This window comes from Collinsella aerofaciens (genome assembly GCF_039062365.1).
Lineage (GTDB): Bacteria > Actinomycetota > Coriobacteriia > Coriobacteriales > Coriobacteriaceae > Collinsella.
The window spans coordinates 171,675-229,345 of the sequence record NZ_JBCJBI010000001.1 but is presented as its reverse complement, the minus strand read 5'-3'; the positions used below and the strand labels follow the sequence as shown (position 1 = coordinate 229,345).

The window sequence follows — 57,671 nt, the reverse complement described above, 5'->3', positions numbered from 1 at the left end:
GAAAAGACGGAGGAATTGGCTATACGCCCGCCTGCGCAAATGAGTGGAAGTCAGGCATTTGCCCCAAAGCAAACCACCAGAGAGTCAAATGCACGGAATGCAGCAGCCGCGTCTTCCCCGAGTTGAGCGATGCCGCGATCATCGCCCATTTCAGAGGCAATGACGATAGGCTTCGAGACGTTATAGGCCAATATGTGCTCGATAAAGACAGTAACACGAAAGTCCTGGTCATCGATTTTGACGGAGCCGATTGGAAAGAAGCGACGAAAGCCATTCGACATGTCGCAAAAAGCCACGGAATCGATGTCGCAGTTGAGCGATCGAGATCGGGCGACGGCGCACATGTCTGGTTTTTCTTCCTAGAGCTCGTCAGCGCAAAGACCGCACGAGATTTTGGAAGCAGCCTTATCACCGAAGCGGCGATACTGAACAAGACAATCACCTTCAAAGCATTTGACAGGATGCTGCCCGCGCAGTCCACCATTCCTGAGGGCGGCTTTGGAAATCTCATAGCGCTGCCTTTTCAAGGAAAAGCGCAGCGAAAAGGGAACAGCGTATTTGTTGACGAGCAATTTGAGCCCTTTCCCGATCAATGGCTTTACCTTTCGCAAATCCAGTTAATCCCGCGCGTGACGGTGCAAAAATCTGATCGAGAGCATCGAAAATAGGCCGCATGGAATAGCAGCTGCGGCGGCAAACACCGGTGTGTCACATTCCCAGAGGCTGCGAAAGCGGCTTCCGCTCACACCGCGGGACTTCCCGTCATCGCTGTCCGTCACGCAGGCCGATATGCTCTATATCCCCGAAAAATCTCTGAGCCCCGCAGCTCAAATGGAAGTCCGCAGGCTTGCAACATTTGCTAACCCAGAATTCTTCCGCGCACAATCTATGCATCAATCGGTATTCGGCAAACCGCGGTACATAGACCTCAGCGAGCTTAGAGACGGCTACGTCGCGATTCCCAGAGGCTGCAAGGCTCAACTTGAGCGGCTGCTTCAAGAAGCCGGCGTTTCTGCCCACTACTCAGACAAACGCAAGTCGAGCAATCCAATTGCGATGGAATTTAAAGAGGCTCTTCGCCCTGAACAGCAAATTGTCGCCGAACAGATGCTCGGCTATGAAGACGGGATCATGTCTGCACCGACGGGGTTCGGCAAAACCGTCATCGGAGCTTATCTTATTGCTGCCATCGGTCTTCCAACGCTCGTCATCGTTCCCAAGACTGCGCTCATTGCCCAATGGAAATCCCAACTCGAACGATTTCTCGACATCACGGACAACAGAGAGCCCGTCCGAACCCCAAAGGGACGAATCAGCAAAAGACAGCCTCCGCTCATTGGGCAAATCGGAGGAGGCAAGACCGCCATAAGCCGTCTCATCGACATTGCTTCATTCCAGTCGCTATCCGGCAAGGATCCCCAAACCGGCGAGTCATTAGCCAAGGAGTTCGTTCGCGATTACAGTCTCATCATCTGTGACGAATGCCACCATGCGGCCGCGCCACAGCTTGAGCTTGTCCTCAAGTCCGCTCCTGCCAAATATGTATATGGCCTTTCCGCAACGCCCGAGCGTTCGGACGGACTCACGCGGGCACTCTCGATGCTCTGCGGCCCGGTTCGCTATGTCGTCGATCCAAAAACGCAAGCAATCCAACAGGGGATTCAGCGCATTGTTAGACCGCGTTTCACCGGAATTCGATTACCCACCTACGAACCAGGAGCATCCTTTAACCAAATTCTCGATCTCCTGTGTGTACACGCCGCGAGAAACGAAGCAATTATCGAGGACGCCCTCGAGGCCGCATCAAACGGTCGGCATCCGCTTGTGCTATCTAAAAGAAAGAAGCATGCCGAAGAGCTATGCAGGCTACTTCAAATCCGTGGACACGAACCCATACTCTTAACCGGAGAAATCGACGCCAAAGAAAGAAAAGCAATACTGAAGAGTCTTCCCAGCTTTGAGCATGAGCATCGAATCATCGTCGCAACTGAAAGTCTTCTGGGCGAGGGCTTCGACCTGTCTTACCTTGACACTCTGCTCATTGCCACTCCAATATCTTGGGACGGCAGCATAACGCAGCAGGCAGGCAGGCTACACAGAAGCCACGAGGGCAAACAGCGGGTTGAGATATTCGACTATGTTGACCTGTCGATACCCATGTTCGCGCGCATGTACCAAAAGAGGCTCAAGACCTACGCCAAGCTGGGGTATGAAGTCTTTACGGCAAACGACAACAGACAGGACGATCGTAACATCCTCGTTAGGTCGGCAAGAGCCGTGGAGGCTTTAGTGAATGACATCGAGAACGCATCGAAAAGCATTTTTATTGCCGCACCCTACGCGTCCGCCGCATGCCTTGAAAAGCTCGCCGCCGCACTCGCGGATGCCGCTACCCGTGGAATTGCCCTTGAGATTTCTATTGCTTCGACTCCGCGCGATGACGTGAAAGCGATTTTTGCCGAGATGAACGTCAACTATCTCATCAAAGCCGAAGGACGCCTGTGCGCATCAGTGATTGACGAGGAAACTGTCTGGTACGGAGCTATTCCGTTGCTGGCTTTCCCAAAGAAAGAAGACTGCAGCATTCGTTTCAAAAGCAGCGAAGTCGCAGCCGAGCTTTTGAGCGAAATCCAGCGAAAAGTGGAACCGGAGGCCGCGGCAACGAACGGGGTGCCCCCAGCAGTTGCGGTGAAATAGGGACTGTTTTTGGCTTATCAGCCGCAAATCAATCCCTATTCCACCGCAAGTTACAAACAAGAAATCAGCCCTGCGGACCCTGAAACAGCTCCTGATGAGTGCCCATTCGCACCAGCCTGATCACTGGGTTAGTCTTATGGGGCAGATAAAGAAGGACCACATCGACCAAGCCATCGGATAGATGGAAATCGATGTGGCCGGTGTAGTTTCCGCCCGGGTTTGAGAGCTCGTGGGCGCCATACTCCGCCGGAAGCGACCCGTGAGCCACAAGCTCTGCAACTGCCGCTTTAAACTCACTCTTTAGCTGCGGATGCATGCGCATCGTTCGTTTGTAGTCCGCCTTAAATTGAGCCTCGACCTTAATCTCGAACATCGCTATTCCTCATCGAGGAATGACATAAGCTCATCAGCGTTGTTTAATGACGGGCAATCGTCCGGCAAAATCCCCAATTCATGAGCCTCGGCGATCACCATGGCACGCCTCGTCGCCTCGTTGGGCACCTCAGCCCTTCCTACAATCTCAAAAGGAATCTTTCGCTGATTTACAAGCTGCCGAACGGCAAGATTGAGATAGGAATTGAGGCTGAGGCCGACCGAATCCAAGAACTCAGTCGCCTGTTCCTTGAGCCCCTCTTCGATGCGAACCGTCGTAGGCTTAACCGTTGCAGTAGACATACGCGACCTCCTCGCCCTCGTCTTTTGCATCAGTATACCCAATATAAATGGCAACCTGACGTTAGATAGCATTAGATTGCCATGCATATTCATGTCACGGTGGGCACGATTGCTCTACATCAACCCGCTGAGCGCAATGTCGACGGCCTCGTTGAGGTCGTCGGTAATGTGAACCAGATCCGGATCGAGCGGGCTGATCATTCCGGCGTCCATCACCGGACCGTTAAGCCAGTCGAATAGGCCCTGCCAGTACTCGCTGCCTACCAGCACAAGCGGCATGCGCTTGACCTTGTGCGTCTGCACCAGCGTGAGCACCTCGAACATCTCGTCGAGCGTACCAAAGCCTCCGGGAAACACGATGGCGCCCGAACTGTATTTGACGAACATGGTCTTGCGCACAAAGAAGTAGCGGAAGTCCATACCGAGGTTCACGTATTTGTTGAGCCCCTGCTCGTGCGGCAGCTCAATGCCCAAACCAACTGACTTGCCGTTGACGCTCGCCGCTCCCTTGTTGGCCGCTTCCATGATGCCGGGGCCGCCACCGGTGATAACCGCCACGCCGCGCTGGGCGATCTTGCGGCCGACGGTACGCGCCGCCTTGTAGAGTGGATCGTTCTTGGGCGTGCGGGCACTACCGAAGATGGTCACCGCAGGCCCTAACTCGGCAAGTGCGCCAAAGCCATCGACAAACTCGGCCTGGATGCGCAGTACGCGCCACGGATCGGCATGCAGCCAGTCGGTCGACTCCTCGGGCGCCAGCAGGTTAGCGTAGGTGTTGTCCTTAGGAATCATGGGGCCGCGCATAACCACGGGGCCGCGGCGGTACGTCTCGTCGTAGGCAGGCTCGCCCTCGACGTTCTCGTTCTTAATCATGGGTACTCCTATCGAAAAAAGAAACGGGCGGGGTCGACGCCATGCGTCAAACACCCGCCCGAACATCAACTATTCGGTATGGTACCCACGTTGCATCAAGCGCTTGCGAGCTATCGGTCAGCAGTCACGCAGACGCTGTTAGCGAACGTGATGACCGGCCGGCGCTCGCCCCTTGCCGTTGCCCGCGCTCTGCAAGCGCCCGCGCCGCTCTTAGTAGTCCACCGCCGCAGGACTGTTCATCCAGTCGCTCACAAACGCGCCGTAGCGGCCCTCGATAATGGCCTGGCGGGCACGCTGCATAAGGTTGAGCAGGTAGTAGATGTTGTGCATCGAAAGCAGAATGCCGCCGAGCATCTCCTTCTGCGTGACCATGTGACGGATGAGTGCACGGCTGTAGCCGCCCGTGCACACCGGACAGGTGCAGGTGGGATCGATGGGACCGTCGTCGTGCGCAAAGCGGGCGTTGCGGAAGTTGAGACGACCTTCACTGGAGAACGCCGTGCCCATGCGACCGGTGCGTGTCGGCAGCACACAGTCGAACATGTCGATGCCCACGCCCACGCCGCGCACGAGCGTGGTCGGATTGCCGACACCCATCAGGTAGCGCGGCTTGTGCTTGGGCATGTACTCACTCGCGAGCGGCGCCAGGGTCTCGAACATGGTCTCGTGGTCCTCGCCCACCGAGTAGCCGCCGATGCCGTAGCCCGGGAAGTCGCCGCACTCCTCCAGATGGCGCAGCGAGCGCAGGCGCAGGTCCAGATGCATGCCGCCCTGAACGATGCCAAAGAGTGCCTGGTCGTCGCGGGTATGAGCCTTATAGCAGCGCTCGGCCCACATGCTCGACAGCTCAACGGCGCGCTCGACGTAGGCACGCGTGGCGGGATAGCCCGGGCACTGATCGAGCTGCATGCAGATGTCTGAGCCGAGCTTCATGGCGATTTCCATGTTGTCCTCGGGCGTCCAGAACACGTGGCGGCCGTCGTAGTCGTTGACGATAAAGCGCACGCCCTCGTCGGTGAGCTTGACGGCGTCGTTGTGGCTGAAGACCTGGAAACCGCCCGAGTCGGTGAGGATGGGGCCGTGCCAGTTCATAAACTTGTGCAGTCCGCCCAGCTCGGCGATGGTGTCCTCGCCGGGACGCATGGACAGGTGATAGGTGTTGGCAAGCACAATCTGGGCGCCGAGCTGCTTGACGGTCTCGGTAGGAATGCCCTTGACGTTTGCCTTGGTGCCCACGGGCATAAAGATCGGCGTCTCGATGTCGCCGTGCGGGGTGTGGAGCACGCCGGCGCGCGCGTGCGTCGTCGGGTCCTCGGCGATCAGGTCGAATTTAAACAGGTTTTGATCCATAAACTGGAACTCCTTGGTTGCGGTTCATACGCAGACCATTATACGGGCAACCAGCAAACCGCACCGACTCGACAGAAACTGATGCATTAAACGACTAGTCGTCGAGGACAATCTTCAGCGCCATCTTGCAAAGAAGTGTCCCAATCTGCCGGCACTTAGGGACTGTCCCCAAGTGCCGGCAAGAGTGTCCCTTATAGCTAGTCATTTAAGAACGTCCCCAACGACTACGAGATCATCTCCAACAGCCAAGGCAACGCCGATGCTCTGGCGACGTCAGCGAGCGGTCGCCAGGGTGAACAAATTGGCATGAAAAGAGGGCGGCATAGACCTTCTGGTCATGCCGCCCTCTTTGAATGACAAGTTGTCGCCCTGGTGACCGCGCAGCGTCGAGCCGTTACGCGGTTTGGAAAAACCGCGTAACCCCTAAGGACGCTGGCCCATGCCGCCCTCGAGGGTGACGGTCTCGCCGTTCATGTACTTAAAGTCGGGACCGCAGAGCTGAACGACCACGCGGCCGATTTCCTTCTCGACGTCGCCGTAGTGACCCGCCGGTGGCATGTGGACGTTGGCCTTGAACGCCTCGGGATAGGCATCCTGGAAGTTCTCGAGCGCAGCAGTCCAGGCAAGCGGGCACACGATATTGACGTTGATGCCGTCCTTGCCCCACTCGTTGGCAGCTACGCGGGTCAGGCCGCGGATGCCTTCCTTGGCAGCGGCATAGCTGCACTGGCCATAGTTGCCAAACAGGCCGGCGCCCGAAGCAAAGTTGACCACGGAGCCCTTGGTCTCCTTCAGGTGCGGGTAGGCCTTCTGCATATACAGATAGGTGGCGTACAGGCCGGAGTAAATGGCCAGGTTAAACTGGTCCATGGTGTGGTCGGCGATGGTCACACCCGAGGCGCTGGCCTGAGCATTGTTGACGACGGCGTCGATGCGGCCGAACTCCTCAATGGCCTTGTCGATGACGTTCTGGACGACAGCCTCGTTGTCCTGACCAGCCGAGACATCGGCCTGAACAGGCAGAACCTTGACACCGTACTCGGCCTCGAGAGACTCCTTGGCGGCCTCGAGCTTAGCGACGTTGCGGCCGGTGATGACGAGGTTCGCGCCCTCCTTGGCAAAAGCGATATCGATGCCGTAACCGATGGAGCCAGCGGAGCCGTCCTTAAGCGTGGCCTTGCCGCCGCCGGTGACGATCACGGTCTTACCAGTGAAAAGTCCCATATAAAGTCCTTTCAAATCGCGGCGGACACGCCCGCCGACTGCGCGCATCCAAATTCACGCGCCAAAAGCTGGAATGCAACTTTAGCGTGTCCAAGTAAAAAATATAGACCGCGGTAGGCGAACGGCACCACGTCGTTCGGCGAAGGGATTGTCAAGTACAAACTGGATAAAGCGGCCGAGTTATTGTTATCAGATCGAGCCATCGAACACGTTTTGAAACTTTGCTGCGGCGCGTGGGATGTCGGCGCGAGACTTTATCATAGGGTGACAAACAACGATGAGGAGCACATGCCTATGACAGACGAGCTGGACCCCCAGACTCAACAGCATATTGATGATTCCGCAGGCGCCGTCGACGACTGCGATACTCCTACCTGCGTCGACGCCTCCACCGATGCGCACGCCACCGCAGATGCGCACGCCACCGCAGATAAGGCAACAGACGCAGACGATACTGTCGAGCATGACGAAAGCGAGCAGTCGAAGTCGAACGACGCCGAGCCCGATACGGAACCCGCACCACAGTCGGCAGGCCCCATCGAGGTGTCTTCGGAAGAAGAGCTCGATGCCGTCATGGACTCCATGATGGATGCCGTCAAAGCGATGAAAGACGCCGTGGCCGACGCCGATATCGACGCCGAAGAAGAGGAGGCCGCGGAGGCCGCCTCGACCTTCGTGCCCGGCGAGACGCCCGTTGCCGACCAAGGCAGCACCATGCCCTCATTTCTGCAGCTCGAGCACCCCACGATTGGCGCCGATGCGGTCGATCCGCACGCAGCAGGCTTTTCTGTGGTCGAGGGCGGTACCGGCAATATCGCCGCGCCGCAGGCTGCCGATGCGGACGATGCCGACACCGCTCGCCCAACCGCCCCGCACTCCCCCGCCGCGAGCCGCGATCTGGGGACCGCCGTCTCGAACACTGCGAACGCCGTGGGCACCTTTATCGCCCAGGGCGCCTCGGCCATGCGCGAGATGAATGCCGCGAAAAAGGCACTTGCCGATGCCCGCGCCCACCTGGCCGAACTTGAGCAGCGCATTGCCGATCAGGCCGAGGAACTCGAGACGCGCCAGGATATCGCAGGCCGCTATGACCAGATCGTCGCCGACCAGCGCCAGGCGATTGCCACGGCCCAAAAGACTGCAGCGGCCGCCGAGATTGACCGTGATGCCCACGCCGCCAAGGCAACAGATCTCAAGGGTCAGCTCGAACAAATGAAAACAGAGGATGACGCGACTGAGATCCGCCTGAAGGCCGCGCTCGACGCCGTGGAGGCCCGCGAGGCGAGCTCGCGTGAGACCGGCAACCGCCTCGTTCGACGTCTTGAGGATTCCAAGCGCATCCGCGACAAGGTGAAGGCCGAGCGAGACGCCGGCATTGCCGCCGCACAACAAACCGTCGACGCCACGCGCGCCCAGCTCGAGACGCTGCGTCATGAGTATGCCGAGCTGCAACGCAATCCCTCGGCAAATCCCGCCAACTATACGGTGCGCACCAGCGAACTCTCGATGCAGATCTCCGACACGGCAGATGCCCTGCGTAAAGCCGAAGAAGATGTCCCGCGCATCACCGCCGACCTTGAGCACTCACTTGCCGCAGCCGAGCAGGCCGTCGAGCAGGCTCAAGCCCCTATCGCCGACGCAAAACGCGCGCACCAAGCCGTGACGACCGAAGCCGATGCCGCGCGCGACGAGCTGCAGACGGCGAAGACGGCCGCCGCGACTCGTCAGCGCGAACTGCGCGAGAAGATCACTGCCGAGGACAAGGCGCGCCGCGACCAGGAGCAGACCATCGCCAACGCCCAAGCAGATGCCGCACATGCGCAGTCGATCATCGAACAGGCGACCGAGGTGCACGATCACCCAGAGATTACTGAGTCGCTTGCAGGATCCTTGGCCCGAGACAAAGCCGAACACGCCGAGACCGAGCGAGAAGTCGCCCAGCTCGAGGCCGCCGAGGACGCGGTGCGCGAGCGTACCCGCGACTCACGCATCAAATTCACTGGCGCCATCGTCTGCATCGTCGCCGTGATTCTGGTAATCATCCTGATCTGGCTGTTCGCGAGCAAGTAAACCAGCTGCCAAAAAACGCCTCAACTCAGTTGCGGTGAGAAAGTTTCTGTCCGCACCCCCAAAAGGCCAATTCAAGAACTATCTCACCGCAACTTATTTAGATCGACGCAAGGCAACCTATCCCTCTTGCACCGATCTCTTGACATAAGGACTGTCCCCAGGTGCCGGCACAAAAGGAACGTCCCCAAGTGCCAAGTGCCGTAAGAGTGTCCCCTTTGACTAGTCATTTAAGAACGTCCCCAATGACTACCCAATGACTACCCAATGACTACAGCGACAACCACGGCAACGCCGATGTTTTGGCAACGACAGCGAGCGGGTCGCATTTGAGACAAGGTGACGTGAAACGAAAGGGCGCTGACCTTCTGGTCGCGCCCTTGAAGTTGAACGTCAGATTGTCCAAATGCGGCCCGCGCAGCGTCGGCCGGTCCGCCGTTCGGTAGAACGGCGGAATCTAGAGAGGTCATGCCCGACGATTGAACGTCAGATTGCCGCTTAGGGGCGTTTGGAGCGTCGAGCAGTTACGCGGTTCGTAGAACCGCGTAACTAACAAATGAGCATCGCGTCGCCAAAGCTGAAGAAGCGGTAGCGCTCCTCGATAGCGGCAGCGTAGGCATCCATGATCTGGTCGCGGGTGGCAAGTGCACTCACAAGCATCATGAGCGTGGAGCGCGGCACGTGAAAGTTCGTAATCAGTGCGTCAACCACGTGATAGGTCGAGCCGGGCATGAGGTAGAGCTGCGTCGTCGCGTTCTCGCGTACCACGATGTCGCCGCGGCCGAGCGTATCGGCCCCGTCCTCACGGCCCTCAAAATAGCGCGCCGTCACAGCCGGATCGGACACCGGTGCCTCTGCGTCAAACGCGCTCTCGAGCGAGCGCACTGCGGTGGTACCAACGGCGATCACGCGATGCCCCTCGGCCTTCGCCTTATGCACGGCGTCGACAACCTCCTGCGACACGTGGTAGCGCTCGGTGTGCATCACATGCTGCGTGGGATCGTCCTCCTCCACCAGACGGAAGGTATCGATGCCCACTTCGAGTTCAACGGCGGCAAACTTGGCACCCTTGGCCTCGATAGCGGCCATGAGCTCGGGCGTAAAGTGCAGACCCGCCGTGGGAGCGGCAGCCGAGTGCTCCTCCTTCATGGCGTAGACGGTCTGGTACTTCTCGGGATCGCCCTCGTAATCGGTAATGTAGGGCGGCAGCGGCACGTGGCCGGCAGCATGGATGGCCTCGTCGAGTGTGCGCGGCTCGCCGGCGGCATTGCAACCGGCCGGCTCAAAGCGCACCAGACGGCCACCGCGGCTATCGGTGACAAAGTCGATGACCTCGGCCGTCAGCACCACGGGCGCGCCCTCGGGCGCATGGGCGCCACCGGCGCGATACTCAATCTGAGCACCGGGCTTCAGGCGCTTACCTGGCTTGACCAGGCACTCCCAAACGTGGCCCAGCGGGTCAACATCCTCGCGGCGCTTGAGCAGCAGCGTCTCGACCACGCCACCCGAGCCGGCTTTGCGACCGATCAGGCGGGCCGGCATCACGCGCGTCTTGTTGATGACGAGCACATCGCCCGGCTCGATATAGTCGATGATGTCGCGGAAGATGCGGTGCTCAACGGTGCCGCCATGCTCCAGCGGCGTTCCCGCCTGGGAGCCTTTGCGATCCACCACCAGCAGGCGGCAGGAGTCGCGCGGCTCGGCAGGAGCCTGGGCAATGAGCTCTTCGGGCAGGTTATAGTCAAAATCATCGGTACGCATCTTTGCCTCTTTCACAAAGCGCGTCAGTCGAAAAAATCGACTGACGCGCGCATCATTCTCCCCTGTATCCTATCAGCTTGTTGAGAGAAATATAGTATGGAAACAGATTTGCGACTGTTTTCTCAACGCCCTGCTACTTAAGCGTTGCGTACGTCACCGCCTTAATCGTATGCATGCGATTCTCCGCTTCTTGGAAAACACGAGACTTATCGGACTCAAAAACCTCGTCCGTGACTTCCATTTCGGTAACTCCAAACTTCTCAGCAATTTCGGCACCAACAGTAGTATTAGTATCGTGGAAGCTCGGAAGGCAGTGGAGGAAAATCGCCTCGGGCTTTGCCATAGACATCACCTCAGCGGTCACACGATACGGCGACATGAGCTTAATGCGGCTTTCCCACAGCTCTGCGGGCTGACCCATGCCAACCCAAACATCCGTGTAAATTACATCGGCATCACGAGCGCCTTCCTCAATATCCTCTGTAATGGTAATCGTCGATCCATGCTCGGCCGCAATACGACTACATTCTGCAAGGAGTTCAGGATCATAGGATGTAGCCCCCTCCGAATTTCCCCCGATTGGGCCGCAAGAACAGTAGTTAATGCCGAGCTTAGCGCAAATGACCATGAGCGAATCAGCGACGTTTCCGGCCGCCTTACCAAAAAATGTAAGTTTCCTGCCCTTAATCTCTCCAAACTCTTCACGTATGGTCAGAATATCGGCAAGCACTTGAGTCGGGTGAAATTCAGTAGTCAGCCCATTCCAAACGGGAACCCCAGCTTTTGCAGCAAGCTCCTCAACCTTCGCCTGTTCAAAGCCGCGGTATTCAATTCCGTCATACATGCGGCCAAGGACGCGAGCCGTGTCCTCAATCGACTCCTTTTTGCCCATCTGAGACGAGCCCGGATCCAAATAAGTTACACCCATGCCAAGGTCAAGTGCACCAACTTCGAAGGCGCAGCGAGTACGCGTGGAAGTCTTCTCAAATAGCAAAACAATATTCTTGCCTTCAAGGTATTTATGCGGAACACCGGCACGCTTCATGCTTTTGAAGTTAGCAGAAAGCTCAAGTAGATACTCAATCTCTTCCGTCGTGTAATCAAGCAGCTTCAGAAAACTGCGCCCAGCGATATTAACACCCATATTCGCCATCTCCCATCACAGTGGATTTGCAACTAAATATCTTCGCGCCAGAAGGGCATGCTCATGCAGCGCGGGCCACCACGACCGCGGGACAGTTCCTCGGAGGGAACGACCAAAAGTTCCAAACCGTTCTTGTAGAGCTCATCATTTGTGACAACATTGCGCTCGTAAACACAGACTTTACCAGGAGCAACGGCAAGAGTGTTCGACCCGTCGTTCCACTGCTCGCGAGATGCCTCAACCATATCGCCGGCACCGCACTCAATAAGCTGCACCTTCTCCACGCCAGTAGCCATTTCAAGAATATGTTCAAGCGTGTCATCAATCTCTTGAACAGCGACCATTCCCTCAGAGTCACCACGAGTCAGACGATAAACACGAAGGGTCTCAAAAATACCGGGATAAACTGTGAACTTATCGAAATCCACCATGGTGCAAACGGTGTCAAGATGCATGTAAGCATAGCCGTTGGGGATTTTAATAGCGTAAACGGTATCGATCTCAGAATTCCCAGATCCCCAGAACAAATTCTTTGCAAGCTCCTCAATCGCAGCCGCCTCAGTTCGCTGGCTAATTCCAATAGCCAAGGTATGAGCGTTAATGTTAAGCACATCACCGCCCTCGATATGCCAGGGATTCTTATGGTCGTACCAAATCGGAGTCCCTGCATAATCGGGATGGTATTTGAAAATCGCTTCGTAGAAGGGCACTTCACGATCTCGCTGTTTCCAATACATATGGTGAAGCAGAACGCCTTTGCCCACGGAAGCAAGAGGATCGCGAGAGAAATATGAACTCGGAAGAGGCTTCAACACCAAATCATCGGGCTTCGCATCCTCATTATCCATCATACTAAGCGTAGTCGAAACGCGAGGCAGCTCAAGGTCACGATAACGATACCCCCCCATAGCCTCAAGTACAAACTGATACGAATCTGAAATAGCGTCGAGCTTTTCACGAACAGCCTGCTCAAGCATAGGATTGACAATCCCGCTCTCAGCCATAAATGTATCGGTAAACTCAGCGCGAGCCGAGGGGCATGCATCCAGCGCTTCAGCAACGAGTTTCTCCATATAGAGAACCTCAACACCTTCGCTCCTCAGAAGATCCGCAAAGGCATCATGCTCCTTTTGAGCCACATCAAGATAGAAACAGTCGTGAATCCAGACATCCTCGAACTCTTCTGCCTTTACGTTCACAAGGTCACGACCGGGGCGGTGAAGCACAACTTTCTTGAGCTTACCAATCTCGCTGTGTACATTCAGTCCTTTAGACATTCCTGTTACTCCATTTCAGCCATGAAACCTACAGGGCAATAAGTCCCGAGATTGCTACGAATACGATATTGATGAGCGACACGACCAAGAAGAATTTCCAAACGGTCTTCCACCACTGGCCAAGCTTGATCTTGCACACGCCCAAACCCGCTACAAGAATGGCGCTAGTAGGACAGATCAAAGACATCGTCGCGCTACCCATGGAGAGAGCCCACACGGCGGCCTCGGGATTAAGGCCCATGAGTTCGGTCAAAGGTCCAAAAATGGGAGCGGTCAGTGCTGCAAGGCCAGATGAGCTGGGAACCAGAATCGCCAGGAGGTTCTCAACCGCATAAAGAAGCGTAGTAAAGAGAACCGCCGGGATGCCGCCCAGACCAGTGGCGAGCGCATTGAGGATGGTATCGATGATCATGCCGTCAGAGGCAATGACAAGGATGCCACGCGCAAGTCCAACGACAATTGCCGAGAAAGCAAAGTCAGCGATACCCGCAACAAATTCCTGAGCGATGACGTCCTGACTAAAGCCCGCAATAACACCAGCCAACAGGCCCATGGCCAAAAAGACCGCAGAAATCTCGTTCATATACCAGCCCTGGGTCACAAGTCCCCAGATGATAAGGCACATACCAGCGATAAATACCGCAAGCACGCCTTTTTGACGACCCGTAAATTCCGCGTCAAGGGCAGATTCATCGGCAGCGAACTCGACTTTCTTGGCGATATCATCCTCAAATGTGATCGATGACTCAGGGTTCTTCTTTACCCTTCGTGCATAGAGGACAACCCAAGTAATTGCAACGACAGTCAAAACAACCCAGGCAATCATACGCAGCCACAGCTGGGGGTTGCCCTGAATACCAAGAATACCTTGCGCAATGAGAACATTAAACGGATTAATCGTTGAGGCGATGTAACCCGTGCGCGCTCCAACGAACACGACCATGAACGCCGTCATCGAGTCGAAGCCCATAGCCATCATAATTGGCATGAAGATCGCAAAGAACGGGAGAGTTTCTTCCGCCATGCCAAAGCTCGTTCCGCCCAATGCAAAGAGAACCATCGCAATAGGAATAATTAGAATGTCTTTGTTCTTAAAGCGGCGAACGACACGACCCATTCCGCTCGTGATAGCGCCCGTTTTAGTAATAACCTGAAACGAACCGCCCACAATCAAGATGAATGCAACGACCTCAATTGCCTCTTGTATACCGCGCGTTGGAGCCTGAAGAACATCGAAGACGCCTTGTCTGAGATCTACTTCATCCCCGGTTTCCTCGTCAATATATGTCTTTTCACTCTGCTCATACGTACCTGCGACAGTGACTTCACGACCGTTCACCTCCTGACGCTGATAGGACCCAGAGGGAACAATCCACGTGAGAACAGCGAAGATGACCATAAGTGCAAAGATGATCGCATATACGTGCGGGACCTTGAACTGCTTGATGCCTTTCGAACTTTCCGCTGCCATATCTCCTCCTTCATTCCTTTTCCCATCTATCCAGCTGGCACCATAAATGTATGAGGTTGCTCAGCGGTGGTCGGCCAACCATCGCCATCGTGTCGCTTTTCACCTATGAACGGCAGCTAAAGTGACGTTATTAATCAATCTGATATTTAAAATTGATGTTATTTATCAATTACATACGTCTTTTAACTTTTCCGCAACACAACAAGGAACCTGCCTTAGCCTTATATAAAAACCAGCAGGACAGGAGACAGACATGCAAGGCGTACACATAACAAATGAAATCGGTCATTTAAAAGCCGTACTTGTCCATCGACCAGGAACTGAAACACAAAACTACCCTGATGCCGACTTCAGCCAAGTTTTCTCCCTGCGAAAATGGAGTGGTCGTTTTGACCTCGACAAAGCAATATATGAGCACGATTCCATGGTTCAATTGCTTGAGAAGCATGGCGTAGAAACCATTGAAATTAGGGACCTTCTCGAAGACTCACTTGAAACTGAGCCCCAATCACTTAAATGTTTTATTGATGACTACCTCCGTTGCAGTGGGGCAACAGGCAGAGAGTTCCTCGAGACAATAACCCAGCTGTTTGAGAACGCTAAGAACACCCAGGAATTGGTGAATATAGTACTTAACGGCATTCGCTTTGGAGACACTGAGCTATGTTCAAACCAGTCGGAAACACTACGGGCGCTCGTGCACGAGCAATTTGACCCCGCCTCGCTCTTGGTCAATCCCCTCAACACGCTTTTTTTCACTCGTGATCCTGCTGTGGTAGTCGGAGACGGCATCATCCTAAATCATATGTATTGGCCTGAGCGTGATCGTGAGGTCGCCTTATACCGGCAGATATTCACCCACCACAAGATCATGGGAGAAACCCCGGTATGTGATTTGAACAGGAGTAGTTACCATATCGAAGGCGGAGACATTCTTGTTATCAGTGCTAAGACATTATTAGTTGGAATCTCTGACCGAACTGAACCCGCCGCCGTCGAGTCACTTGCCAAAGAGCTCCTGACCTCAAATAAATTCCAGACCACCGAGCTAATTGCGATTCGAGTCCCCTCTGACGGGCTGCGTATCCACCTCGATACGTTCATAAGTAGAATTGATCACGACGCGTTCCTCATCGATCGTGAGATATGCAATGCCGTTGATGCATACAGCATTCAACTAAAACGATCCGGAAAGGGCCTTACGATCACTCCTATCGATCGCGCGATTCCGGAAATACTCTCTGCAGCCTGTTGCGAACCAATAAAAGTAATTGACTGCGGAGGCGGGAATCAAACCGCCTACGAAAGAGAGCGCCGGAACAACGCAACGTCTATCCTTGCGCTCTCGCCAGGAAAACTATGCGTATATGAAGAAAACGTTTGGACCAACGAAGCGCTTGAGAAAGCAGGAATGGAATTATTCCCGTTATCCATTGACGAGCTCACCAAAGGCTATGGTGGCACAAACTGTCTATGCCTCCCTCTGTGGCGAGAGGATCTATAGCCATGGGCTTCGGGGCAAATATTCGTAAACTCCGCACCATGGAGCATCTTGGTCAGGCGCAACTTGCAGAGATGTTGGGGGTATCTAAAGAGACCGTTTGTCGTTGGGAAAAAAGTCGGTATGCCCCCCGTGAGCGCCATATTGAAAAGTTACAAGCGCTCTTCGGTTGCACCCGCGATGAACTTGTTGGCGAGGAAAACGGTTTGGCCGTAAAGCTCGCAAATAAAAGAATCGTCACCGACGAAGACCCTGCTATCCACGAAATGGAGGGCGCATTTCCCGTCATCGATATCGAATCGCAAAAGCGCCGCATCACGCACAGCCAACAAAATGCTTGCGCGCCTGTAGACGTAGCCAAGCGTCACCCACATAGCGTTTTCGTTAAAATCAAAGGTGACGAAATGTCCCGCATTTACCCTCCCGGCAGCTTACTACTTGTCGATACCACCGCAAAGCCTTGGAACGGCTGTGCTGTATTGGCGCTCGCAGACGGTAAAACACCGGTAATTAGGCGATTTGCAGAAGGAAACGACATGATTGTGCTGTCGTCCCATTCATATGCAACAGCAAGTCCGGATCTGATGTTTAACAAACGGAGGATCAGAATCATAGGAGTCGTCGTTTGGTATCAAGCGAGCCACGATCACACGCTTAATTAAATCGACTTTCCCAAAAACGACCGTACCGCACAGACAGCTCAAAGCCCCAGCCCAAATGAACTACTTTTTGGACGCTTTGCGCTCGTCGCGGATGCGGGCGCGGTCCATGGCCGCCTCGACAGCCGAGAAGCGGCAACCACAGTAGTTCTGCCGATACATGCCAAGCTCGCGCGATCGGCGTGTCGCCTCGGGGTAATACGGGCGAAAATCACGAATCACCGGTGTAAGCCCGCGGGCGGTAGCCAGGCGCTCCAACACGTCATTACAGGTATCGAACAGCTGATACGGTGAGACGGCGAGCGTCGTACCCACATATTCGAACCCGCGCTCCTGGGCCACGCGGCACGCCTCGGCCAAGCGCAAGGCATAGCACGCGCGACAGCGACGGGGCCGATCGGCACCCAGCGGTGCCACGCCGGTCTCCCAGCGATCGCGGTCCTCCCCCGCCTCGATGAGCTCGATGTCGCCATCGGCACACCACCGGCGCAGCTCGTCCAAGCGGCGCTGCCATTCATCGCGCGGTTGAATATTGGGGTTGGTCCAGCAAATCGCGGGCTCAAACCCCTCCTCGCGCAGCAGGCGAACCGGCTCCAGCGAGCACGGCGCGCAGCAAGCATGCAGCAGCAACGGCTTCATCAACATCCCCGTCCCAGAAAAATCATCCCAAAAAGACTACCTTGCGAAAAAGCGGACGCCAAAGGATGTGTCCTCGCAGGCGACAATGCGACGGTCGCGCAGAATGGTCCGCACGTAATACCAATCGCCCACACAGCCCGACAAATGCAAACCGGCCGCCAGGTAGCACAGCAGCGGATAGCCCGAACATGCAAACCCCAGGGCAAACGCCACCGTCAAGGCAACCGTCGGCGCTAGGCAAATGACCATGTACCGCGCACGCGAATACACCACGCCCTCGGCGCAGGCGTAAATCATGCAGGTTTCGAGATTTGCCCCAAAGGTCACGTGTGCACCAGCAGGCGCAAACAACTTAAAGAACACCGTATGCACCAACTCGTGCACGGCAAATGACGCCGCAGAGACGACCGCCAAGCCGACTATCCAGCCCACGGCAGCCATCCAGCCACCCGCGTCAGCCGCATCCAGATCCGCAGGCCCGCCCAGCAGCATAAACACCGGCACCAGGCACACGGCAAACACGCCGGCTACGACCATCCCCCACACGAAGCAAGCGTGCAGAAAATCCTCGTCCTCAAACGCATGTATGTTGGAAATCTCATTCATAGCATCTTAGGATAGCGCCCCTGCCACGTACCCGTCCGCATGTGCGATAATGTCGAACGATATGCACGAATTGACCACCGCGTCGCCAGGCCTTGCGCCCGGCCGCGCTCTCACCATATGCGAAGGAGTCCCATGGCATCCAAATACTCCATGAACGACCGTCCCAGCTGGCCTCGCCGCGCCATCGTTACCGCCGGCGAGCCCTACGGCAACAAGGGCCTTCACTTTGGCCACGTCGGCGGCGTCTTTGTCCCTGCCGACTTCTTCGCCCGCTTCCTGCGCGACCGTCTGGGCCGCGAGAACGTCATCTTCACCTCGGGCACCGACTGCTACGGCTCGCCCATCATGGAGAGCTACCGCAAGCTCAAGGAGAACGAGGGCTACGACAAGTCCATTAACGAGTACGTCGAGTCCAATCACTCCCGCCAGGCCGCGACCCTCAACAACTACAACATCAGCTGCGATATCTACGGCGGCTCAGGCCTTGAGCCGGCTGCGCAGATTCACAACGAAGTGACCGCCGAGATTATCGAGCGCCTGCATGAGCAGGGCACCATCTCCAAGCGCTCCACGCTGCAGTTCTACGACGCCAAGGCCGGCACGTTCCTCAACGGCCGCCAAGTGATCGGCCGCTGCCCCATCCAGGGCTGCAAGTCCGAGAAGGCTTATGCCGACGAGTGCGACCTGGGTCACCAGTTTGAGCCCGAGGAGCTCATCGCACCCAAGAGCCAGCTCACCGGCGAGGTGCCCGAGCTGCGCCCGGTCGACAACCTCTACTTCGACCTGCCGGCCTACCTCGACTTTATGAAGACCTACACCGCCAAGCTCGCCCAGAACCCGCAGGTTCGTTCCGTGGTCTCCAAGACCATGGAGGAGTGGCTGCTGCCGGCCCAGCTCTATATCCAAAACAAGTTCCGCGAGGCCTTCGATGCCGTCGAGGACCAGCTGCCCGAGCACACCGTGCTGGAGCCCGAGGGAAACAAGAGCAGCTTTACCGTCACCTTCCCCAGCTGGAAGGAGCGCGACGACGCCCACGCGGTGCTCGCCAACGGCGGCGTGCGCTTCCGCAGCGGCAAGGCGCTCGTGCCCTTCCGCATCACCGGCAACATCGACTGGGGCGTTCCGGTGCCCGAGGTCGACGGCGTGAACGACGTCACCTGCTGGTGCTGGCCCGAGAGCCTGTGGGCGCCCATCAGCTACACCCGCACCGTGCTCGCACGCGATGCCAAGGCCGCCGGCGTGACCGAGGGTGTCGCCGCCCAGGATGCCGCCCTCATGGGCGAGCCCGCCGCCGATTCCACGCAGGTCCCCGCGCCCACCTACCAGCACAGCTCGCTCGACTGGCGCGACTGGTGGTGCTCTGACGACGCTCAGATCTACCAGTTTATCGGTCAGGACAACATCTATTTCTACTGCATCGCGCAGACCGCCATGTGGGAGGCCCTGGGTTGGGACCTTACGCAGAGCACCGTCAGCGCCTGCTACCACCTGCTCTACATGGGTAAAAAGGCCAGCTCGTCCTCGCAGACGCCTCCCCCGCCGGCAGACGACCTGCTCAACCACTACACCTGCGAGCAGATGCGCGCGCACTGGCTGTCGCTCGGCCTGTCCGAGAAGCCGGTGAGCTTTAGCCCCAAGGCATACGACACGCGCGTGACCGGCAAGGACAAGGACGGCAACGAGGTGCGCGCCTGCGACGACAAGCGCGTCATCGATCCGGCCCTTAAGGAGAGCGCCCTTTTGACCGGCGTCTTTAACCGCCTGGCCCGCAGCTGCTTCTACGGCGTCGCCGTCAAGGAAGGCGACGAGAGCCCCTATCGCAACGGCTGCATCCCCGCCGGTGCCGCCTCCGCCACCGTTGTCGAGGCTGCCCAGCAGGCAGTCCTCGCCTTTGAGCAGGCCATGTACAAGTTTGAGACACACCGCGCACTTGCCGTGTGCGACGACTACCTGCGCGCCTCCAACAAGCGCTGGAGCGACGCCTCCAAGGCCGCCAACAAGCTCGAGGGTGAGCCGGCCAACGCCGCCATGACGCAGGCCCTGGTCGACGCCTTTACCGAGCTGCGCGTGGCGACCGTGCTCATGCACGGCATCGTCCCGGCCGGCTGTGAGCTCATCTGCGAGTACTTCGACGTCGACCCGGTCGCCTTCTTTAGCTGGGATAACATCTTTGCCTCCACGGACGAGTTTGTGGAGAGCCTGGGCGAGAAGCCCGGCGAGCACCGCGTGAAGCCGCTGCCCCCGCGCTTCGACTTCTTCAGCAAGCACGAGAGCCAGTACTAAAGCACGCTAGCAGCAGCGCGCCCGGAAAGCAGTCAATTTGGGACGGGAAGGAAAGACGGATGTCCAAGCCGCGTCGTCGTAAGCAGAAAAAGCAGGTTAAGCCCGAGCTCAAGCTTAGGCAGTTTGCCGCTACCGAGCTTTCCGGCCGGCTTGCCGCCCAACACTCCGCCGCCGACCTGCCGCGCTTTATGGTCGACACGGTTGCCGGCGCCTATACGCCTGCCGATGCTGAGCGCATGATCGAAGGCTTTGGCGCCGCAGCCACGCGCCCGGTCACGCTGCGCGCCAACACGCTCAAGGCGACCGCCGAGGACATCGCCGCTGCACTCGACGCCGCCGGGATCACCCACCAAACCGTCGCATGGTATCAGGATGCCTTCATGCTGCCCGAGGCCCAGGTTTCCGATCTGTGGGATCTCGACATCTACCGTGACGGCAAAATCTATCTGCAGAGCTTGTCGTCCATGATGCCGCCTTTGGTGTTGGGCGCTCAGGCCGGCGAGGACATCCTGGACATGTGCGCGGCCCCCGGCGGCAAGACGACGCAGATCGCCGCCCTCACCCAGGGACAGGCGCACCTCACAGCCTGCGAGATGAGCATTCCCCGCGCCGAAAAGCTCGAGGCCAACTTGGGCCGCCAGGGCGCCAAAAACGTGCCCGTCATGCGCATCGACGCACGCGAGCTCGACGAGTTTTTCCGCTTTGACCGTATTCTGCTCGACGCTCCCTGCACCGGCACGGGCACCGTCATCAGCGGCAACGAAAAGAGCTTGCGCGGCCTCACCGAGCAGCTGCTTGGCAAGTGTGCCCGCTCGCAGCGCGCGCTTCTGGACCGCGCCATGGGGGCCCTCAAACCGGGCGGCACGCTCGTCTATTCGACCTGTTCGATCTTGCCGCAAGAAAACGAGGACGCCCTGCAAGAGGCCCTCGACAAGTACATGGACTGCGAGCTTATCCCCCTCGATGGCACGCCGAGCGAAAGTGAAACGCGCCGTGCTCAGGAAGCTGGCGAAGAGCCGCGCGTCGAGAGCAACGCCCTCACCGAGGCCATCGCCGCCGGCCACGTTTCGTCCGTCGCCAACGGAATGCCCGGCACGCTGACCATTCCGCCCAGCCGCGACTTTGAGGGCTTCTACATCGCCCTGATCCGAAAACGCAGCTAGCGCACGGATTCAAAACTCAACAAACTATCTCCGTGCGCGCCTGTCCTGCTGGTCACGGTGCTGCTTAAGTGCCTCGCGTTCCTTGCGTTCGGCTCTTTTGCCCTTAATGGCCGTGACCACCAAGTAGATGACCGCGGCAGCAACGATTGCGCCCACGCACAGGCCAATCGAGCCCAACATTGCTGTGAATTCCATACCGCGTCACCTCTCTTTTAAACGGGACATTCAAGATAGCACCTCAATACCCGCCACCACAGCTCCTTCACGTTCGCCGGCCTTTCGGTCTAACGGATGGCGCGGCGGGGAAAAATCAACTCGTCAAACGATTTAGCAATCGTAGCGCCGGTCGCACGCTGACGGGCGCACAACATAGAAACGGACCGCCATGGATTCTCTCAACGATTTGAACGAGCGCGTCGACGCCTTTGTCGGCACCAGCTCCTTCGATACGCCCGCCGCGACCGACGATCAAGCCCCCATCGATGTGCCCGCCGAGGTTCACGAAGACGTCGTCGCCTCGGTCGACTTCTCCGAGGTTGAGCTTGCAGACGAATTTACCGAGCCCCAGGTGGCCGTAACCCCCAACGGCCTTTTGCCCATGGAGCCGCTGCCCATCGACGGACGCCTGCGCAAGGCGGCCCTCCGTATGCCCGATGAGATCGAGGAGGCCAGCGGCTTTACGCTCTTTGGCCGCCGCATCAAATCGCTCATCTACACCACCGACGTGGCGGTCATCCGCAACTCCAATGCCGACGCCGTGTTTGCCGTCTACCCCTTCACGCCGCAGCCCGCCATTACGCAGGCGCTGCTGACCGTTGCCGAGTGCCCGGTCTTTGTGGGCGTTGGCGGCGGCACCACCACCGGTAAGCGCTCCGTGCAGATGGCGGCCGTTTCCGAGATGCAAGGCGCGGCGGGCTGCGTGGTCAACTCCCCCGCTACTGCCGAAATGGTCGAGCACATCACCAACATCGCCGACATCCCCGTCATCGCCACGGTCGTTCGCTGCGACGACGATGCTCACGCCAAGGTGCGCGCCGGAGCCAAGATTCTCAACATCGCCGCCGGCAAGAACACGCCCCAGGTCCTACGCGAGCTGCGCGAGCACTATCCCAACCTGCCGCTTATCGCGCCGGGCGGCAAGACGCCCGAGAGCATTCGCGAGACCATCGCCGCCGGCGCCAACGCCATCATCTGGACACCGCCTTCGGCCCAGCAGCTACAGACCGACATGATGCAGCGTTATCGCAAGATGAAGGAAGACGCCACACCTGTCATCTCGCGCGACAACGTGCCCATTATCGACCAGGTCGCCGCCGCCGAGGTCAGCCAAGTCGAGAACATGAATCCCGATGTGCCGATTCCCGACGAAGTCATCGAGCGCGTCGCTTCGATCCACGAGCGCGTCGAGGAGCATCGCGCCAACCGCGGCCTCAAGCCGTCACTGCACGGCTTTTTCTTCCGCGGAAAGAAACGCTAGCCGCAACAGCAAGGCCCGCCCCACAAACGTGAGGCGGGCCGTTTTCGTTTGAGCAATCATGCAGCGACGTGATGGGGCAAATTAATCCACGCGCTTGTCGCCCATAAAGAAGAGCGCCACCGTACCAGGTCCGGTATGCGAGCCAATCAGAGTACCGATGTCATTGATCTCAATCTTGCCTTTAAGCTGCGGAACCTGTTCCTCAATCAGTGCCGCGACCGCCTCAGCATCCTCGCGGCACGCCGACTGCGACATGATGCACTTACCCGAATAATCTGCACCGTCCTGTACGTGTGCCATCATGGTCTTAGCCATCTCGGAAATCGCGCGCTTCTTAGTGCGAATCTTCTCACGTGGCGACAGCTTACCTTCGCAATCGACCGTCATAAGCGGGCAAATCTTAAGCGCCGTGCCGATGATCGCGCTCGCGGCCGAAATGCGACCGCCGCGCAGGTAGCTCGACAGATCGGTCGAGAAGAACCAGTGGTGCAGGTTGAGCTTGTGCTCCTCGATCCAGACAGCCGTCTCGTCGAGTGAAGCCCCGCTATCGCGCACATCGGCGGCATATTCCAACAACAGGCCAAAGCCCGAAGACGCCGCCAGCGAATCGATGACGCGCACCTTGCCGCCCTCGGGATAGCGATCCGCAAGCATTTGCGCCGCGACGCAGGCCGATCCATACGTGCCCGAAATACCCGACGACAACGTCAGGTGCAGCACGTCTTTACCCTCGGCAACAAACGGCTCCCAAAACTCCTCGTACTCACCCACGCTCACCTGAGACGTCTTGGGCATGGCGCCCGCGGCAATCTGGGCAAAAAACTCGTCCGGCGTAATCGACTGATACAGATCGTCCGCATAGACAACATCGTCGATCTCGTAATGAAAACACACGACAGGGATATTGCGCGACGCAAAGAACTCACGGGTTCGATCGGCGGCGGATTCACAGGTCAGGACAAAATCACTCATATGAGGCTCCTTACTCATTGCTGCGCAAATTATCGCACAGTGAGCCTACATGCGGTACATATGTCCACTATTTACCAAATCGAACCAAAAATAGTGAACATCTTTACCACCATCGTCTCCACCGGCCCCACGCATAAATATCTGAGAAAACACCCTCTGTCGTCTCCACCCAACCGCCATATCTACCTCAACTAAATCGATTTACCAAACCGTTCAGCCGACAATTCAGCCGCTGGCGCAAAATCGAAACAAAAGCGGCGCATACTGATAAACGTTTGACGTTGTTTATCAGTTTTACCAACCATATCGGAAGGTGTTTCATGGTCGCATTCGATCGCAACCCGCAAGACTTCAAGTATCTGCGCCTGCTGTCGAGACAGTTCCCCACCGAACAATCCGCATTTACCGAAATTATCAACCTCTCGGCAATCCTCAACCTACCCAAGGGCACCGAGCATTTTATGAGCGACGTGCATGGTGAGTACGAAGCCTTTATGCACATCCTCAACAACTGCTCGGGCGTCGTGCGCGAACATGTCGACGAGATCTTTGGCGACACGCTCTCCTTTGACGAAAAGGGCGAGCTGTGTACGCTCATCTACTACCCGCGCGAGAAGATCGACCTGGTCCGCAGCCGGCGCGAGGACTCGCCAACCTGGTACAAGACGATGCTTGACCAGCTCATCATGGTCGCGCGCTCACTTTCAAGCCGCTACACGCGCTCCAAGGTGCGTAAGGCCATCCCGCGCGACTACGCCTACATCATCGACGAGTTGTTGCACACGCACCCGGACGAGAACAACTATCGCGTGCGCTATCACGAGCGCATCGTGGAGTCCATCCTGGAGACCGCCAGCGCCGACGACTTTATCGAGTCGCTCGCCTCGCTCATCAAGCGCCTGGCCGTCGACCACCTGCACCTGGTGGGCGACATCTTCGACCGCGGCGGCGGCGCGGCCAAGATTATGGACCGTCTGCTCACCTACCATTCACTCGACATCCAGTGGGGCAACCACGACCTGCTGTGGATGGGCGCTGCGGCCGGTGAGCCCGCCTGCATCGCCACGGTGTTGCGCAACAACCTGCGCTACGACAATTACGAGATCCTGGAGAACGACTACGGCATCTCGCTGCGTGAGCTTGTCGCCTTTGCCGATGCCACCTACACCGCCGGTGAGTCCATCACCCCGCTGATCAAGGCCATCAACGTGCTGCTCTTTAAGCTCGAGGGCCAGATTATCCAGCGCCACCCCGAGTTCGACATGACCGACCGCCTGTTACTCGACAAGATCGACCACGACACCGGCACGGTCACGCTCGCCGACGGCAGCGTGTGGCCGCTCACGACCAACGACTTCCCCACCGTCGACCCGGCGGACCCCTACACGCTCACGTCTCAGGAGCAGCACATCATCGACAAGCTCGTGTCCGAGTTTGTCACCGCCGATCACCTGCATCGCCATATCGATTTCCTCTACACCCACGGCTCGATGTACAAGGTCGCCAACGGCAACCTGCTCTTCCACGGCTGCGTTCCGCTCAACGAAGACGGCACCTTTAGCAGCATGAACTGCCTGGGCACCTGGCACGCTGGCCGCGATTATCTCGATTTTTGCGACCACATCGCCCGCCGCGCGTGGCGCGTGGGCGACCGCGATGCCCTCGACTGGATGTGGTACCTGTGGATTGGCTTCAATTCACCCGCCAGCGGACGCCTGGTGCGTACCTTTGAGCGCGCCTATATCGCCGATAAGAGCACCTGGGTCGAGCCGATGGACCCGTACTTTACGCTTACCAAGTCGCCCTCGGTCTGCGATGATATCATGCGCGAGTTTGGCGTCGCGCCCATGGCATGCTCGCCGACCGGCCACATCATCAACGGCCACACACCCGTTAAAACCACCAAGGGCGAGCAGCCCATCCGCGCCGAGGGCAAGCTGCTGGTCATCGATGGCGGCTTCTGCCGCGCTTACCATCCCAAGACGGGCATCGCCGGCTATACGCTCATCTCGAGCTCGCGCGGCTGCCGCCTCAAGTCGCACCGGGCCTTTACGACGGTTGCCGAGGCACTCACGCGCAACGTGGACATCGAAAGCGAGACCAACCGTTTTGACCAAGCGGACCGTCGCCGCATGGTGAGCGACACCGATACTGGCGCCAAGATCCGCAGCCAGATCCAAGACCTGCGTCAGCTGCTCGATGCATATAGAAACGGTGCTATCGAGGAGCGCGCCTAGCACCACCCGCGGGGATTGGCTAAACTTGCTGAGTTTGTCATCCCCACGGCGTCCCCGCGCCACCCTAAGGCAGGTACCATGCAAAAGCTCCTTGCGCAGATCATGAAATTTGGCGTCGTCGGTGTCATTGCCACGGTTATCGACTTTGGCATTATGAATCTGCTCCACTACGGTCTCGGCCTCAACATCCTAATCGCCAACACCAGCGGCTTTATCATCTCACTCATCTTTAACTACCTCGCAAGCATGAAGTACGTGTTTGCGCACAAGGAAGGCATGAGCCGCCGCCGCGAGTTCATCATCTTTGTCGTGCTGTCCGTGATCGGTTTGGTGCTCAACGACGGCATCGTGCTGGCGCTCAACGCCGGTCTGGGGCTCGAGGCCAATATCGCCAAGATTTGTGCCACCGCGCTTGTCATGGTCTACAACTTTGTGACCCGAAAAATCTTCCTGGAGGGCGACGAGACAAAATAGCTCGAAACCCCTGCAGCATTACGGCGCCCACGGACGACGCGCACTCAGCGCAGTATCGTCCGTGGGTGTCGCTCGTTTACGGGCAAATTTTTAACGTTTGCGGATTAGCTCTTGAAAATTTGGCGAGTTCATATAGTTATTGGCAAAGACCTTACGTTTCCCTTGTAAAAGCTCTAAAGTATCCTCTGCTCGATTCATCAAGGCATTGGATGTGATTACGTGCGCAAGGCGCTGGCACAACCTCATACCAAGCAGTTCCTCAAGTTTGCCGTCGTGGGTCTCATCTCCTTTGGCATCGACTGGGGCATGCTCATTGCGCTCGTCGAGCTTTTCCACCTCGACTTTTTGATGAGCACTACGGTCTCGTTTATCACGTCCGTCGTGGTCAACTACTGGCTCAGCATGAAGTACGTGTTCGACCATCGCGAGGGTATGAGCCGCAAGCGCGAGTTCACGATCTTCACCATCCTGTCGGTGATCGGCCTGGGTCTCAACGACCTGTACATGTTTGTGGGCGTCACGTTTTTGAGCATCGGCTACCAGGCCATGAAGGCCATCGCCACGTTCCTCGTCACCTGGTACAACTACTTCAGCCGCCGCTTCTTCCTCGAGGGTGCACGGTCGTAGTCGATCACTATTTGCTTGAATGTATAACCGGTTGGAATTCCCATTCCAACCGGTTTTTTGTGAGACCCGGCGGCCCAGTCCCATTCGCATGAAAAACGGGCGGCCCGGATGTTTGTCCGGACCGCCCGTCTGGCGCGCTATGTCGAGGCCTCTAGCCTGTCACGTAATACCAAACCACGTTGTCGCCGTTGGAGAGAACGTAGTTGCTGCACGCCGTCATGGGCGTTGCGCCGTTGACGGAGTACATCCAGCCGCTCGTGCCGCCGTGCTGTTTCTCGGCCAAACCACCAATCGCGGAGACATACGTGCCGTACGACGAGCCATGTGCGTTGACAGAAAGGCCCAGCGCGCACAGGGCATCGTAGACGGTAGCGCCTTCGTTAAAGGTAAAGGTGCCACCAGAGGACACAGGATTGCCCACGGCGCTCGATGTGACCGAAACCGTCACCGTAACGTAGTTGGACTCCTGTGAGCCGCTCTGGCCGCCCGAGGAGGCGTTTCCACCATTAGAGGATGAGGCTCCATTAGACGACTGGCCACCGCCCGAAGAAGCACCACCAGACACCTCGGAAGTATCGCCGGCGCCCGTATTCTGGGCAGCGGATTTATCGCCAGACTTCTTGCCGTCCTGGTCCTCGGACTTCTTGCTATCCGAGTTTTTGTCTGATTCCTTGTCCGAAGACTCGGAATCGTCCTTGCCGTCGTTCGAACCCTTGGACTCGTCTTTTGCGTCATTCGATGACTTGGAATCCTTGGAACTGGCCTCGCCCGAAGTCGTAGTCGAGCCAGATGCCTTGGTGTCCTTGGTGACGACGCTCTCCCCCGTCACGGTCTGAATGATCCAGTCGATGGACCAGGCACCGCTTGTGGAAGGATGGACGAAACCCAGCGAGACGACGATCAGAATGGTGCACGCGGCAGTCAGAACGCCGAGGAGCGCCTTGCGACGAGAGGTGGACGCCGCCGAAGCGGCGCCCTTTTGCTTTGGATCATCGAGCTGGATAAACGAGGAGTCGGGTTGTTGCCCGCTGGTCTCCTTGGGCTTATCGGGCATTACCGTCACCCTTGCCGCGCTTGGTCAGCACGAAGACGGCGATGAGCGCGAGGCCAATCACGCCGGCGGCGATGCCAACGATGGCGAGCGGATTGGCGCCAGTCTCCTGCTCGGAAGCACTAGAGGACTTCTTAGCAGTGGTCGTGGAAACAGCACCCGTATCGGACTTGAAATCGGACTTCTTGTCGGACTTGCCGTCCTTCTTGTCAGACTTCTTGTCAGACTTCCTATCGGACTTATCGGAGTCCTTCTTGTCGGACTTGTTGTCCTTGGTCTCGGTCTTGGTCGACACCGTCATCTTGGTCGTCGGCTTATGACCCGGGGCGACAGCGCCGCCAGCCTGCTGGCCCTTCGTGCCGGAGCCGGAGCCCGTGCCAGTGCCAGCGCCAGCACCGGAACCGTTGCCAGCGCCACCGTTGCCACCATTAGTGCCAGAACCGCCATTACCGCCAGGGTTAACGGCATTCTTGGTCCACTTGGCATACAACGTCAGGTCGGCCGTCACCGGCGTACTGAAGTCGTACGCCTGCGTGCAAGGCTCATCGGTATACCAACCGCCGAAAGTGTAGCCATCGCGCATCGGATCGGCCGGCTTGACCAGCTTGCCATCGGACGTAGCAACAAACTTAGTGTCGCAAGCAGACCCGCCGTTGGAATTAAAGGCAACCGTCCAAGACTCAACGGCCCCAAGCTTGAACAGCGTGCCCGAGTCATTGATGTAGTACAGGTTGCCAGATGCATCGGCAATGACCGGAGAGTCACAGTACTGGTAATGGCCAGCCGCATCATAAATCTGCGTCGCCTCTGCATCGCCGAGCGTATAGCGATACACCCCACCACCAGCAGAGTAGCTGACGTAGTCCTTGCTATCCGCGCTATTAACGGTGAAGTACACATAGGTTTTGCCGCCCTGAACACTCACCAGCGGAGTAGCAGCAATACCGTTAAATCCGGCCGGTAGTTCTTTACCGTCAGCAGCGGTGACCATCGTGGTCTTACCGGTCTTCAGATTATAGAGAACCAGAGCAGATCCAGTAGCCGTCTGCCCACCGACAATCAAGTTGTCGCCAGACACCGCCGGGGCGCTCATGTTATTCGTAAGACCCAGGTCGACCGTCTTCTGCTCGCTCAGCACGCCCTTCGCCGAAAGCGAAATCACATGGAGCTTTCCGTCGTGCGTCATCTGATAGAAGGTCGAGCCATTGGACGGATCGGCGACGCAGTCAGCGTTCGCAAGGACGCCGAGCTTCATGGTCGAAACGACATCACCCGTTGCCTTATCAATGCACTTAAGCGTACCTGCGCTCGTGGGGACGATGGCGTACTTATCCGTCAGGGCAGCGCCAGTCCAATAATAGCCCTCAGCTGCGTCGATGTTCTGCCAAGAGACTTCGCCTGTGGCGATCTTGATGCGCGTAAAGGAACCGTTGACGTATTTCTTCCCATCAGCCGTGCCTACATAGACGTACTCGCCGTCCGAAACGACGGTGCAGGAGCTCTGCGTCAAGTCCGTCAAACCAGGCGTCAGCCACTTGCAGATCAGCTTGTCTGCAGTAATCGCCTGGACCGCGCCGCCGTTGAGCGGAACGATGATAAGGCCATTGGTATAGATCGGACGAGAGGTATAGCTCACCTTGGAGGCAAGCGGCGCAGAGGCAACCTTTTTGCCCGTGGAGGAATCGATCTTAATGAGCTCGTTCTCGGTCGCGATGTACACAAAGCCGTTAGCGATGACAGGCTCGCTGCAGTTGGCATACTGCTGACCAGACTCGGCCTTCCAATCGAAGGCCCACTTAAGACCGGCGGCCTGCGCAGGCGTCTTGGCATCCGTTACGGTCGAACCGTTGCCACTGTTGCCGTAGCCGGCCCACTCGGCATCCCAATCAGGAGTCGTCGCGCTCGGATCCACGACAATCTTGTCGGGATCGGGCATGGGAGAATTATCGGTGGTATAGGCAAGCGTGACCTTATCGCCGCTCTTGAGCGTAATCTGATTGGCGCAGAGTAAGGAGGGCTCTCCGTTGATATACAGATGCCAATATTTATTGGTCGCAGCATCCCAACCATACGGCTTGTGATCGAACGGCGAAGTAATGGAATTCAGGAACCAGTACTCACCGCTCTGGGAGCCGTTGTACGTAACGCCCTTGGCCTTCAGGACCGTCTCAATAAGGTTCTGGGCAGTAGAGCCTTCGGGCAAAGAAACATTGCTTGCCGAGCCCCAGCGAGTATTGTTGCCGTTGACATCGGGACCGATAACATCGACAGACCCAAGAACCTGGCCAGGAAGGGCATCGGCGTCAGCACCATACATAAAGGTGACGGCGTCACCCTCCTGGAGCCTGTAGGCACCGGCGCCAACGTCGGCGAACTTGCCATTTACGTAGAAGCGCCAATAGCTATTGGTCGCAGCATCATAGCCACAATAGGACTTACCATCGAAGGGCGAATAAATGCCGTTGAGGAACCAGCCCCAAGACGATTCGCCAGCATCGAGAGTAAGGCCGACCTGCTCAAGGAGATCCTTGGCAGTGGAGCCTGCCTTGAGACTCGTCTGACCCGTCGAAGCCCAAACCTGCTGCTTGCCGTCCTTGTCCTTACCGAGAACCTGAACAGAAGCATGGACAGAATCGGACGGCAACTGGTCGCCCCAGCCACCGTAGAACCACGTGACGGTATCGCCGGCATGGATGGTGACATTGTCCGCCGTATAGTCACTCGACTTGCCGTTGATGAACAGCTGCCAATAGGTCGAATAATCTTGGGGCGTACCCAGCTCAACACCGTTGTACTTAAGGCTCAGAATGAAGGAGCCCGCAGCAACGGCGTCAATGTCGTTCGCCTCGAGTGCGACCTTCGTAAGATCAAGCGCGCTCGAGCCGGACGTCACCACATACTGCGCGTTATCGACCCAAGTCTGAGTCTTGCCCTGGGCATCGCGACCAATGACGGTCACATTTGCGGCAACCTGGTCCTTAACGACAGGGGACGCGCTACCAGCCGTATAGGCAAACTCAACCTTCTGCCCCTGGGTGAGCTTAACGCTGCTCGCGCCAACCGAGGAAGACGCACCGTCGACGAACAGCTGCCAGAAGGCATAAGTCGTCGGATCGAAGGCAAGCGTACGGCCATCGCTCGGGGATGTGATGCTTTTGAGGTAGAAACCGTATGCCGTGTTCGGATCGTAGTCTGCCTTGAAGCCCGTCTTCTGCTGCAGCTTAACGAAGGCATCCGCAGCCGTCGCGCCCTCGTCGAGCTTGAGCTGCGTGGGTGCCACCCAGGTCTGAGCCTTACCGTCGGCATCGGTGCCGATAATCGAGAACGAGACCTCGACCTGCTTCTTGGCGACATCGCCGGTTTCTGTCGGGTTCTCTGTCTGGATGGCAGCCGCGGCGGCAGATCCTGCTTGGCCAGCGGATGCCGTCGAAGACTGCTCGCTCGTGGCAGGGCTCTCCCCCGTCGCCGAGCCTTCGTCGCCAGTTGCCGCCTCAGTTGTGGCGACACTAGTTGCAGACGCGCTCCCAGAATCCGAAACCTCGGCGCCGCTCTGCTCAGCGGTACCGCCCGCAAGCGCTGCGTCCTCGCCCGGCGTCGCAGCCTGAGCCACAGCCTCGGCAATGCCCTCAGCGCCCTCGGCCCACAGCTGAGCCGGCGTGGTGCCAAAGGCCATCGCGAAGGCCAGGAATGCCACCAGGCCGCGCTTGGCTACATCGCGCGCAATCGCGCCACGGCGATGCGAGACGTGCTGGCGCTCGTCCTCAAACATATCCATTTGTCTCCTACTGTCTGTACTTGGAGCGTTGCCTTGAGACTGCCCCACGTCATCGCGCATGTTGCGCTCGAGTTCCCCCATCGGGACCCCCTTCCCTCCAGAGCCCTATGCACACCGGCGGCAAAAGCCGCAGCCGCATGCAAGACGGGAGGCGATCCGACTTAACCTTAACGACTCGGGCACGTCGTCCGATCTGCGACGCGAGCATCCCGAGCCAAGAGGAATTACGGTTACTGGTACAGCCGGGGACTTGCACCCCGATTCTCCCAAATGCGCAGGATAACCGCGCATTCGTGCGTCTCCGCACCACCATCTAGGCCATCGATTATTACCGTCAAAATGGTATCACGCAAAAGGGCCTCGCACGCAGGCGAAGCCCAAGGTAAAAGCTATTGTTTGCGATAGGAAAATGCGGTGACGGCCGCAGCCTCTAGTGCTTGCCGCCGTGGCTGTTGAGCCAGATATTGCGGCCCAGCATAAGCGCCAGCACCAGCGCGCTCACGTAGCCCATAAAGCCAATGACCGGGATACCAAACACAACCGGCTCGATGCGCGCGTAGTACACCACCGACGAACCGATAAACAGACCGGCGATAACGATAGCCATCGACATGCGGTCGATAATCCCACCTAGCTGTCGCAGCGCCTTATCGCTGCTCATGATCTGCGTGTTCACCTTAAGCTGGCCGCGTGTGAGCATGCGCGAAGCCAAGCCCAGATACTCGGCCGCCTCGAGCGAGCCCTTCGCCGCGCGATAACTGCTCGCTGCAAAGTCGCGGCTCATCTCGCGCATGCGGGCGTAGGTGCTCTTCTCGTTTTTGATGTGCGTCTGGATGATCTGGATCATGTTGACGTTGGGCATGTACTCGGTCAACAGGCCCTCGAGCGTCACCATGCCGCGGGCGAACATCGTCACCACGCTCGGCAGCTCAACGTCATTCTTACGCGCGAGGTTTAACAGCGAGGTCAAAAACTCGCCGATATCCAGGTCCTTAAGGTCGAGGCCCGCAAAGTCAGCCACGATAAAGTCCAAATCGGACAAAAAAGCCGAATGGTCGAGCTCAGCCGAGTCGCCACGCGTCACGGCGAAGCGCATGAGCGAATCCTTGAGCTTGGGCACGTCACCCTCGGCCACGGCAAAGATCATGTCCTTGACGATACCGCGGTCGTGGCTCGACATGCGTCCGACCATACCCAAGTCGATAAAGTAGACGATGCCGTCCTTGAGGATGATGTTTCCCGCATGCGGGTCGGCATGGAAAAAGCCGTCGTCGAGCACCTGCGTCGAATAGTCCTCGACGATTGCGGCACCGATCTTTTCCAAGTCATAGCCCTCGGCCACCAAGCGTTCAGGATCGGCGATCGAAATGCCGTCGACGTAGTCCATGACCACCACGTGCTCGGTACACAGGTCCAGATAGGATTTAGGGCACGTCACGCCATGAACGCTCTTATGGAACTCGTAGAAGTCGTTGAGGTTCTTAGCCTCGGCCAAGAAGTTGGTCTCCTCGCGAAACGAGGTCCACAACTCCTCGACTACGCCGTGCAGGTCAACGAATTGATCGGTGTTGACGAACTTGGAAACGATACGCACCACCGAGCGGATGATATCGATGTCCTGCGCCATAACCTGCTGCGCACCGGGGCGCTGCACCTTGACGGCCACGTCCTCGCCCGTCACCAGACGAGCGCGGTGCACCTGCGCGAGCGATGCGCTACCAAGCGGATTGGGGTCGATCGCATCGAACATCTCCCCCAGGCGCAGGCCGTATTCCTCTTCCAGACAGCGGAGCACTACCTCGTACGGCACCGGCTCCACGTCGGAGCGCAAGCGGCGCAGCTCATCGCAAAAGCGTTGCGGCAGAATCTCGGACCGGCTGGCCAGAATCTGCCCCATCTTGACGAACATGGGGCCGAGCTCCTCGAGCAGGCGGCGCAAGCGAACCGGCGTGAGGTTATCCCACACACGGTACTTTTTGACCAAGCGAACAATCTGCCCAATGCGCTCGCGACGACCCGCCGGCGTGAGCTGGTATTCCTCGTCCGGCGCCATCGCGTCGGGCTCTTCGGGCACCATATCGACAGCGCGCGGCTTCTTGCGAGCGCCCGAGACGGCGGCATCGACCTCGTCGACAACCGCCGCCTCGTCACCCAAGGGATCTAGATTGTTGTAATCGGTGGTGGAATCTGCCATCTGCGCCGCTACTCGGCCTCTTCGGTATCCTTCGCATCGTCGGGCTCAACGGACTCGACGGGCACCGAGGTCACGTTGTCCTCGACCGAATCGACGATGTCGCGCACATGGGCCAGGAAGGCCGTGCGCTCGGGGGCGGTCATAACGCGGACGCGAGCCAGAATGAGCTCGTCGAGCACGCGCTGGGCCGCGGTCTCGCCCTGCATGCCCAAGCGCTCGGTCAGGTCGGAGATGGTACCGCCGGCCTGCTCGAACATGTCGGACACACTGCGGGCGATATCGGGGGTGGCGGTGTCCTTGCGGACCTGCTCGCCCTTGGTGTTAAGGTCGTCGAGGACCTTCTTGCCGCCTTCGACAGCAACGGCGGCAGCGCCAAAGCCCACGTTAATGGCGCCGTTAACAAGCTGATCGAGTTTCATAACCATGGTTATCTCCAATCACAAACAACTGCATTGGCGTTCTTGTACCCAAGATTGAGCGAAAGCGACAAAGCGTTTTAGCGCTATTCGATCGATGGGAAATCCCTACCTCACGTTGTCATTCATCGCGAAAGAGTTCTTCATGGCGCAGCTCGTGGTGTAGAGCACCTTGCCCAGCAGGGCATCGGTCTCCACGCGAACACGCTCGGCAAAGGCCTCGTTGGCGCGTGTAAGCTCGGAAGGCACCTCGGCCTCGGGCAGAGCGGCTACGGCAGCGTCGACGTCATGGATCTGCTTGTGGCCCATGCCACCGATCTTCTCCTGATAATCCTCGACCGCGCGGCCGCACTCATGGAAACGGACGTCGGCCAGGGCACCGATCAGGCGGTTGGCCCAGTAGAAGTTTTCGGACGTCACGCGAGCCTGCGTGTCGGCATAGTACTCGGGCATGGTCTCGACGTTGGCGTACAGCGGAACCAGCGCGTTAAACGAGTTGGAGCCAAAGGCCATCCACTGCACGGCGCGATAGGCCGGCTGCGCATAGGAACGCAGCTGCAACACGGCGAGCTGGCTGTTGCGGTTGATGCCGATGGGGCGATAGGCGCCGCGCGTGGCGGGCGTGCCCTTGCTACCGTAGCAGTCGTACTCCGTGCCCTGGTAGTGGCTCGAAAGCACGTACTTGATGTCCTCGATGGTCACCTTGCGCTCGGGCACGCGGCTCCAGGGGATATCGTCGCTCTCGGGCGTGTAATCGGCGTCGGGACCGTCCCACACATCGCTGGGGTTGAGGCAGCGCTGCATGTACCAGGCGCGCGGCGTGTTGTAGACGTGGTCGCTGTCGCTGTGCGAGCCAAAGGCCTCGCGCGGGTTAAAGACCGCAGCCGGGCCGTCGCCCTCGACGCCCAGCGTCAGGTCCAGATGCCACTCGGCCATCCAGGAGCGCAGGTCGGCGGAGCACATGTGGTCGGCCTGGTCGCCCTCGGCGTCGTCCAGGTCAAAGCTGTCGATGCCCAGCTGGTTGGGCATGGTCACATAGGCGTCGTCGGGCACGCGCTTGGCGATCCAGTGGTGGCCGCCGATGGTCTCGAGCCACCAGATCTCGTCCACGTCGCTAAAGGCGATGCCGTTGTTCTCGTAGGTGCCGTAGCGCTCGAGCAGGTCGCCCAGGATACGCACGCCGTCGCGGGCGGACTTGGCATACGGCAGGACCAGGGTCACCATATCCTCCTCGCCCAGGCCACCAGGCTGCGCCGGCACATAGCCGTCCTCACCCTCGTTGCCCTTGGCAGGCACGTAGTCCACAAGCGGGTCGGCACCGCGGACGCGCTCGTTGGTGGTGAGCGTCTCGGTTGCGGACATGCCCACATTGAGCTCGTTGAAACCGGCCTCGGCCCAGATGCCGTGGCCCGGAACAACATCGGGGACGCTCGTGTAGCGCATGGGGTTATCGGGCAGTTCAACGGTCAGGTGACTCAGGACGCTCGTGTAGACGCGCGGCTGCTCGTCGGGATGCACCACGCGTATACGTTTGGGCTCAAACACCCCGTTGGACGAGTCCTCGTTACGCGCGACCAGGGTCGACCCGTCGTAGCTTGCGTTTTTACCGACCAGAATCGTTGTGCACGGCATGCGCATCCTCCTTGAGCGAAGAAATCAAACGGCAACAGTGTATCGCTTCGGCGAAAAAAGGGCGAAACCGCAACCCTTCAGGACCCCTCGGGACCCCTGTGTGCAAAAATGCCTATTTCGATGCGCGCTCGGCCGCTTCGATCACGTGTTTGGCGAGAATCGCGGTGGTCACAGCCCCCACGCCGCCCGGCACGGGCGTGATGGCGTTAACGAACGGCTCCGCAGCATCAAAATCGATGTCCCCGACCAGCTTGCCAGCGGCCTCGTCCCAGTTAATGCCAACATCAATGATCGTCTGGCCCTCGCGAACGGCATCCGCGCCAATCGTGCTCGCGCGTCCAACGGCCGCAACAACGATATCGGCAGAACGGCACTCGGCAGCAAGATCGCGTGTATGCGTATGGCACATCGTCACCGTGGCATTGCGAGCCGTAAGCATGGCGGCAACGGGACGACCAATCACCAGAGACCGACCGACGACCGCAACCTTGGCCCCATCCAGCTCAACACTGTAATGGTCCAGCAACGCCAACACGGCCTCGGCCGTGCAGGGAGCAAAGCCCTCGCCACGACCCGAAAGCGTGGTAAGCAGCGAGGCCGGCGTCATGGAGTCAACATCCTTGGCGGGATCGAGCGCCGCGGCAACCGCATCCTCGTCAAGTCCAGCGGGCAGCGGGCGAAACACTAGGCAGCCATGAACAGCGGGGTTGGCATTGATGTCCTTAATAGCCGCCAGCAGTTCATCCTGCGAAACATCGGCAGGAAGCAAAACGCGGCGAGCCTCAATGCCAACCTTCTCGCAGCGTTTAAGGGCGCCGCGCTCGTAGGATAGGTCGTCCTCGCGTTCACCCACACGCACGATAGCAAGCGTCGGAACAACACCGCGTTCGCGCAGCGCAGCGCAGCGGGCAGCGAGCTCCTCAGTCAAAGCGCGGGCGACGGGAGCACCCTTCAGTAGCTCAGCCATGGCTATCCCCTCTTTCTTGCAGCGTCGGAGGCGCGGCGCGCCAGCGCATCGGCGCGCGGCAACCATGTGTCGAGCAACTCATCACACGCCGTCTCGAGCTCCTCGGCGCGTGCACGATCCTTCATAGACGTGGTGTTCGCAAAGAGCGTCAAGCTCGCGCCCTGCATGGCGGCGCGGCAGAATACGGCGCCGCACGCCACATCGGACAGCAGCTGACGCGAACCCTTGTCGGCCATGTCCTCGAGCAGCGCCAGTGCGCGCCCGCAGGCATCCATAATGCGATACGGCGGCATAGCGGCCACATGCAGCGCATCCTGAATCGCAGCCGGTCGGGCCGGGTCCTCACGCGGAATACCGTACGCAGCGGACACCTGGCCGTACGCACGAACGTCCTCGGCGACCAGACCCACAAGCTCCTGCGCCAACTCGTCTGCCTGGGCAAACGCACGCGTCAGGTCATCCGCACGATCAGCAAGCGCGGGATTGGTCGCACCGTAGCGGGCAACCATTCCGCACAGCGAGGCGCCCAGCGCGCCCACAAAAGCGCTCGCGCTGCCACCACCGGGAACTGGCTCGCGCGCGGCCAGCGCCTCGGCAAAACCGCGACAGGTTTTATCCATCATCTCTTGGCTCATACGCACACGCACCTTCAAGTCATATATATCGGTCGGGCGGCCGACGTCGGCCGACCGCATCGATCACGTAATGGTGCTAAGTCTAGCCCATAAGTACGCGAGCGTCAGCGCACCTGGCCATCGCGGATTTCTATGGCACACGATAGGCCATGTCAACGCAAACATGGGACACATGGCCCACCTTTCGAGACTTCCGGACGTCAAAAACAGAGGCATATCTATAAACAAGGAACCTGTTGGGGCAACGCCCACGCACGAACGCCCCATTAAATGAACGGGCACCTCACCCCGGGGAGGGCCGACATCATCGGCCCTCCCCTCTTTTGCGCCCGGACATATTGCCACTTGTCGGCGCAAATCCGGCACCCAGAATGGGACACATGGCCCACCCTAGCGAGCCGTCCGCGCGTACAGTAAAGGCAGGTAATCCATGGGCGGTTACAGATCGAGGAGGACACGACCATGAAAAAGAAGGCCTTTGCGATTCTCACCCTCTGCATCAGTCTCTTTGCCGCAGTTGCCCTGGTGGGCTGCGGTGGCAGCGGCGGCGCTACCGGCAGTGGCGGTGGCGGCGGAGCAGAAAAGCCCGCCGTGGATATGAGGACCGACTTCATTTGGTTTAAGGTCGAAGTCCCCGAGGGCGTCGAGATCACCGACGTCGCAGGCGACACCGCCGATAGGGCCCAGTTTAAGTTCACCGAGAGCGAGCACGCCAGCGATCGCTTCATCCCCGTCTTCGACTCTGACAAGAACGCCGACGAGCTGTTCGACTACGAGGCAAAGTGGAATGCCAGCTTTGAGTGGACCGAGAATGACCCCGTCAAGTACAACGGCAAGACTTGGCGCAACGCTTCCTATACACACTCGGGCGGCGTAACGACCGAGTACTTCACCGACGTTGAAGGCGGCAGCGTGTACGTGCGCATCGACAACGTCGAGGAGCACAAGGATGCCGTCGAGACCATGATGAAGTCCCTGGAATTTGCCGACGACATTGCCGAGGCCAAGACCGAAGCCATGGACGTCAAGCTCGACGATATCGAGATCAAGCGCTAAGCGACTGGCGAGCGCAGCGGGAAACACAGGCACAGTGCAAACAAGCGACTATACCCCAGCGCTTCGCACCAAGGGAGGATCGGCTCGCCGGCCCTCCCTTTCTTATGCCGATAGCCGGCGAACGCGAGGGTGCCGGGCGGCAAAACCACCCCCAGCGCGGTAGCAGCACAAATAGACAAGCGCCCCAACGCGTCCGCCCGCCGATTTATAGCGCCGCGCAGAAAATTAAGCCAACACGTTTAGACATCTGGGCAGTATAGTGACCCAAACGAGTGCATAACCGCACCCTGCGAATGGAGGAGTTATGACCGAACACCACGCCATCAGTCGCCGAGCGTTTACGTTGGGCCTAGGACTTGCGGCGTTGTCGCCGCTTGCAAGCCTGCCCGAAACCGCGACGCTGGGTATTCCCCTGCGAGCGGCATTTGCAGACGACGCTGCCACAGCGTCGGTCAGCCTCGACAAGTTCGTCATTCGCCTTCGCCCCGCGGGCTATTTTCGTACCGCAAGCGTCAACCAAGACGGCAACATCAAGGGCAACGTCTGCCACCTATTTAATGACGGCACGTCCAGCAAGCTCATCCTTGAGCACGTAGTGACCGATACAAAAAATACAAATTGGTATGCCATCCGCACCCTGCTCAATTTCGAAGAGCACAAGAAGACGGGCTACAGCATTTGGTCGGTCGATGGCGACTCGGACAAAGATGGAAAGGTCATCCACGTATGGAGTGGCGAGCATGACGGCAAGGCCAGCCGCTCTTTTGCGTTCGACCGCCAGCTAAACGGAACCTACATCATCCGAGACCGCACAAACGAGGAAAAAGACATTAATTACCTGGCCATAGAAAAGGACGGCAAAGACCAAGACAACAACAAGATCTGCCACAAGAGGAAGAGCATTCCGTGGGAGCTCGAGCTTGTCGGCTACAGCATGGACAAGACCAACGCCACAGTTAGCAGCATCGACTGGATCACGTATAGCAGCTACGTCGACGGACCATGTTGGATGAGCTACGTCGATGGCAACAAGTTCCTCGACGAACTGAGTATCCCGGGCACGCACGATTCGGGCACCTGCAGCGTCGACAACGACACCGAGCCCCAATCCTCCCAAGCAAAATGCCAGCAGGATTACATCCCCACGCAGCTGCTCGAAGGCGTTCGCTATTTTGATATTCGACTCGGAAAGGGTGAGAACCCCGGCATCGACCACGGAGCTTGTTACCTGCTCAAAAAAGACGGGAACTTTATGCATCTCTCCGATGTCATCGGGTACTTCAATACGTTTTTGAGCGAAAACCCGACAGAAGCGCTCATCATGCTCGTGTCGCGGGGCAATGACGAGGCTACCGACGAAAGCCTCACGACGGCCTTGGGCAAGGTTTTTGATGAGAACCCCAACCTGTTCTACACATCGAGCCGTATCCCCACGCTGGGCGAGGTGCGCGGAAAGATCGTCCTGCTGCGTCGGTTTGGGCTCGCCGGCAACAGCGTAAGCAGCCACACATGGGGCCTCGACCTCACCCAATGGGACGACAAAATCGCAGCACACACCGACAGCACCTCTATGTGTCTCGTTCGAGACGAGCGGGGCTTTGAAGCCGTGGGGAAAACGGGTGACGAAGAGCCCTATTGCACCAAGGTATACGCCCAGGACCATTACGAATGCACAGGAACCGACAAAATCGGCTGGGTCGATATGGCGCTGCAGGAGACAACCAAGCTCGCCCGCATCATGGTGGACGTCGAGGACACTGACGGGGCCAAGGTAAAGGTCCTGGAGCATAGCTGGTGCATCAACTACACCAGCTGCACGAACTACAAACAAGGAAGCAATCCTTTTACCGCAGCACGAGTGGTCAACGAGCATCTATACAAGAGCCAGTATATAAACAGCACCGGAAATGAGAGCACAAAGGAGGACTGCCTCAAGCACATTGGCATCATTGCGTCCGACTTTATTGATGCGGCACTGGCCCGAAGCATCTACCAGCGCAATTACGATGCGAAGCACAAGCAGACCGTTTCGTACTACCTCCCGACCCGCATGCGCATGACGTACGGCGACTCGCTGAGCGATGCCTCATTCCAGGATGGCAAGACCGTTGGCGAGGGTCATTTCCGCCTTGTCGACAGCAGCAACGTACTCAACGTGGCGGCTTCGGGCTATGCGTTTACCATCGAATATGTGGATGTCGACGCCCTGGGTAACGAGACCGCTACGGGGCTGCAGGGCTCTGTGCCCATCGATATCGATCGACGCGCGCTGACGCCCCATTTTGAGGGACTCGAAGGCCTTAAGGCCGGCGAAGACGTGCGCGCAAAGGTTGCAGCGGCGCTCGAGGGCAAGCTCGAAGGCGATGCCTGCACAGCCCAGCTCGAGTTTATGCACGATGCAAACGGCGCGCCGGGCACGGCAATGGCAGAGGGCGAGACATTTGCCGCGGGAACGTACTGGGTGCACGTGAACGGCCTTTTGGGCGACGCGGCACAAAACTACGCACTCGCCAGCAACGAAGCCGTAATCTTTACCGTAGCGGCCTCGGGCAGCGCGGGCGGCGCCGGCACCGACAGCGGTACCAACGCAGGCAGCACCGACAAGAACGGTAAGGTCAACAAGCGCAAGGGCTCAGGCGAAAAGCTTGCCGGCACAGGCGACGGCTCTGGCATCGCCGCCGGGCTCGCCGCTGCCGCCGTAGCGACAACAGCCGTCGGCGCGGCAATGCTTGTTAACGACCGCGAAGGCAACGGAGGTGTTGACGAGTAGGCCATCCAGCCCTTTTGGACACATCGATTTGATGAGGGGCGCAGAATACCATTCTGCGCCCCTAGCTTTTGCAGACGAGTGAGCAGCGTGTCCAGCGCGCTCGCAGGTCGAGCAACTAGCCAGCCCGTCATCCAATGCGCAGTCGCGATCTTAGCCCGAACGTCGTCGCCGGCTACATCACCATGTTCAGCGCGTTCACAAATTCCTGAGCCTGGGAGTGACTGCTCAGCCTGTAGGAACAGTCGGTAAGCAACCTATTACGGAGGAACACGCGCTTACCCTTGACCCCGTTGACACCCGTAATGTCCTTGAGGTAGACGATCTTGGTATGGTTACCGAAGAAGTTGTTCTTCACGACCGCCTCGATACGATTGGGATAGATGCTTATTCCCTTGAAAACGCCGGCACCCTTATCGTGAAACAGCAACGTGTTGTTATCCACGCGCGCCACCCCCATGGAGTTCGATAAAACCATCTCTATGACCACATTTTAGCCACCGCAAGGCTCCCATGCGAAGGTGCCAGACAGCACAGCAATTCGTGTCCGCGCGAGGCTTTAAACTAAATGCTATAAAGATGCATTCCAAGAGAGGAAAGTGGGGCGACAGTGATGGGTGAACTGGTAAACCGCGGGGAATCGGCAATCGTGCCAGAAGTTTTTTACAAGCAGGTTTCCTCGATTCTCAACGCCGCTCGCGACAAGGCCTATACCGCCGTTAACTTTGCGATGGTTGAGGCATATTGGGAGATTGGCAAGAGTATTGTTGATGAACAGGGCGGAGAGGAGCGCGCCAAGTATGGCGATGCACTGATCGACGAACTTGCCGTTAGATTGACTAAGGATTTTGGCAGAGGCTTCAACGCCAGAAGCTTAAGATACATGCGTCAGTTTTATCTTGCGTTCCCAATTCGGAACGCGCTGCGTTCCGAATTGAATTGGACACATTACCGCAGGTTATCGCGTATAACCGACCCTGATGCTCGAACATGGTACATGAACGAATGTGCCGATTCTCGCTGGAGCACGCGTCAGCTCGAGCGCCAGATCAACACCATGTTCCGCGAGCGCCTGCTTGCCAGCAAGGACAAGGAGGCCGTCACCCAGGAAATCCAAAAGAGCGCCCCGGCTCGTCGCCCCGAGGATATCATCCGCGACCCATATGTACTGGAGTTTTTAGGTTTTTCGGACGATGCTACGTTTCGCGAGAGCGATCTAGAGCAGGCGCTCATCACGCATCTTCAGAAGTTCCTGCTGGAGCTTGGCCGTGGCTTCGCTTTCGAGGCGCGCCAAAAGCGCATCACCTTTGATGGGCGCCATTTCTATATTGACCTTGTTTTTTACAACTATCTGATGCGCTGCTTCGTGCTCATCGACCTTAAGACCGATGACCTTACACATCAGGACCTGGGCCAGATGCAAATGTATGTGAACTACTACACGCGCGAGCTCATGAACGAAGGCGACAATCCGCCCATAGGCATCGTGCTCTGCGCGGACAAAAGCGATTCGATCGTCGAGTACACGCTGCCCGAAGACAACGACCAAGTGTTTGCCGCCAAATACCTGCCGTATCTTCCAAGTAAGGAAGAGCTGGCACGCGAGCTGAGTGCCGAGTACCGCGCCATCAACGAAGCGGCTAATGGCGAAACGCAAGGGTAGCAGCACATTGCGACCGACACCCCCGATGGCGCTCCACATCACCCGGAAAAGAGGAGCTTTCCATGACAGACAGACCGAAAACAACGCTGCGCGATTGCATCTATGGACTTGCCGTCGGCGACGCGCTGGGCGTTCCATACGAGTTTATGCCTCGCGGCACGTTCGAATGCACGGACATGATCGGCTACGGCACGCATGGGCAGCCCGCCGGCACCTGGAGCGACGACACATCTATGACGCTTGCTACCTGTGACTCGATTAGGGAACTCGGGCATATCGACACCGCGGACATGCGCGACAAGTTCGTAGGCTGGATTGCCCGTGGCGAGTATACGATTGACGGCGTTTTCGATTACGGCGGCACGACCGCCCGCGCCCTGCACACCGGCAAAGGAGGCTCCGGCGAGCGCGACAACGGCAACGGCTCGCTCATGCGCATCGCGCCCCTGGCGTTTGTCGATGCGACGGACGACGAGATCTGCGAGGTCTCCGCGATTACGCACGCCCACAGAACGTCGACCGACGCATGCGTCATATTTGTCGAGCTGATGAGAGACGTGCTGAACGACGCGCTCCCCTCGTGGGCGCTTCATTTGAAAGGCGTGCCAAAGCAGGAAATCAGATCAGGTGGCTTCGTGCGTGACACGCTTAAGGCAGCCACCTGGTGTTTCGTCAACACCAGCAGCTACGAAGATTGTGTGCTTGCCGCCGTCAACCTGGGCGACGACACTGACACCACCGCAGCCGTCGCAGGCGCCCTCGCCGGCACGGCATACGGTATCGATGCAATTCCACGGGAGTGGATAGACACCCTACGCGGCAAGGAGCTGATTGAGAACTGCTTGTTTTAGGGTGCCATTCAAGAAATAAGGCAGGAGGCATCATGGAGAGGAAGATCGCGAATATTGACGAGTTCCAAGTAGACGAGAACGAGGTCCCGATGCTCCCAGCGGGACTAAGGGAGGAGGGAAACCTTTACGTCCTCCCCGACGGGCGTTACCTCCCCTGCGGGGTCTACCGAACCGAAGATGGTGGCTCGCTCATTTATGAGCCATCCGGGCTCAGCCTCTTCGGGCAGATGCTCGCTCAATTCAAAGAGTGCTAGAGGCTTGATTGCCCGTTAGATCGACACTGCTCCAAACCATGGGATGGGTAGGATGCCTCCCACGGCATTGCCTGGAACCTCTACTCGATCTGGCGGGAATATAAGCAGTAACGGATAGCGAAGGGAGTCATAGAAAAGGGTCGGTTGCAGCCGACCCTTTAAGACGATAGCACCTGCGTTGCCCGCGCTTCCAAAGTTGACCGACTGAGGAGCGGGTTCCGCGGCACATCCTGATTTTACCCAGTGAAGCGGCTCTTTTGCAGTCGCTCCACCTTTTATTTACATCCACCGCCACAAGCGGATGCCGCGCGAACGAGAGCAAAGAAACAACGCCGGCGCGGCCAACAGAACAGACAATCCATGCAACCAAAGAAATAGAAAAGCGCCCGCGGCCTCGGTTCTTCACCCAGGTCTAGGCGCTTTTCTTGGCACCATCGCACCACATCCGCCATCGCCTCCGGCCCGACACTCATTAAAATGCAAGCGGGAAACGATCTCAAGATCATCAACAACAGCTTCAAGCAAGCGCTTGGGCAGCTGTCACAACACGAGCGCCTGTAAATAGGAGCCAGTTTAATAAGTAAGAGAACCTTGCCACCAATTGTCATTCGGGCACGATCAGCCAATAGGCCAAATGGCAACTAACGGGTGTCAGATATACCAATATACGCAAGATTAACTGCTAGAATGCAATGGTGGACAGGCTCACCAACATCGTGAAAGCATAAGGTAAGGAGTGCGCATGATTGCTGTCGATTACAGCTCCTCAACGTCATTTAATGAGGATGCTTTCGAACGAGGCATCATTGACCACTTGCAAACGAGTCTGGGGTACGAGCACCTCTATGGACCTGATGTCGCTCGTTCCTCCGACGCGTTTGACGACGCCTTCCTACCTGACGTCATTGGGCCCGCTCTTGAGAGCATTAACCCCACGCTCAATCGGCGAGCGATTGATGCCTCAATAACTAGACTAAAGGAAATCGAGGGCAGCGACCTCATCGCCAAGAACAGCATCTTTATGGACATGCTCCAGAACGGTGTGGAGACAAGCTGGTTTGACGGCAAAGAAGAGAATGCAGACATCGTGCACTTGGTCGATTACGGCAATCCCGAAAAGAACAGCTTCCACGTTGTTAACCAGTGGACCTACATCGAGCGCGGCACCAACAAACGTCCAGATGTCATCGTATTCGTCAACGGGCTTCCGCTCGTTCTCTTTGAATTGAAGTCACCCGCTCGTGCCGACGCTGACAGCGAAGACGCCTACCAACAGATTCAAAACTACAAACGACAGATTCCATCGCTTTTCGTGTACAACGCTTTCTGCGTCACCAGTGACATGCTTCACACCAAGGTTGGCACGATCACCGCCAACGAGTCACGCTTCGTTGAGTGGAAGAGCGTCGATGGGAGCTACGAGGCCACCCAGTACGCCGATTGGAAGACGCCTCTAGACGGCATGTTCCCCAAGGAGCGGCTCATCGACATCCTGAAGAACTTCATTCTGTTCTCCGAGGACGCGAAAATCCTCGCAGGATACCATCAGTACTTCGCGGTGAACAAAGCGCTCGAGAGCGTGCACGAGGCCATCGGCGGCGACGGCAAGGGCGGCGTCTTCTGGCACACGCAGGGCTCGGGCAAGTCACTTTCGATGGTTTTCCTTGCCCATCTGCTCGAAGAGAAACTCGACAGCCCGACCATCGTGGTGATTACCGACCGCAACGACCTCGACTCGCAACTGTTCGCGCAGTTCTCCAAATGCTCTGACTTCCTGCGCCAGACGCCTGTTCAAGCGCAGAGCCGCGCCGATCTTGCGCAGCAGATCTCGAGCCGCCGCGCCAACGGCATCATTTTCACCACCATGCAGAAGTTCGAGGAGGAGGCCATCGCCCTCTCCAAGCGCAAGAACGTCGTCGTGATGGTGGATGAAGCGCACCGCGGGCAGTACGGGTTCGAGGAGAAATACGACCGTGACGGCAAGAAGCACACGGGCACCGCGTTGCTCATTCGCCGTGCCCTTCCGAATGCGACTTTCATCGGCTTTACCGGTACCCCTATTTCTGCCGAAGATCGATCGACTCGCGAGGTTTTCGGCGATTATATTGACATCTACGACATGACTCAGGCAGTAGAGGACGACGCAACCCGACCCGTGTTCTACGAGAGCCGCGTCGTCGCACTCAAACTGGATCAGAGCATCCTTGCAAAAGTTGACGATGAGTACGAAAAGCTAACCGAGCAGGCTAACGCCGAAACCATTGACGCAAGCAAGCGTAACTTTGCAAATCTGGACGCCGTTCTAGGTGCACCCGAAGTCATCGATGCCTTGTGTCAGGACATCGTAGAGCACTATGAAACCAACCGTGCGCACGAACTCACCGGCAAGGCAATGATTGTTGCGTATTCGCGCCCCGCTGCCATGGCCATATATCAACGTATATGCAAGCTGCGACCCTCTTGGAAGGACGAGGGCAAGCTCGGCGTTGTCATGACCATGGGCAATCAAGACCCCGAGTGGTGGTTCGACGTCGTAGGCAATAAGGCCCATGTTAAGGAGATGGCAAAGCGGTTTAAGGATGACGCCGACCCGCTTAAAATCGTAATCGTCGTAGACATGTGGCTCACCGGTTTTGACGTGCCGAGCCTTGCCACTATGTATGTGTATAAACCCATGCGCGGATATAACCTGATGCAGGCAATCGCACGCGTAAACCGAGTATATAAAGACAAGGTTGGCGGACTGGTTGTTGACTACGTAGGCATAGCTAACGCCCTTAAACGCGCCATGAAGGACTACACCAAGCGCGACCAAAAGAAATACGGCGACATGGATATCGGGAAAACCGCCTATCCTAAGTTCTTGGAAAAACTGGCGGTCTGTCGCGACAAAATGTTTGGCTACGATTATTCGGAATTCATGAGCACCGAGTCCGCCGCACGTCGAAGCGAACTCATAACGGGTGGAGTAAATCATATCCTTGCACCCGGCGACGAAGATATCACCCGCAACTTTGTTGAGCAGGCAGGAGTCATGCTCAAAGCCTATGGACTCGCCAAAAGTCGCGCAACAGACATGCAGCGCATCGAGGCTGGCTATTTCCAGGTTGTTCGAGAGCTCATCCTTCAGCTCACCGAGCAGGGCGGCACCCACAGCAAAAAAGGAGGCAAACTTACCCTTAAGCAGGTAAATGACCGCATCAATGCACTACTCGAACAGAACATCGTCCATACCGACGGCGTAATAGACCTGTTTAAGGTGGAAGACGAAACGGTTTCGATTTTTGATCCCAAGTTTCTGTCGAGCCTCTCGCGTATGAAAGAGAGGAACTTGGCTTACGAGTTATTGAAAAAACTCATCGACGACCAGATCAAGGGCTACCGCAAGAAGAGCGTGACGCAGGCAAAGAAGTACTCAGAACTCATGCAAGGCATGGTAAATAGCTATCTAAATGGACAGCTCACAAACGCTGAGGTATTCGAAGAAATGCTCAAGATGGCAAAAGAAATGCTTTCCGAAAACCAAAAGGCAAAGGAGCTTGGGCTTAGCGAAGAAGAGTTTGCGTTTTACGAGGCGCTAACACAACCGCAAGCAGTCGCCGACTACTATCGCGAGAGGAATGACGAGTTGGTCGCCATCACGCAAGAGCTCGCTGCGAAGATGCGCGAAATGCGCACGGTCGATTGGCAGAAGAAGCAAAGTGCACGCGCTGCTATGCGTGTTGCAATTAAGCGTCTGCTCAAACATCATAAGTATCCGCCAGAGGGCATGGAGTCGGCACTGGCCACCGTGATGGATCAGTGCGAACTCTGGGCCGACAATGCAGCATAGGGAGTTAAAACAGCATGGCTAAAAGCAAGGCTAAGGACACCAAGAAGAACACGGCCGATGTTGGCTTTGAGGACCAACTGTGGAACGCCGCAGACGTGCTGCGCGGCAACTTGGACGCTGCTGAGTACAAAAACGTCGTATTAGGCCTCATTTTCCTGAAGTACCTCTCGGACCGTTTCGACGAACGCTATCTAGAGCTCGTCGCAGAGGGTTACGGCGACGAGGAAGATCGTGACTGCTACATGGAGCAGAATGTCTTCTTCGTTCCCGAAGAAGCACGTTGGGCGAACATCTCACAGGCGGCGCATACGCCCGAAATTGGCCAGATCATTGACAATGCCATGCGCGCCATCGAGCGCGAGAACGACAAGCTCAAAGACGTGCTGCCCAAGAACTTCGCTCGTCCCGAACTAGATAAGCGACGCTTAGGCGACGTCGTAGACTTATTCACAAACGTACAAATGACCGATAACGAGAGCGAGAAAGACCTGTTAGGGCGCGCATACGAATATTGCCTACAGAAATTCGCATCAATGGAGGGCAAAAACGCCGGTGAGTTCTATACGCCGTCGTGCATCGTGCGCACGCTAGTTGAAATCCTCCAGCCTTTCCACGGTCGTGTGTACGACCCCTGCTGCGGCAGCGGAGGCATGTTCGTGCAGTCCGCCGCCTTCGTCGAGCACCATGGCGGCAACGTGGTACAGGACATCACTATCTTTGGCCAGGAGAGCAACCCTACCACGTGGAAGCTCGCAAAGATGAACCTCGGTATTCGCGGCATCGAGGCCGATTTGGGTAACTATGCAGACACCTTCAGCGCCGACCAGCACAAGAATGAAAAGTTTGACTATGTGTTGGCAAACCCACCCTTCAACCTCAAGAACTGGGGCGGCGAAGCGCTGCAGGAAGACGTACGTTGGAAGTACGGCATGCCGCCCACGGGCAACGCCAACTTCGCTTGGATGCAGCATATGATTTGGCATCTTAACGGCACGGGCAAGATTGGCCTCGTATTGGCAAACGGGTCGCTCTCGAGCCAGACGAGCGGCGAGGGCGATATCCGACGCGCTATCGTAGAGGACGATTTGGTCGAGGGCATTGTAGCCATGCCGGGGCAGCTGTTCTACAGCACCCAAATTCCCGTGTGTCTGTGGATCCTGAACAAGAAGAAGGCTCAGTCCGGCAAGACGCTATTCATCGATGCCCGCGAAATGGGCACCATGGTCTCTCGCAAACTACGCGAGTTTACCGAAGAGGACATCAACAAAGTTGCATCCGCATTCGACTCCTTCCGCAAGGGCGAGTTCGAGCCCGTGAAGGGGTTCAGTGCCATAGCGGATTTGGATGAAATCGCCAAGCAAGGTTTCATCCTGACGCCCGGTCGCTACGTAGGCATTGCCGAGCTCGAAGACGACGGCGAGCCGTTTGAGGAGAAGATGGCACGCCTAACCAGCGAGATTTCAAAGTGCTTTGAAGAGTCCAACCGCTTGCAGGAGCAGATTAAGAAGAATCTGGAGGCGATTGGTTATGGGATGTAGAGTCGCACTTGGTGACGTTTGTAGCTTCTACCGCGGCGCCAGCGTCCCCCGTACCCGCATGTACGATAAGGGTGCCTATCTTTACATTCACTATGGAGATCTTTACAAAGGTTTCGACCTACACATCGACGTTGAAGACCCCGCAAAACCCATCCCATACATCCTTAACAACGAAAAGATAAAAGACAGTCAGCGTCTCAGAGACCAAGACATCGTATATGTGCTGACCTCAGAGACAGTCGATGACCTTGGTCATGCCTATTTGTTTAACAATCCAAAGGAAAAGCCTACCATTTCAGGCACCGAAACAACCATCGTGCGCGTCAATCGCCGAGACCTCGTCGTGCCGGCTTACCTCAACTATCTTATGAGCTCTCCGCGCTTTATCAGAGAGCTCCGGCAGTACACGAGAGGTATGAAGGTATTCCGTGTCCATCCCAAAGACGTGGCACGAATCGAAATCGATTTACCGCAAACTGAGGTTCAGCATCAAATTGTTTCAATACTTGACGCGATATATGCAAAGCAGCAAGCAAACTCTAAGCTAAATGGCTATTTAGCTGCGTAAAATCGACCCTTGAGACGTCGATCTCGCCCGACATAAGTTTGGGGAGAAGAGCGTCACGAAGAGCAGCCAGTTTTCGGTTCTGTGTCGAATTCTGAACAATCTGTTCTCTCAATGGCTCTGCAATAGTATTAAACCTCTCGAGATCTCCTCTTGCAGGAATAGGCACGTTCAACGCTTCCAAATCGCCTTTCCCCATATGCGCGACGGTAGTACCAGAGGCGTAGTTCTGGATGAAAGCCAACAATGGGTTCAATGCCATAAGCAAATAACTTCTTGAAACTCCCGAATTGGCAGCGGGCTCGAACAGGCAAACTCGCTGGTTCAGTACAGCCATTTCACCCTGCCAGAGACATGGCGTGAATTCGGCATCCATTCCCGCTAAAACGTCACCAGGATGTACGAATACCCTTTTTGGATGAGCCTCATTTGTCCAATACTGCGGAGAGAAGGTGCTCAAATCACGTATGCGGATCAGGGGATACCCTACCTTTTCCTCGTTAAACAAGGCAGACTTGAACGCTGCTCCATAAACAACATCAGCAATGTCATAAATTGACCCGAGGGTTAACTTGTTGCAGCAGAAGGAATGTTGGTACTGAACATTCATCAACTCAAGTAAATAGCCATTTAGATTAGTGTTGAGTTCAATTTTATTGTCCAGTAAACCCAGGACGCCAGAAATAGCGGTCTGTGTTTCGTGATCCGGAACACAGACCGGGCATAGATGAACGTGATTGCGATTTATGCCCGGCACGGCGCTTGCAGTTAAGTAGTCTCGCCATGGAATAGTTTTGAGTAGGTAATAAACGAACTTAGGATCATTGCCCTTAAAGTCTGTCGAGTACAAAGACGTATTTAATGGCCAGCAAGCTGCATCAGAGAAAAAAACTTGGCCAATAGTTCCGTAGCGTCCAGTTACGACGCATGGACCCTTAACAGCGGCTTCCGAATGCGTGCCCGTTTGTCCCGAAGATGAGAAAACCGGATAGGGGCCATCAACCCTGCTGCTGGAAGGGAGGTCAAACCCCCTTTTTAGATTAACAATCTCTCCCAAGGTCTTTTGCGTCCAGCTCATTCCAAATACTTCCTGTGCGAAGCCTTCACATTGCTCTGATTAACCATGGCGTAGTACATGGTTGTGTCTATTTTCGCATGGCCCAACAGCTTTTGCACCTGCTCTATGGGCATTCCCTTGTCGATCGCATGGGTGGCAAGCGTACGGCGAAACTTATGCGGATGAACGCGGTTGATACCGGCGCTTCTGCCTAGGTCACGTAAACGGAGTTCTATGCTCCCCACCGTAATACGTCGAGCTGAGGAATCGAGCGCGACAAATAATGCAGGACTCTTGTCAGCACGGCTCGAAAGATATTCCGTAAGATGAAGCTTAGCGCGCGCATCGAAGTAAACGGGGCGCTGCTTATTTCCCTTTCCCATTACAAGGCATTCGCGCTCGTGCAGATTGACATCCTTCCTGTCGAGTCGCACAAGTTCGCCAATACGCATGCCCGTCGAAGCGAGTAGATCAACGATGGCAAGATCTCGCTTGGACTCACAGGCGTCTCGCAATACCTCCAGTTCCTCATCGCTAAGCACCTCTTTGGTTACTTGAGCAGTTTTGACGCGACGAATGCGCCTTACAGGACTTTTTACAATGTAATCCTCATCTTCAAGCCACGAAAAGAAGCTCGACATGATACGACGTATATTATCGATTGTGACCTTACTAGAACCGCGTTTCACCTCGTAATCATTGAGATAGCTGCGCAAGTCGTCGCTCTCAACCTGGGTATAGGGCTTAGCAAACGCTGTGTTCATATGCCGTAAGGTTGCCTCATAGTATGCAATGGTTTTAGGAGAGCATCCCTCGACCTCTTTAGCGGTGAGAAAGAGCGCAAGCAGATCTTGCCCTGGCTCTGTTTGTTTCGGTCCGAGTGCCCGTCTAAGCGTAATGGTTAGATGTTTGAGCTGGTGTGGGTCGAGAAGGCCCTGCATTTCCGAAAGTACGGTATTGATGACAGTTTCCACGCTGTTCCTTTCGTCGAGTACGATAGCCACAGTGTGGACGGCGCGTTGTACATAGTGAAGTAAATGGCTATTTAGAAGAACTGTTCGACTTGATCTTTCAACGTTTAATAGACGACGCGGGTTCTGATTGGGATACCGCTTCTTTGCTGGACATTGCTGACTATAAAAACGGACTTGCAATGCAAAAGTTCCGCCCAGACACTGGAGATGAAGGTCTACCCGTGCTGAAAATTCGCGAACTGGGACAAGGCTTTTGCGGAAGCGATGCCGAGCGTTGCAAGAGTGGCATTGTCGATAGCGCTAAGGTTCACGACGGTGACCTCATTTTCTCTTGGTCCGGGACCCTATTGCTGGATTTTTGGGCGGGCGGGAACGCCGGTCTAAATCAGCATCTATTTAAAGTGACTTCTTCTGCGTATCCAAGCTGGTTCTATTATGGCTGGACCAAACATCATTTAGCACGATTTATTATGCTTGCCAAAGACCGTGCAACGACAATGGGGCATATCAAGCGCAGCGCGTTGGCAGAGTCCGAAGTTGTTATTCCACCTGAAAATATTCTTCTAAGCCAAACTCAGCTTATGCAGCCGATTATTGATCAGTATGTCATGAGTAAGATTGAAGCTCGAAAGCTTGCTGTTTTTCGCGATAGTCTTCTCCCCAAACTCATGTCGGGCGAGATTGATGTTTCAGAGGTTAACCTCACGCAGCTAAATAGCCATTTAGCTGAAACCCTACGACCATTCGGATGTCATATCCCCGCAATACAAAAAACGGGGCAGCTCACGCTCTTGCGAACTGCCCCGTATCCCCGGCCATCACGCTACAGCGCCAACCAGCGCCACTCCCCTACTTACCAAATATCGCGCCAAACAATCCCTTGCGTTTGGGCTTTTCCTCTCGGTAGGAACCCTCGGCAGCTGCCGCAACCTGCCGCGGTTGCTCACCGCCTCCGCGGCGTACGATCTGGTATAGGAAGGGCGATTTAACGTATTTGACCTCGATGGGCGTGGCGTGCACGGTGCTTTCGCTCGACAGCATCACGTTGGGATTGAGCGGTGCCACCACATGTGTCTCGCGCTTGTCGCTAAACACCACCGCTGCCGCGCGACCCGTCTGGCCGTTCACGGCGATGCGCACTTGCTCGCCGTCGCGGCTATCCGACGCCGGGCGATCGACAAAGTAGACCGGCACCATCACCAGGCCGTCCTTATGCTTGCGGGCCTTGCGCGCCCAGGCGCGGATGCTCTTTTTATTGAGCCCCAGCACCGCCTCGGCATCGTTGCCTGCAACGTCGAGCGCCAGCTTATCAATGACCACCTGGTCCTTGGTAGACGCATCGACGGAGACAACGCGGAAGTCGCCCTCCTGCATGGCAGGATCGAACGGGCCCACCTTGCCAAAGTCCCACGGCTCCAAAATGCCCATAAGACGAACGTCCAGGTAGTTTGCCCGCGGATACGCCCAGTCGAGCACCTCGTAGTACACCAGGGTCTCCTTGCTCAGCCCTTTGCCCGGGAAGGACGCCATCATGCGCAGATCCGCCAGCGCCATGGGGAAATAGAAGAGCATCATGTCGTTTTGGATCGCGTCTTCTACATCGTGCCCGGCAAAGGCATCGGGATACTGACGCACCAGCTGCAGCGCGTTGGCACGTGCCTGCTGCGGCGATATCTCACAGGGGACGCCCTGTTCGGGAACGTATTCGGCACCCACGCCCATGGTCAGGCGCTTGCTAAAGGTACCGGGCTTGAGCAGGTCGGCCACGCCAATCTTGTTGCCGCAGGACGGGCACTCAAACACGCGTTGGGTCGACTCACCCTCAAAAGACGCGCCGCAGAAGGGGCAGGGAATGCTCACGTGCGTCGCCTCTTGGAACTCCTGCGCCGTTCCGCGATCTTCCCACAGCAGATGCTCCAGGACCGACTGATTGCGCCAGTACGAATTGAAAAAATACCAGTCCGGATCCTCTGGGCGCTCGAGCTGCGAGACGTGCGTGAGCTTGAGCAGCCCGTCAACCACCGTCAACGGCGTATGACGAATGCCCAGGGCGCTCTTGGGCTCCCCGGCGTCCGCCTTCCACGGAATAACCGTTTCGCAATAGGCGCACTCAAAGCTGCGCTTTGCCTGGTGCGAATACATGGGGCCGCCGCAGTTTTGGCATTTAATGGCAAACATCTCGTCCATGGAAACGTCCTCCTTTGCACAGGGCTGTCGGCATTAAGTATGTCGAGCAAATCGGCGCGTGCCCATACCCATGTGGCCCAAAATGGAGCACTCGGTCGGACGGGAAGGCGCAGTGAACTCGAAGGCGCGTGGGAAGTCGTCCCCTCCGCCTCGTGCCCGTTAGCGCCGGCAGACCATTGCTGCATTTTCTGAGCACCGGCGCACGGAGCGACCATGCGAGCTACACTATCCCCTTAATGAGAATGCGAGGAGATACGCCATGCTATTTGTAAATCGGCTGGTACATACGCTTGTTCCCGGCAGCGAAAGCAAGCCGGTCGATACCTCCTGCCGCACCAACGCGGGTTTTGCCGCAAGCCTCATCTGCATCGGCCTCAACATCACGCTGTGCCTGGCCAAGGGCATAGCTGGCCTGCTCGCGGGCTCCGTCTCGCTTATCGCCGATGCCTTCAATAACCTTTCCGACGCCTCGAGCAACATCGTGAGCCTGCTCGGATTCCGCCTTGCCAGCCGCCCGGCCGACGAAGGGCACCCCTATGGCCACGGCCGCTACGAGTACCTGGCGGGGCTGTTTGTCGCCGTTCTCGTTTGCGCCGTCGGCATCAACCTGGCACTCGAGTCCATTACCAAGATCATCAAGCCCTCCCCCACCGCATATTCGGCGCTCTCCATGGCAGCCCTTGTCCTGTCCATGCTCGTCAAGTTCTGGATGGCGGCGTTCAATCGCACGCTGGGCAACCGCATCGATTCCGAGACGCTTATCGCCACGGCGCAGGATTCCAAAAACGACGTCATTGCCTCGGCCTCGGTCCTGGCCGCAGCGCTTATTTCGCAGACGACTGGCTTTGACCTCGATGGCTGGGCAGGCCTGGGCGTGGGCATCTTCATCTGCATCAGCGGCATGGGCCTGGTGCGCGACGCCATCAGCCCGCTGTTGGGGCAAGCGCCCGACCCCAAGCTCGTCCAGGCAATCCGCGACAGGATTATGTCGTACCCCCAGGTTTTGGGCACACACGACCTCATGGTGCACGACTACGGCCCCGGTCGGCAATTTGCCAGTGCGCACGTGGAAATGCCCGGCGAGGGCGATGCCTTTGAACACCACGAAATCCTGGACACCATCGAACACGACATCAAGCATCAGATGGGCATCGCCATCACGCTGCACTGCGACCCCATCGCCACCACCGGCGACGACCTGCGCGGCTGGGTCAAGCGCGGCGTCATGCAGATCGATCCCGCGCTCTCCATCCACGACCTGCACGAGCACGACGGGTTCGTTTCGTTTGACCTGGTGCGTCCCGACGGCTTTGACATATCCGACGAGGAGCTGCTGGAGCTCGTCACGCGCATCGTGCACGAGCGCCGGCCCGACGCCTCGTGCGTCGTCACATTTGACTCGGGCTTCAGCTCACCCGAGCGTCCGGCCGAGCAGCTGTAATCGACAGCAAAACGGGACGCAGGACCGCCGACCAACGCGCCTACGCGCCCGGTCACGCGATCCTGCGTCCCGTTTTTGTTCGCACCGCTAAGGCTCTAGCCGCTCGACCGCTAGTTCCCCTGCGCGCCCGAAATGCCGTTTTGCAGCGTATCCCAAGCGTTGGTGGCCATATCGCCCAGATTCTGCGCAGTGTCGCCGAGATTCTGAGCGGTGTCACCCAACTGCTGGGCCTTATCTCCCAGCTCCTGCGCCTTGTTGCTCAGGTCCTCCAGCGTGTTGGAGCTCGAGCTGTCCGTGGTGCCCTGGTCGCCGGACGCATTGCCCGAAGAGCCGTCCTTGCGCGTGAGTTGAATCTCGAGGTTGCCGTTGTCGTTATAGTAGGCAGACGTCACGACCCAGTTGGCATCGACAACGGGCGTCGAGCCGTCGTCAGTCAGGATCACGGCGTTCGAAAGGTCGGCCCCACGTGACTTGAGGAGCTTCTTGGCGTTTGACCAGTACTGGCCCGGGATATCGCTCAGGTCGACGGTGCCGGACTGGGTAGTCTCGGTCTGCTCGGCCGTGGTATCAGTCGTGGCGCCCCGCTTGTTGAGCATGCCCGACACGATGGCAAACACAACCGACAAGGCAAAGAAGATCGCCAGCACGATCAGGATTTTCTTAATCACGCTCGACGAACGCGAAGGCTTCTTCTCCTCGTCCTCGCCATACTGAGGGATGGACTTGGGATACTCACGGTACGGCTCGCGCGCATATCGGTCGCGCGACTCGTAGCGCGGCTGTGCCGTGCGCGGCATATATGTCGTCTGCTGAGGTTGCGGAATAGGATTTTGCAGCAGGTCATCATAAGGGTCTGCCGCTGCGTTGCCGTAGGGGCTCTGCGACGAGACACCATACGGGTCCTGCGCTGCGTTCCCGTAATGCACAACGCGCGTGGGATCGGCCGAGGCCTGGGTCGCATCGGCCGAGGCGTATCGGGCGTCCGGCACGACGCGGGTCTCATCGGCGCCATTTCCCGTCCGCGGGGAGCCATAGCCACCCATTACGGTCGTCTTATCCTGGTCCATGCAACGATTCCTTTCCGTCGCCCGTAAGCATCAAGTTATCCATGCATTCTACCCGCGCAAAAGCCTATGATGGGCAAAGCCCGTCGGTATCTACAAGACATGCGCGGCCGACGGTCACAATCGAATCGAGGAACGTCATGGCAAAAAGCAAGCTCATCAAGGACACGACACGTGCCGAGCGTGAGGAGATCATTAAGCTGGCACTCGCGGGCTCCGGCAACGGCAGTTGCGACAACTGCGGAAGCTGCAGCTTGGGAGCCGGCGATCCGTATGGCACCTACCAGCCCTACATTGACGGCGAGATGGAAATCGCCGATATCAACATGATAGTCGCCGAGCGCAACGCCAAACTCTTCGGCCTCCAGCGCGGCTAACGACCTCTTCTTGGGCTGTGCACCAAAAAATGCGCCCATCTACTACGTTTAACCCAAGGGTGCCAACCATAGCCATATTTGTGTTAACAAAACCGCAGGTAAACGTCTTACTGCATTGTTAAAAAACGCTCCATGGTCGGTCCCACCCTGGCAAACGTAGTAGATGGGCGCTTTTCGTGGCGCGGCTGGCCCAGATAA

At 57.3% G+C, this 57,671-nt stretch carries 46 protein-coding genes (1 of these 46 only partly in view); 22 read left to right on the top strand and 24 right to left on the bottom strand.

Going from position 1 to position 57,671, the window contains the following annotated elements; all coding sequences use genetic code 11:
• Window positions 1-668: the 3' portion of a TOTE conflict system archaeo-eukaryotic primase domain-containing protein gene (locus ABCN01_RS00960; protein WP_342996756.1), read on the top strand. The gene continues 286 nt to the left of window position 1, outside the view; only the last 668 of its 954 coding nucleotides appear in the window; its start codon lies beyond the left edge, outside the window; the stop codon is at window positions 666-668.
• Window positions 669-789: 121 nt separating this feature from the next.
• Window positions 790-2,697 carry a DEAD/DEAH box helicase family protein gene (locus ABCN01_RS00955; RefSeq protein ID WP_342996755.1) on the top strand — a complete coding sequence of 636 codons (1,908 nt, stop codon included), beginning with the start codon at window positions 790-792 and terminating at the stop codon, window positions 2,695-2,697.
• A gap of 64 nt (window positions 2,698-2,761) precedes the next feature.
• On the opposite strand, the gene ABCN01_RS00950 is transcribed toward ABCN01_RS00955, so the two are convergent.
• The 5 genes from ABCN01_RS00950 to ABCN01_RS00930 all read right to left on the bottom strand — a co-directional run bounded on the left by ABCN01_RS00950 (window position 2,762) and on the right by ABCN01_RS00930 (window position 6,819).
• The gene (locus ABCN01_RS00950) at window positions 2,762-3,070 is read right to left on the bottom strand and encodes a type II toxin-antitoxin system RelE/ParE family toxin (protein ID WP_342996754.1); all 309 of its coding nucleotides are present in this window, start codon (window positions 3,068-3,070) and stop codon (window positions 2,762-2,764) included.
• A 2-nt stretch (window positions 3,071-3,072) separates the two neighbouring features.
• Entirely contained in the window at window positions 3,073-3,372 is a 300-nt protein-coding gene (locus ABCN01_RS00945) for a type II toxin-antitoxin system RelB/DinJ family antitoxin (RefSeq protein ID WP_342996753.1), read from the bottom strand.
• A gap of 114 nt (window positions 3,373-3,486) precedes the next feature.
• Window positions 3,487-4,245 (bottom strand): LOG family protein, encoded by a 759-nt coding sequence (locus tag ABCN01_RS00940; RefSeq protein WP_342996752.1) that lies wholly within the window; start codon window positions 4,243-4,245, stop codon window positions 3,487-3,489.
• Window positions 4,246-4,455: 210 nt separating this feature from the next.
• Window positions 4,456-5,595, bottom strand: a complete 1,140-nt coding sequence (tgt, locus tag ABCN01_RS00935; RefSeq protein WP_138374899.1) for a tRNA guanosine(34) transglycosylase Tgt — start codon at window positions 5,593-5,595, stop codon at window positions 4,456-4,458.
• Between the two features lie 423 nt (window positions 5,596-6,018).
• On the bottom strand, window positions 6,019-6,819 hold the full coding sequence (locus ABCN01_RS00930) for an SDR family NAD(P)-dependent oxidoreductase (RefSeq protein ID WP_006235414.1): 801 nt from the start codon (window positions 6,817-6,819) through the stop codon (window positions 6,019-6,021).
• Window positions 6,820-7,113: 294 nt separating this feature from the next.
• On the opposite strand from ABCN01_RS00930, the gene ABCN01_RS00925 reads away from it, so the two are divergent.
• The gene (locus tag ABCN01_RS00925; RefSeq protein ID WP_342996751.1) at window positions 7,114-8,889 is read left to right on the top strand and encodes a coiled-coil domain-containing protein; all 1,776 of its coding nucleotides are present in this window, start codon (window positions 7,114-7,116) and stop codon (window positions 8,887-8,889) included.
• Between the two features lie 546 nt (window positions 8,890-9,435).
• On the opposite strand, the gene queA is transcribed toward ABCN01_RS00925, so the two are convergent.
• The 4 genes from queA to ABCN01_RS00905 all read right to left on the bottom strand — a co-directional run bounded on the left by queA (window position 9,436) and on the right by ABCN01_RS00905 (window position 14,539).
• Entirely contained in the window at window positions 9,436-10,647 is a 1,212-nt protein-coding gene (gene queA, locus ABCN01_RS00920) for a tRNA preQ1(34) S-adenosylmethionine ribosyltransferase-isomerase QueA (protein ID WP_342996750.1), read from the bottom strand.
• 133 nt (window positions 10,648-10,780) lie between these two features.
• A complete protein-coding gene (argF, locus tag ABCN01_RS00915) occupies window positions 10,781-11,791 on the bottom strand; it encodes an ornithine carbamoyltransferase (RefSeq protein WP_342996749.1) in 1,011 nt (336 codons plus the stop codon).
• 32 nt (window positions 11,792-11,823) lie between these two features.
• Complete coding sequence (locus tag ABCN01_RS00910; RefSeq protein ID WP_035137319.1) at window positions 11,824-13,068, bottom strand: arginine deiminase; 1,245 nt, start codon at window positions 13,066-13,068, stop codon at window positions 11,824-11,826.
• Window positions 13,069-13,096: 28 nt separating this feature from the next.
• Window positions 13,097-14,539 (bottom strand): YfcC family protein, encoded by a 1,443-nt coding sequence (locus tag ABCN01_RS00905; RefSeq protein ID WP_342996748.1) that lies wholly within the window; start codon window positions 14,537-14,539, stop codon window positions 13,097-13,099.
• Between the two features lie 253 nt (window positions 14,540-14,792).
• Here ABCN01_RS00905 and ABCN01_RS00900 point away from each other — a divergent pair, with 253 nt between their 5' ends.
• Together ABCN01_RS00900 and ABCN01_RS00895 are read left to right on the top strand one after the other, a co-directional pair.
• Window positions 14,793-16,043, top strand: coding sequence for an arginine deiminase (locus ABCN01_RS00900; RefSeq protein ID WP_342996747.1), 1,251 nt, complete (start codon window positions 14,793-14,795; stop codon window positions 16,041-16,043).
• A 2-nt stretch (window positions 16,044-16,045) separates the two neighbouring features.
• Window positions 16,046-16,702, top strand: a complete 657-nt coding sequence (locus ABCN01_RS00895; protein WP_052044062.1) for an XRE family transcriptional regulator — start codon at window positions 16,046-16,048, stop codon at window positions 16,700-16,702.
• A 60-nt stretch (window positions 16,703-16,762) separates the two neighbouring features.
• Here the strand turns inward: ABCN01_RS00895 and ABCN01_RS00890 are convergent, their stop codons facing one another.
• Window positions 16,763-17,338 carry an epoxyqueuosine reductase QueH gene (locus ABCN01_RS00890; RefSeq protein WP_342996746.1) on the bottom strand — a complete coding sequence of 192 codons (576 nt, stop codon included), beginning with the start codon at window positions 17,336-17,338 and terminating at the stop codon, window positions 16,763-16,765.
• Window positions 17,339-17,374: 36 nt separating this feature from the next.
• Window positions 17,375-17,944, bottom strand: a complete 570-nt coding sequence (locus ABCN01_RS00885) for a DUF3267 domain-containing protein (RefSeq protein WP_342996745.1) — start codon at window positions 17,942-17,944, stop codon at window positions 17,375-17,377.
• Between the two features lie 132 nt (window positions 17,945-18,076).
• Here ABCN01_RS00885 and ABCN01_RS00880 point away from each other — a divergent pair, with 132 nt between their 5' ends.
• Together ABCN01_RS00880 and ABCN01_RS00875 are read left to right on the top strand one after the other, a co-directional pair.
• Window positions 18,077-20,227, top strand: coding sequence for a methionine--tRNA ligase (locus ABCN01_RS00880; RefSeq protein ID WP_342996744.1), 2,151 nt, complete (start codon window positions 18,077-18,079; stop codon window positions 20,225-20,227).
• Between the two features lie 59 nt (window positions 20,228-20,286).
• On the top strand, window positions 20,287-21,390 hold the full coding sequence (locus tag ABCN01_RS00875) for an RsmB/NOP family class I SAM-dependent RNA methyltransferase (RefSeq protein WP_342996743.1): 1,104 nt from the start codon (window positions 20,287-20,289) through the stop codon (window positions 21,388-21,390).
• A 24-nt stretch (window positions 21,391-21,414) separates the two neighbouring features.
• Here the strand turns inward: ABCN01_RS00875 and ABCN01_RS00870 are convergent, their stop codons facing one another.
• Window positions 21,415-21,585 (bottom strand): hypothetical protein, encoded by a 171-nt coding sequence (locus tag ABCN01_RS00870; protein WP_156063807.1) that lies wholly within the window; start codon window positions 21,583-21,585, stop codon window positions 21,415-21,417.
• A 190-nt stretch (window positions 21,586-21,775) separates the two neighbouring features.
• Between ABCN01_RS00870 and ABCN01_RS00865 the strand changes: the two genes are divergently transcribed.
• The gene (locus tag ABCN01_RS00865) at window positions 21,776-22,867 is read left to right on the top strand and encodes a beta/alpha barrel domain-containing protein (RefSeq protein ID WP_342996742.1); all 1,092 of its coding nucleotides are present in this window, start codon (window positions 21,776-21,778) and stop codon (window positions 22,865-22,867) included.
• Between the two features lie 81 nt (window positions 22,868-22,948).
• Here ABCN01_RS00865 and ABCN01_RS00860 read toward each other — a convergent pair whose 3' ends face one another.
• Complete coding sequence (locus ABCN01_RS00860; protein ID WP_342996741.1) at window positions 22,949-23,839, bottom strand: DegV family protein; 891 nt, start codon at window positions 23,837-23,839, stop codon at window positions 22,949-22,951.
• A gap of 320 nt (window positions 23,840-24,159) precedes the next feature.
• Between ABCN01_RS00860 and ABCN01_RS00855 the strand changes: the two genes are divergently transcribed.
• From ABCN01_RS00855 to ABCN01_RS00845, 3 genes are all read left to right on the top strand, one after another.
• Window positions 24,160-26,076, top strand: a complete 1,917-nt coding sequence (locus tag ABCN01_RS00855) for a fructose-1,6-bisphosphatase (RefSeq protein ID WP_161116156.1) — start codon at window positions 24,160-24,162, stop codon at window positions 26,074-26,076.
• A 78-nt stretch (window positions 26,077-26,154) separates the two neighbouring features.
• On the top strand, window positions 26,155-26,550 hold the full coding sequence (locus ABCN01_RS00850) for a GtrA family protein (protein ID WP_022095122.1): 396 nt from the start codon (window positions 26,155-26,157) through the stop codon (window positions 26,548-26,550).
• Window positions 26,551-26,769: 219 nt separating this feature from the next.
• On the top strand, window positions 26,770-27,177 hold the full coding sequence (locus tag ABCN01_RS00845; RefSeq protein WP_022095123.1) for a GtrA family protein: 408 nt from the start codon (window positions 26,770-26,772) through the stop codon (window positions 27,175-27,177).
• A 151-nt stretch (window positions 27,178-27,328) separates the two neighbouring features.
• Here ABCN01_RS00845 and ABCN01_RS00840 read toward each other — a convergent pair whose 3' ends face one another.
• The 7 genes from ABCN01_RS00840 to ABCN01_RS00810 all read right to left on the bottom strand — a co-directional run bounded on the left by ABCN01_RS00840 (window position 27,329) and on the right by ABCN01_RS00810 (window position 37,847).
• The gene (locus ABCN01_RS00840) at window positions 27,329-28,231 is read right to left on the bottom strand and encodes a DUF4430 domain-containing protein (RefSeq protein WP_342996740.1); all 903 of its coding nucleotides are present in this window, start codon (window positions 28,229-28,231) and stop codon (window positions 27,329-27,331) included.
• On the bottom strand, window positions 28,221-32,003 hold the full coding sequence (locus tag ABCN01_RS00835; RefSeq protein WP_342996739.1) for a DUF4430 domain-containing protein: 3,783 nt from the start codon (window positions 32,001-32,003) through the stop codon (window positions 28,221-28,223). The genes ABCN01_RS00840 and ABCN01_RS00835 overlap by 11 nt, the downstream gene beginning before the upstream one ends.
• A 430-nt stretch (window positions 32,004-32,433) precedes the next feature.
• Window positions 32,434-34,197 carry an ABC1 kinase family protein gene (locus ABCN01_RS00830; RefSeq protein ID WP_342996738.1) on the bottom strand — a complete coding sequence of 588 codons (1,764 nt, stop codon included), beginning with the start codon at window positions 34,195-34,197 and terminating at the stop codon, window positions 32,434-32,436.
• 8 nt (window positions 34,198-34,205) lie between these two features.
• Window positions 34,206-34,622, bottom strand: coding sequence for a hypothetical protein (locus ABCN01_RS00825; RefSeq protein ID WP_117583986.1), 417 nt, complete (start codon window positions 34,620-34,622; stop codon window positions 34,206-34,208).
• 99 nt (window positions 34,623-34,721) lie between these two features.
• Entirely contained in the window at window positions 34,722-36,245 is a 1,524-nt protein-coding gene (locus ABCN01_RS00820; RefSeq protein WP_342996737.1) for a C69 family dipeptidase, read from the bottom strand.
• A 112-nt stretch (window positions 36,246-36,357) separates the two neighbouring features.
• Window positions 36,358-37,212, bottom strand: a complete 855-nt coding sequence (locus ABCN01_RS00815; RefSeq protein ID WP_342996736.1) for a bifunctional 5,10-methylenetetrahydrofolate dehydrogenase/5,10-methenyltetrahydrofolate cyclohydrolase — start codon at window positions 37,210-37,212, stop codon at window positions 36,358-36,360.
• Between the two features lie 2 nt (window positions 37,213-37,214).
• Window positions 37,215-37,847, bottom strand: a complete 633-nt coding sequence (locus ABCN01_RS00810) for a cyclodeaminase/cyclohydrolase family protein (protein WP_161159940.1) — start codon at window positions 37,845-37,847, stop codon at window positions 37,215-37,217.
• Between the two features lie 462 nt (window positions 37,848-38,309).
• On the opposite strand from ABCN01_RS00810, the gene ABCN01_RS00805 reads away from it, so the two are divergent.
• On the top strand, window positions 38,310-38,903 hold the full coding sequence (locus ABCN01_RS00805) for a hypothetical protein (RefSeq protein WP_342996735.1): 594 nt from the start codon (window positions 38,310-38,312) through the stop codon (window positions 38,901-38,903).
• Window positions 38,904-39,207: 304 nt separating this feature from the next.
• Window positions 39,208-41,673, top strand: a complete 2,466-nt coding sequence (locus tag ABCN01_RS00800) for a phosphatidylinositol-specific phospholipase C (protein ID WP_342996734.1) — start codon at window positions 39,208-39,210, stop codon at window positions 41,671-41,673.
• Between the two features lie 172 nt (window positions 41,674-41,845).
• Here the strand turns inward: ABCN01_RS00800 and ABCN01_RS00795 are convergent, their stop codons facing one another.
• Window positions 41,846-42,115: a hypothetical protein gene (locus ABCN01_RS00795; RefSeq protein WP_342996733.1), complete on the bottom strand. Its 270-nt coding sequence runs from the start codon at window positions 42,113-42,115 to the stop codon at window positions 41,846-41,848.
• A gap of 204 nt (window positions 42,116-42,319) precedes the next feature.
• Between ABCN01_RS00795 and ABCN01_RS00790 the strand changes: the two genes are divergently transcribed.
• The 6 genes from ABCN01_RS00790 (at window position 42,320) to ABCN01_RS00765 (ending at window position 50,376) form a co-directional block, all read left to right on the top strand.
• The gene (locus ABCN01_RS00790) at window positions 42,320-43,333 is read left to right on the top strand and encodes a PDDEXK nuclease domain-containing protein (RefSeq protein ID WP_342996732.1); all 1,014 of its coding nucleotides are present in this window, start codon (window positions 42,320-42,322) and stop codon (window positions 43,331-43,333) included.
• 62 nt (window positions 43,334-43,395) lie between these two features.
• Window positions 43,396-44,184, top strand: coding sequence for an ADP-ribosylglycohydrolase family protein (locus ABCN01_RS00785; protein ID WP_342996731.1), 789 nt, complete (start codon window positions 43,396-43,398; stop codon window positions 44,182-44,184).
• Window positions 44,185-44,216: 32 nt separating this feature from the next.
• Entirely contained in the window at window positions 44,217-44,438 is a 222-nt protein-coding gene (locus ABCN01_RS00780; RefSeq protein ID WP_342996730.1) for a hypothetical protein, read from the top strand.
• A 742-nt stretch (window positions 44,439-45,180) separates the two neighbouring features.
• On the top strand, window positions 45,181-48,270 hold the full coding sequence (locus tag ABCN01_RS00775) for a type I restriction endonuclease subunit R (protein ID WP_342996729.1): 3,090 nt from the start codon (window positions 45,181-45,183) through the stop codon (window positions 48,268-48,270).
• A 14-nt stretch (window positions 48,271-48,284) separates the two neighbouring features.
• Window positions 48,285-49,808: a type I restriction-modification system subunit M gene (locus ABCN01_RS00770; RefSeq protein ID WP_342996728.1), complete on the top strand. Its 1,524-nt coding sequence runs from the start codon at window positions 48,285-48,287 to the stop codon at window positions 49,806-49,808.
• The gene (locus ABCN01_RS00765; RefSeq protein ID WP_342996727.1) at window positions 49,798-50,376 is read left to right on the top strand and encodes a restriction endonuclease subunit S; all 579 of its coding nucleotides are present in this window, start codon (window positions 49,798-49,800) and stop codon (window positions 50,374-50,376) included. Before ABCN01_RS00770 ends, ABCN01_RS00765 begins: the two co-directional genes overlap by 11 nt.
• On the opposite strand, the gene ABCN01_RS00760 is transcribed toward ABCN01_RS00765, so the two are convergent.
• Window positions 50,348-51,451: a restriction endonuclease subunit S gene (locus tag ABCN01_RS00760; RefSeq protein WP_342996726.1), complete on the bottom strand. Its 1,104-nt coding sequence runs from the start codon at window positions 51,449-51,451 to the stop codon at window positions 50,348-50,350. The genes ABCN01_RS00765 and ABCN01_RS00760 overlap by 29 nt on opposite strands.
• Window positions 51,448-52,404, bottom strand: a complete 957-nt coding sequence (xerA, locus tag ABCN01_RS00755) for a site-specific tyrosine recombinase/integron integrase (RefSeq protein ID WP_342996725.1) — start codon at window positions 52,402-52,404, stop codon at window positions 51,448-51,450. Before xerA ends, ABCN01_RS00760 begins: the two co-directional genes overlap by 4 nt.
• 89 nt (window positions 52,405-52,493) lie before the next feature.
• Here xerA and ABCN01_RS00750 point away from each other — a divergent pair, with 89 nt between their 5' ends.
• Window positions 52,494-53,393 (top strand): restriction endonuclease subunit S, encoded by a 900-nt coding sequence (locus ABCN01_RS00750; RefSeq protein ID WP_343014144.1) that lies wholly within the window; start codon window positions 52,494-52,496, stop codon window positions 53,391-53,393.
• A 1,457-nt stretch (window positions 53,394-54,850) separates the two neighbouring features.
• Window positions 54,851-56,032: a cation diffusion facilitator family transporter gene (locus ABCN01_RS00745; RefSeq protein ID WP_342996723.1), complete on the top strand. Its 1,182-nt coding sequence runs from the start codon at window positions 54,851-54,853 to the stop codon at window positions 56,030-56,032.
• Between the two features lie 110 nt (window positions 56,033-56,142).
• On the opposite strand, the gene ABCN01_RS00740 is transcribed toward ABCN01_RS00745, so the two are convergent.
• On the bottom strand, window positions 56,143-57,099 hold the full coding sequence (locus tag ABCN01_RS00740) for a hypothetical protein (protein WP_342996722.1): 957 nt from the start codon (window positions 57,097-57,099) through the stop codon (window positions 56,143-56,145).
• A gap of 137 nt (window positions 57,100-57,236) precedes the next feature.
• On the opposite strand from ABCN01_RS00740, the gene ABCN01_RS00735 reads away from it, so the two are divergent.
• Window positions 57,237-57,473: a hypothetical protein gene (locus ABCN01_RS00735; protein WP_342996721.1), complete on the top strand. Its 237-nt coding sequence runs from the start codon at window positions 57,237-57,239 to the stop codon at window positions 57,471-57,473.
• Window positions 57,474-57,671: the final 198 nt, after the last annotated feature.

Coding starts and splice junctions, on each gene's coding strand:
- ABCN01_RS00955 (WP_342996755.1), top strand. CDS start 790: ATGCTCTATATCCCCGAAAAATCTCTGAGCCCCGCAGCTCAAATGGAA.
- ABCN01_RS00950 (WP_342996754.1), bottom strand. CDS start 3,070: ATGTTCGAGATTAAGGTCGAGGCTCAATTTAAGGCGGACTACAAACGA.
- ABCN01_RS00945 (WP_342996753.1), bottom strand. CDS start 3,372: ATGTCTACTGCAACGGTTAAGCCTACGACGGTTCGCATCGAAGAGGGG.
- ABCN01_RS00940 (WP_342996752.1), bottom strand. CDS start 4,245: ATGATTAAGAACGAGAACGTCGAGGGCGAGCCTGCCTACGACGAGACG.
- tgt (WP_138374899.1), bottom strand. CDS start 5,595: ATGGATCAAAACCTGTTTAAATTCGACCTGATCGCCGAGGACCCGACG.
- ABCN01_RS00930 (WP_006235414.1), bottom strand. CDS start 6,819: ATGGGACTTTTCACTGGTAAGACCGTGATCGTCACCGGCGGCGGCAAG.
- ABCN01_RS00925 (WP_342996751.1), top strand. CDS start 7,114: ATGACAGACGAGCTGGACCCCCAGACTCAACAGCATATTGATGATTCC.
- queA (WP_342996750.1), bottom strand. CDS start 10,647: ATGCGTACCGATGATTTTGACTATAACCTGCCCGAAGAGCTCATTGCC.
- argF (WP_342996749.1), bottom strand. CDS start 11,791: ATGGGTGTTAATATCGCTGGGCGCAGTTTTCTGAAGCTGCTTGATTAC.
- ABCN01_RS00910 (WP_035137319.1), bottom strand. CDS start 13,068: ATGTCTAAAGGACTGAATGTACACAGCGAGATTGGTAAGCTCAAGAAA.
- ABCN01_RS00905 (WP_342996748.1), bottom strand. CDS start 14,539: ATGGCAGCGGAAAGTTCGAAAGGCATCAAGCAGTTCAAGGTCCCGCAC.
- ABCN01_RS00900 (WP_342996747.1), top strand. CDS start 14,793: ATGCAAGGCGTACACATAACAAATGAAATCGGTCATTTAAAAGCCGTA.
- ABCN01_RS00895 (WP_052044062.1), top strand. CDS start 16,046: ATGGGCTTCGGGGCAAATATTCGTAAACTCCGCACCATGGAGCATCTT.
- ABCN01_RS00890 (WP_342996746.1), bottom strand. CDS start 17,338: ATGAAGCCGTTGCTGCTGCATGCTTGCTGCGCGCCGTGCTCGCTGGAG.
- ABCN01_RS00885 (WP_342996745.1), bottom strand. CDS start 17,944: ATGAATGAGATTTCCAACATACATGCGTTTGAGGACGAGGATTTTCTG.
- ABCN01_RS00880 (WP_342996744.1), top strand. CDS start 18,077: ATGGCATCCAAATACTCCATGAACGACCGTCCCAGCTGGCCTCGCCGC.
- ABCN01_RS00875 (WP_342996743.1), top strand. CDS start 20,287: ATGTCCAAGCCGCGTCGTCGTAAGCAGAAAAAGCAGGTTAAGCCCGAG.
- ABCN01_RS00870 (WP_156063807.1), bottom strand. CDS start 21,585: ATGGAATTCACAGCAATGTTGGGCTCGATTGGCCTGTGCGTGGGCGCA.
- ABCN01_RS00865 (WP_342996742.1), top strand. CDS start 21,776: ATGGATTCTCTCAACGATTTGAACGAGCGCGTCGACGCCTTTGTCGGC.
- ABCN01_RS00860 (WP_342996741.1), bottom strand. CDS start 23,839: ATGAGTGATTTTGTCCTGACCTGTGAATCCGCCGCCGATCGAACCCGT.
- ABCN01_RS00855 (WP_161116156.1), top strand. CDS start 24,160: ATGGTCGCATTCGATCGCAACCCGCAAGACTTCAAGTATCTGCGCCTG.
- ABCN01_RS00850 (WP_022095122.1), top strand. CDS start 26,155: ATGCAAAAGCTCCTTGCGCAGATCATGAAATTTGGCGTCGTCGGTGTC.
- ABCN01_RS00840 (WP_342996740.1), bottom strand. CDS start 28,231: ATGCCCGATAAGCCCAAGGAGACCAGCGGGCAACAACCCGACTCCTCG.
- ABCN01_RS00835 (WP_342996739.1), bottom strand. CDS start 32,003: ATGGATATGTTTGAGGACGAGCGCCAGCACGTCTCGCATCGCCGTGGC.
- ABCN01_RS00830 (WP_342996738.1), bottom strand. CDS start 34,197: ATGGCAGATTCCACCACCGATTACAACAATCTAGATCCCTTGGGTGAC.
- ABCN01_RS00825 (WP_117583986.1), bottom strand. CDS start 34,622: ATGGTTATGAAACTCGATCAGCTTGTTAACGGCGCCATTAACGTGGGC.
- ABCN01_RS00820 (WP_342996737.1), bottom strand. CDS start 36,245: ATGCCGTGCACAACGATTCTGGTCGGTAAAAACGCAAGCTACGACGGG.
- ABCN01_RS00815 (WP_342996736.1), bottom strand. CDS start 37,212: ATGGCTGAGCTACTGAAGGGTGCTCCCGTCGCCCGCGCTTTGACTGAG.
- ABCN01_RS00810 (WP_161159940.1), bottom strand. CDS start 37,847: ATGAGCCAAGAGATGATGGATAAAACCTGTCGCGGTTTTGCCGAGGCG.
- ABCN01_RS00805 (WP_342996735.1), top strand. CDS start 38,310: ATGAAAAAGAAGGCCTTTGCGATTCTCACCCTCTGCATCAGTCTCTTT.
- ABCN01_RS00800 (WP_342996734.1), top strand. CDS start 39,208: ATGACCGAACACCACGCCATCAGTCGCCGAGCGTTTACGTTGGGCCTA.
- ABCN01_RS00785 (WP_342996731.1), top strand. CDS start 43,396: ATGACAGACAGACCGAAAACAACGCTGCGCGATTGCATCTATGGACTT.
- ABCN01_RS00780 (WP_342996730.1), top strand. CDS start 44,217: ATGGAGAGGAAGATCGCGAATATTGACGAGTTCCAAGTAGACGAGAAC.
- ABCN01_RS00775 (WP_342996729.1), top strand. CDS start 45,181: ATGATTGCTGTCGATTACAGCTCCTCAACGTCATTTAATGAGGATGCT.
- ABCN01_RS00770 (WP_342996728.1), top strand. CDS start 48,285: ATGGCTAAAAGCAAGGCTAAGGACACCAAGAAGAACACGGCCGATGTT.
- ABCN01_RS00765 (WP_342996727.1), top strand. CDS start 49,798: ATGGGATGTAGAGTCGCACTTGGTGACGTTTGTAGCTTCTACCGCGGC.
- ABCN01_RS00760 (WP_342996726.1), bottom strand. CDS start 51,451: ATGAGCTGGACGCAAAAGACCTTGGGAGAGATTGTTAATCTAAAAAGG.
- ABCN01_RS00745 (WP_342996723.1), top strand. CDS start 54,851: ATGCTATTTGTAAATCGGCTGGTACATACGCTTGTTCCCGGCAGCGAA.
- ABCN01_RS00740 (WP_342996722.1), bottom strand. CDS start 57,099: ATGGACCAGGATAAGACGACCGTAATGGGTGGCTATGGCTCCCCGCGG.
- ABCN01_RS00735 (WP_342996721.1), top strand. CDS start 57,237: ATGGCAAAAAGCAAGCTCATCAAGGACACGACACGTGCCGAGCGTGAG.